Origin of the sequence: Streptomyces sp. BK022 (genome assembly GCF_004217355.1) — a bacterium.
Lineage (GTDB): Bacteria > Actinomycetota > Actinomycetes > Streptomycetales > Streptomycetaceae > Streptomyces > Streptomyces griseoluteus.
The window spans coordinates 1-57,671 of record NZ_SHKU01000006.1 but is presented as its reverse complement, the minus strand read 5'-3'; the positions used below and the strand labels follow the sequence as shown (position 1 = coordinate 57,671).

General features: G+C 72.0%; 45 protein-coding genes, 9 tRNA genes and 1 riboswitch (1 of these 55 running past the window's edge). Of the genes, 27 read left to right on the top strand and 27 right to left on the bottom strand.

The annotated features are described in order from the left end of the window. Together EV284_RS24000 and EV284_RS23995 are read left to right on the top strand one after the other, a co-directional pair. Positions 1-1,272, top strand: partial view of a N,N-dimethylformamidase beta subunit family domain-containing protein gene (locus EV284_RS24000; protein WP_130337597.1) — the 3' portion only. It extends 234 nt beyond the left edge of the window; the window shows 1,272 of its 1,506 coding nt (coding positions 235-1,506); the start codon falls outside the window, past its left edge; its stop codon occupies positions 1,270-1,272. Between the two features lie 70 nt (positions 1,273-1,342). Further along, positions 1,343-2,242, top strand: coding sequence for a phosphoribosylaminoimidazolesuccinocarboxamide synthase (locus EV284_RS23995; protein WP_130337595.1), 900 nt, complete (start codon positions 1,343-1,345; stop codon positions 2,240-2,242). Between the two features lie 42 nt (positions 2,243-2,284). Here EV284_RS23995 and EV284_RS23990 read toward each other — a convergent pair. The 8 genes from EV284_RS23990 to EV284_RS23955 form a co-directional block, all read right to left on the bottom strand. Continuing rightward, positions 2,285-2,360: transfer RNA gene (locus tag EV284_RS23990), tRNA-Gly, on the bottom strand. A gap of 23 nt (positions 2,361-2,383) precedes the next feature. Further along, positions 2,384-2,998 carry a response regulator transcription factor gene (locus EV284_RS23985; protein ID WP_130337593.1) on the bottom strand — a complete coding sequence of 205 codons (615 nt, stop codon included), beginning with the start codon at positions 2,996-2,998 and terminating at the stop codon, positions 2,384-2,386. Next, positions 2,995-4,272: a histidine kinase gene (locus EV284_RS23980; protein ID WP_242625807.1), complete on the bottom strand. Its 1,278-nt coding sequence runs from the start codon at positions 4,270-4,272 to the stop codon at positions 2,995-2,997. Before EV284_RS23980 ends, EV284_RS23985 begins: the two co-directional genes overlap by 4 nt. A 17-nt stretch (positions 4,273-4,289) precedes the next feature. After that, the gene (locus EV284_RS23975; RefSeq protein WP_130337591.1) at positions 4,290-5,084 is read right to left on the bottom strand and encodes an ABC transporter permease; all 795 of its coding nucleotides are present in this window, start codon (positions 5,082-5,084) and stop codon (positions 4,290-4,292) included. After that, positions 5,081-6,019, bottom strand: a complete 939-nt coding sequence (locus EV284_RS23970) for an ABC transporter ATP-binding protein (RefSeq protein WP_130337589.1) — start codon at positions 6,017-6,019, stop codon at positions 5,081-5,083. The genes EV284_RS23975 and EV284_RS23970 overlap by 4 nt, the downstream gene beginning before the upstream one ends. A gap of 124 nt (positions 6,020-6,143) precedes the next feature. Further along, positions 6,144-6,216: transfer RNA gene (locus EV284_RS23965), tRNA-Gly, on the bottom strand. Between the two features lie 79 nt (positions 6,217-6,295). Beyond that, positions 6,296-6,367: transfer RNA gene (locus tag EV284_RS23960), tRNA-Gly, on the bottom strand. Between the two features lie 156 nt (positions 6,368-6,523). Beyond that, complete coding sequence (locus EV284_RS23955; protein ID WP_030816899.1) at positions 6,524-6,841, bottom strand: Lsr2 family protein; 318 nt, start codon at positions 6,839-6,841, stop codon at positions 6,524-6,526. 314 nt (positions 6,842-7,155) lie between these two features. Between EV284_RS23955 and purS the strand changes: the two genes are divergently transcribed. From purS to purM, 7 genes are all read left to right on the top strand, one after another. Beyond that, positions 7,156-7,419: a phosphoribosylformylglycinamidine synthase subunit PurS gene (purS, locus tag EV284_RS23950; RefSeq protein ID WP_130337587.1), complete on the top strand. Its 264-nt coding sequence runs from the start codon at positions 7,156-7,158 to the stop codon at positions 7,417-7,419. Continuing rightward, entirely contained in the window at positions 7,416-8,096 is a 681-nt protein-coding gene (purQ, locus tag EV284_RS23945) for a phosphoribosylformylglycinamidine synthase subunit PurQ (RefSeq protein WP_130337585.1), read from the top strand. Before purS ends, purQ begins: the two co-directional genes overlap by 4 nt. Continuing rightward, the gene (gene purL, locus EV284_RS23940; RefSeq protein ID WP_130337583.1) at positions 8,093-10,369 is read left to right on the top strand and encodes a phosphoribosylformylglycinamidine synthase subunit PurL; all 2,277 of its coding nucleotides are present in this window, start codon (positions 8,093-8,095) and stop codon (positions 10,367-10,369) included. The genes purQ and purL overlap by 4 nt, the downstream gene beginning before the upstream one ends. Before the next feature lie 59 nt (positions 10,370-10,428). Beyond that, the gene (locus EV284_RS23935) at positions 10,429-11,184 is read left to right on the top strand and encodes a sterol carrier family protein (protein WP_130337581.1); all 756 of its coding nucleotides are present in this window, start codon (positions 10,429-10,431) and stop codon (positions 11,182-11,184) included. 58 nt (positions 11,185-11,242) lie between these two features. Then, positions 11,243-11,683: an META domain-containing protein gene (locus EV284_RS23930; RefSeq protein ID WP_242625806.1), complete on the top strand. Its 441-nt coding sequence runs from the start codon at positions 11,243-11,245 to the stop codon at positions 11,681-11,683. Between the two features lie 200 nt (positions 11,684-11,883). Further along, a complete protein-coding gene (gene purF, locus EV284_RS23925; RefSeq protein WP_130337577.1) occupies positions 11,884-13,413 on the top strand; it encodes an amidophosphoribosyltransferase in 1,530 nt (509 codons plus the stop codon). Between the two features lie 42 nt (positions 13,414-13,455). Next, positions 13,456-14,526, top strand: coding sequence for a phosphoribosylformylglycinamidine cyclo-ligase (gene purM, locus EV284_RS23920; RefSeq protein ID WP_130337575.1), 1,071 nt, complete (start codon positions 13,456-13,458; stop codon positions 14,524-14,526). A gap of 90 nt (positions 14,527-14,616) precedes the next feature. Here the strand turns inward: purM and EV284_RS23915 are convergent, their stop codons facing one another. Both EV284_RS23915 and EV284_RS23910 read right to left on the bottom strand, forming a co-directional pair. Then, positions 14,617-14,868, bottom strand: a complete 252-nt coding sequence (locus EV284_RS23915) for a DUF3073 domain-containing protein (RefSeq protein WP_030816885.1) — start codon at positions 14,866-14,868, stop codon at positions 14,617-14,619. Positions 14,869-15,213: 345 nt separating this feature from the next. Next, on the bottom strand, positions 15,214-16,308 hold the full coding sequence (locus EV284_RS23910) for a Glu/Leu/Phe/Val dehydrogenase dimerization domain-containing protein (protein ID WP_130337573.1): 1,095 nt from the start codon (positions 16,306-16,308) through the stop codon (positions 15,214-15,216). A 247-nt stretch (positions 16,309-16,555) separates the two neighbouring features. Here EV284_RS23910 and EV284_RS23905 point away from each other — a divergent pair, with 247 nt between their 5' ends. Next, positions 16,556-17,398, top strand: a complete 843-nt coding sequence (locus EV284_RS23905; RefSeq protein WP_130337571.1) for a hypothetical protein — start codon at positions 16,556-16,558, stop codon at positions 17,396-17,398. A gap of 531 nt (positions 17,399-17,929) precedes the next feature. Continuing rightward, positions 17,930-18,136 (top strand): developmental transcriptional regulator BldC, encoded by a 207-nt coding sequence (gene bldC / locus EV284_RS23900; RefSeq protein ID WP_003949541.1) that lies wholly within the window; start codon positions 17,930-17,932, stop codon positions 18,134-18,136. A gap of 661 nt (positions 18,137-18,797) precedes the next feature. Here bldC and EV284_RS23895 read toward each other — a convergent pair. The 8 genes from EV284_RS23895 to EV284_RS23860 form a co-directional block, all read right to left on the bottom strand. Beyond that, positions 18,798-18,872, bottom strand: a tRNA-Asp gene (locus EV284_RS23895). Between the two features lie 95 nt (positions 18,873-18,967). Beyond that, positions 18,968-22,912 (bottom strand): ATP-dependent RNA helicase HrpA, encoded by a 3,945-nt coding sequence (gene hrpA, locus EV284_RS23890; protein WP_130337569.1) that lies wholly within the window; start codon positions 22,910-22,912, stop codon positions 18,968-18,970. 78 nt (positions 22,913-22,990) lie between these two features. Further along, on the bottom strand, positions 22,991-23,329 hold the full coding sequence (locus tag EV284_RS23885) for a hypothetical protein (RefSeq protein ID WP_130337567.1): 339 nt from the start codon (positions 23,327-23,329) through the stop codon (positions 22,991-22,993). Between the two features lie 147 nt (positions 23,330-23,476). After that, a tRNA-Phe gene (locus tag EV284_RS23880) sits at positions 23,477-23,550 on the bottom strand. 24 nt (positions 23,551-23,574) lie between these two features. Continuing rightward, a tRNA-Asp gene (locus tag EV284_RS23875) sits at positions 23,575-23,649 on the bottom strand. A gap of 217 nt (positions 23,650-23,866) precedes the next feature. Then, positions 23,867-23,942 (bottom strand) — tRNA-Glu (locus tag EV284_RS23870). A gap of 113 nt (positions 23,943-24,055) precedes the next feature. Then, positions 24,056-25,525, bottom strand: a complete 1,470-nt coding sequence (locus EV284_RS23865) for a metallophosphoesterase (protein ID WP_130337565.1) — start codon at positions 25,523-25,525, stop codon at positions 24,056-24,058. 42 nt (positions 25,526-25,567) lie between these two features. Beyond that, positions 25,568-25,918, bottom strand: coding sequence for a metallopeptidase family protein (locus tag EV284_RS23860; RefSeq protein ID WP_130337563.1), 351 nt, complete (start codon positions 25,916-25,918; stop codon positions 25,568-25,570). 148 nt (positions 25,919-26,066) lie between these two features. Here EV284_RS23860 and EV284_RS32815 point away from each other — a divergent pair, with 148 nt between their 5' ends. The 7 genes from EV284_RS32815 to EV284_RS23825 all read left to right on the top strand — a co-directional run bounded on the left by EV284_RS32815 (position 26,067) and on the right by EV284_RS23825 (position 33,218). Next, a complete protein-coding gene (locus EV284_RS32815) occupies positions 26,067-26,564 on the top strand; it encodes a hypothetical protein (RefSeq protein WP_165425632.1) in 498 nt (165 codons plus the stop codon). A gap of 227 nt (positions 26,565-26,791) precedes the next feature. Continuing rightward, positions 26,792-28,939 carry a DEAD/DEAH box helicase gene (locus tag EV284_RS23850; RefSeq protein WP_165425631.1) on the top strand — a complete coding sequence of 716 codons (2,148 nt, stop codon included), beginning with the start codon at positions 26,792-26,794 and terminating at the stop codon, positions 28,937-28,939. 119 nt (positions 28,940-29,058) lie between these two features. Beyond that, positions 29,059-30,540, top strand: coding sequence for an amino acid permease (locus EV284_RS23845; RefSeq protein WP_130337557.1), 1,482 nt, complete (start codon positions 29,059-29,061; stop codon positions 30,538-30,540). Between the two features lie 77 nt (positions 30,541-30,617). Beyond that, positions 30,618-30,690 (top strand) — tRNA-Lys (locus EV284_RS23840). 354 nt (positions 30,691-31,044) lie between these two features. Beyond that, entirely contained in the window at positions 31,045-31,248 is a 204-nt protein-coding gene (locus EV284_RS23835) for a cold-shock protein (protein WP_019329653.1), read from the top strand. Positions 31,249-31,421: 173 nt separating this feature from the next. Then, on the top strand, positions 31,422-32,840 hold the full coding sequence (locus EV284_RS23830) for a DEAD/DEAH box helicase (RefSeq protein ID WP_130337555.1): 1,419 nt from the start codon (positions 31,422-31,424) through the stop codon (positions 32,838-32,840). A 63-nt stretch (positions 32,841-32,903) separates the two neighbouring features. After that, complete coding sequence (locus tag EV284_RS23825; protein WP_130337553.1) at positions 32,904-33,218, top strand: SCO5918 family protein; 315 nt, start codon at positions 32,904-32,906, stop codon at positions 33,216-33,218. 164 nt (positions 33,219-33,382) lie between these two features. Here the strand turns inward: EV284_RS23825 and EV284_RS23820 are convergent, their stop codons facing one another. Beyond that, positions 33,383-33,742, bottom strand: coding sequence for a hypothetical protein (locus EV284_RS23820; RefSeq protein ID WP_130337551.1), 360 nt, complete (start codon positions 33,740-33,742; stop codon positions 33,383-33,385). 477 nt (positions 33,743-34,219) lie between these two features. Between EV284_RS23820 and EV284_RS23815 the strand changes: the two genes are divergently transcribed. Continuing rightward, positions 34,220-34,558 carry a MerR family transcriptional regulator gene (locus EV284_RS23815; RefSeq protein ID WP_030817149.1) on the top strand — a complete coding sequence of 113 codons (339 nt, stop codon included), beginning with the start codon at positions 34,220-34,222 and terminating at the stop codon, positions 34,556-34,558. Between the two features lie 40 nt (positions 34,559-34,598). Here the strand turns inward: EV284_RS23815 and EV284_RS23810 are convergent, their stop codons facing one another. After that, positions 34,599-36,890 (bottom strand): peptidoglycan recognition protein, encoded by a 2,292-nt coding sequence (locus EV284_RS23810; protein ID WP_130337549.1) that lies wholly within the window; start codon positions 36,888-36,890, stop codon positions 34,599-34,601. Between the two features lie 379 nt (positions 36,891-37,269). On the opposite strand from EV284_RS23810, the gene EV284_RS23805 reads away from it, so the two are divergent. From EV284_RS23805 to EV284_RS23790, 4 genes are all read left to right on the top strand, one after another. Then, positions 37,270-38,403: a dihydrofolate reductase family protein gene (locus EV284_RS23805; RefSeq protein WP_130337547.1), complete on the top strand. Its 1,134-nt coding sequence runs from the start codon at positions 37,270-37,272 to the stop codon at positions 38,401-38,403. 65 nt (positions 38,404-38,468) lie between these two features. Then, positions 38,469-38,542 (top strand) — tRNA-Met (locus EV284_RS23800). Positions 38,543-38,802: 260 nt separating this feature from the next. Beyond that, positions 38,803-38,970: riboswitch (cyclic di-AMP (ydaO/yuaA leader) on the top strand. A 9-nt stretch (positions 38,971-38,979) separates the two neighbouring features. Next, positions 38,980-40,011, top strand: coding sequence for a M23 family metallopeptidase (locus EV284_RS23795; protein WP_130337545.1), 1,032 nt, complete (start codon positions 38,980-38,982; stop codon positions 40,009-40,011). A gap of 77 nt (positions 40,012-40,088) precedes the next feature. After that, entirely contained in the window at positions 40,089-41,036 is a 948-nt protein-coding gene (locus EV284_RS23790) for an aldo/keto reductase (protein WP_130337543.1), read from the top strand. Positions 41,037-41,147: 111 nt separating this feature from the next. Here EV284_RS23790 and EV284_RS23785 read toward each other — a convergent pair whose 3' ends face one another. The 4 genes from EV284_RS23785 to EV284_RS23770 all read right to left on the bottom strand — a co-directional run bounded on the left by EV284_RS23785 (position 41,148) and on the right by EV284_RS23770 (position 46,169). Next, positions 41,148-42,425 carry a PrsW family intramembrane metalloprotease gene (locus tag EV284_RS23785; RefSeq protein ID WP_242625805.1) on the bottom strand — a complete coding sequence of 426 codons (1,278 nt, stop codon included), beginning with the start codon at positions 42,423-42,425 and terminating at the stop codon, positions 41,148-41,150. Between the two features lie 57 nt (positions 42,426-42,482). Further along, the gene (trmB, locus tag EV284_RS23780; RefSeq protein ID WP_130338399.1) at positions 42,483-43,289 is read right to left on the bottom strand and encodes a tRNA (guanosine(46)-N7)-methyltransferase TrmB; all 807 of its coding nucleotides are present in this window, start codon (positions 43,287-43,289) and stop codon (positions 42,483-42,485) included. Between the two features lie 167 nt (positions 43,290-43,456). Next, positions 43,457-44,674, bottom strand: coding sequence for an L-2-hydroxyglutarate oxidase (lhgO, locus tag EV284_RS23775; protein ID WP_130338397.1), 1,218 nt, complete (start codon positions 44,672-44,674; stop codon positions 43,457-43,459). Between the two features lie 70 nt (positions 44,675-44,744). Continuing rightward, positions 44,745-46,169 carry a hypothetical protein gene (locus EV284_RS23770; protein WP_030817171.1) on the bottom strand — a complete coding sequence of 475 codons (1,425 nt, stop codon included), beginning with the start codon at positions 46,167-46,169 and terminating at the stop codon, positions 44,745-44,747. A 759-nt stretch (positions 46,170-46,928) separates the two neighbouring features. Between EV284_RS23770 and EV284_RS23765 the strand changes: the two genes are divergently transcribed. Next, entirely contained in the window at positions 46,929-49,016 is a 2,088-nt protein-coding gene (locus tag EV284_RS23765) for an asparagine synthase-related protein (protein ID WP_130337541.1), read from the top strand. An 8-nt stretch (positions 49,017-49,024) separates the two neighbouring features. On the opposite strand, the gene EV284_RS23760 is transcribed toward EV284_RS23765, so the two are convergent. Further along, positions 49,025-50,974 (bottom strand): sigma-70 family RNA polymerase sigma factor, encoded by a 1,950-nt coding sequence (locus tag EV284_RS23760; protein WP_130337539.1) that lies wholly within the window; start codon positions 50,972-50,974, stop codon positions 49,025-49,027. Between the two features lie 173 nt (positions 50,975-51,147). Continuing rightward, positions 51,148-51,861, bottom strand: coding sequence for a TetR/AcrR family transcriptional regulator (locus EV284_RS23755; RefSeq protein WP_130337537.1), 714 nt, complete (start codon positions 51,859-51,861; stop codon positions 51,148-51,150). 308 nt (positions 51,862-52,169) lie between these two features. On the opposite strand from EV284_RS23755, the gene EV284_RS23750 reads away from it, so the two are divergent. Then, positions 52,170-53,549 (top strand): NAD(P)/FAD-dependent oxidoreductase, encoded by a 1,380-nt coding sequence (locus tag EV284_RS23750; RefSeq protein WP_130337535.1) that lies wholly within the window; start codon positions 52,170-52,172, stop codon positions 53,547-53,549. A gap of 130 nt (positions 53,550-53,679) precedes the next feature. After that, the gene (locus EV284_RS23745; RefSeq protein WP_130337533.1) at positions 53,680-55,308 is read left to right on the top strand and encodes a SpoIIE family protein phosphatase; all 1,629 of its coding nucleotides are present in this window, start codon (positions 53,680-53,682) and stop codon (positions 55,306-55,308) included. Between the two features lie 69 nt (positions 55,309-55,377). Here the strand turns inward: EV284_RS23745 and EV284_RS23740 are convergent, their stop codons facing one another. Further along, positions 55,378-56,652 carry an MFS transporter gene (locus EV284_RS23740; RefSeq protein WP_207229138.1) on the bottom strand — a complete coding sequence of 425 codons (1,275 nt, stop codon included), beginning with the start codon at positions 56,650-56,652 and terminating at the stop codon, positions 55,378-55,380. Between the two features lie 123 nt (positions 56,653-56,775). On the opposite strand from EV284_RS23740, the gene EV284_RS23735 reads away from it, so the two are divergent. Continuing rightward, positions 56,776-57,324 carry a MarR family transcriptional regulator gene (locus EV284_RS23735; RefSeq protein WP_030817185.1) on the top strand — a complete coding sequence of 183 codons (549 nt, stop codon included), beginning with the start codon at positions 56,776-56,778 and terminating at the stop codon, positions 57,322-57,324. Positions 57,325-57,671 lie beyond the last annotated feature (347 nt).

Here is a 57,671-nt window from a genome sequence, read left to right as displayed (position 1 = left end):
GACGACGTGGGCCGCCAGATCAAGGGGTTCGCGTCCACCGGCGCGGTCGCGCCCGGCGAGGCGATCGACTTCCACATCACGGTCGACCCGCCGCAGGAGTTCAGCGTCGACATCTACCGGATCGGCCACTACGCCGGGCACGGCGCCGCGAAGATCACCACCAGCCCCCGGCTCTCCGGCATCGTCCAGTCCGCGCCGCTCGCCGCCGACCGTACGGTCTCCTGCCACCACTGGTGGCTGTCCTGGCGCCTGCAGGTGCCCGCCGAGTGGCGGGTCGGGGCGTACGTCGCGGTCCTCACCACCGCGGACGGCTACCGCTCCCACGTGCCCTTCACGGTCCGCGACGACGAGCCCGCCGACCTGCTCCTGCTACTCCCGGACGTCACCTGGCAGGCGTACAACCTCTATCCCGAGGACGGCCGTACCGGGGCCAGCCTCTACCACGCCTGGGACGAGGAGGGCTCCCTGCTCGGCGAGGCCGACGCCGCCACCACGGTCTCCTTCGACCGCCCCTACGCCGGTGCGGGCCTCCCCCTGCACGTGGGCCACGCCTACGACTTCATCCGCTGGGCCGAGCGCTACGGCTACGACCTCGCCTATGCCGACGCCCGCGATCTGCACGCCGGGCGGATCGACCCCACCCGGTACCGGGGCCTGGTCTTCCCCGGCCACGACGAGTACTGGTCGGCGCCGATGCGGCGGGCGGTGGAGGAGGCCCGCGACCGGGGGACCTCGCTGGTCTTCCTGTCGGCCAACACCATGTACTGGCAGGTGGAGTTGTCCCCCTCCGCGTCCGGGGTGCCGGACCGGCTGCTGACCTGCCGCAAGCGCAAGGGCCCCGGAAAGCCGGTGCTGTGGCGGGAGATCGACCGCCCCGAACAGCAGGTGATCGGCATCCAGTACGCGGGCCGGGTGCCCGAGCCGCATCCGCTGATCGTCCGCAACGCCGGGCACTGGCTGTGGGACGCCACCGGCGCCCAGGAGGGCGACGAGATCGCGGGCCTGGTCGCGGGCGAGGCCGACCGGTACTTCCCGCGCACCGCCCTGCCCGAGCACGAGGAGCGCGTGCTGCTCGCGCACTCCCCCTACACCGACGGCGAGGGCGTCCGGCGCCACCAGGAGACCTCCCTGTACCGCGCCCCCTCCGGCGCCTGGGTCTTCGCCTCCGGCACCTTCGCCTGGTCACCCGCGCTGGACCGGCCGGGCCATGTGGACGCCCGCGTCCAGCGCGCCACCGCCAACCTGCTGGACCGTATCTGCAAGCGGGACTGACCCTGCCACGCGCCCGGTCTCCGGCATACGGGAGAATCGAGGCAGTTGGACAGAACCACGGGGAGGAACCGTGTCCGGATTCGTAGAAAAGCCCGAGCCGATCCAGGTTCCGGGTCTGGTGCACCTGCACACCGGCAAGGTGCGCGATCTGTACCGCGACGAGGCGGGCGACCTCGTGATGGTCGCCAGCGACCGCATCTCCGCGTACGACTGGGTGCTGCCCACCGAGATCCCCGACAAGGGCCGGGTGCTGACCCAGTTGTCCCTGTGGTGGTTCGACCAGCTCCGCGACCTGGCCCCCAACCACGTCATCGGCACCGAGCTGCCCGAGGGCGCCCCGGCCGACTGGGCGGGCCGCACCCTGGTCTGCAAGTCGCTGGACATGGTCCCGGTGGAGGCCGTGGCGCGCGGTTACCTGACCGGCTCGGGCCTCGCGGAGTACCGGGAGTCGCGTACGGTCTGCGGGCTCGCGCTGCCCGAGGGGCTGGTGGACGGCTCGGAGCTGCCCGGCCCGATCTTCACCCCGGCCACCAAGGCCGAGGTCGGCGAGCACGACGAGAACGTGAGTTACGAGGAGGTGGCCCGCCAGGTCGGCGCGGAGACCGCCGCCCAGCTCCGCCAGCTCACCCTCGCGGTGTACGGCCGAGCCCGCGACATCGCCCGTGAGCGGGGGATCGTGCTGGCGGACACCAAGTTCGAGTTCGGCTTCGACGACGGCACCCTGGTCCTCGCCGACGAGGTGCTCACCCCCGACTCGTCGCGCTTCTGGCCGGCCGACACCTGGGAGCCCGGGCACGCCCAGCCGTCGTACGACAAGCAGTTCGTGCGGGACTGGCTGACCGGCCCCGAGTCCGGCTGGGACCGGAAGAGCGAGCAGCCCCCGCCCGCGCTGCCCGGGCAGGTGGTGGAGGCCACCCGCGCCAAGTACATCGAGGCGTACGAGCGCCTGACCGGCACTCGCTGGTCCTAGGACACGAAGAAGCCCCCCGGTGAGAACCGGGGGGCTTCTTCATGGAGCGGACGACGAGGCTCGAACTCGCGACCTCAACCTTGGCAAGGTTGCGCTCTACCAACTGAGCTACGTCCGCAGTGCGCCGTGGCGCGGAGCCAACTATACCCAACCCCGGTCGCGTGCGAGACGCGCCGCGGTGTGCCGGTTCTCCGCGCCCAGCTTGGTGACGGCCGATGAGAGGTAGTTCCGCACCGTCCCCGGGGTGAGCGCGGCCCGCTCGGCGATCTCCGCGACCGGCGCCCCGTCGGCCGCCAGTTCCAGCACCTCGGCCTCCCGCGCGGTCAGCGGGGAGTCGCCGGCGGAGATCGCGTCGGCGGCCAACTCGGGGTCGATGTAGCGGTTTCCGGCGTGCACGGTGCGGATGATCTCGGCGAGGCGTCCGGCGCTGAGCGTCTTCGGCACGAACCCCCGCACCCCGGCCGCGAGCGCGCGCTTCAGGTGGCCCGGCCGCCCGTGCCCGGTCACGATCAGCACCTGGCAGCCGGGCAGTTCGGCCCGCAGGGCTGTGGCGACCCTCACACCGTCGGCGCCCGGCATCTGGAGGTCCAACACCGCCACGTCCGGGGTGTGGGCCCGCGCCATCGCCAGCGCCTCGGGTCCGCTCGCCGCCTCCGCGACGACGGCCAGATCGTCCTCCAGGGAGAGCAGGGCGGCCAGCGCGCCCCGGATCAGATGCTCGTCGTCGGCGAGCAGCAGCCGTACCGGCCCGCTCACGCGGTCACCTCACTCATCGGTACCCGCGCCTGGAGCCGGAACCGGTCCTCGCCCGCGGGGCCCGCCGTCAGCGTGCCCCCGACAGCGGCCAGCCGTTCCCGCAGCCCGGCCAGACCGGAACCGCCGCTGCCGCCCGGTCCGCCGGCGCCGTCGTTCTCCACCGTCAGCACGACATGGTCCTTCCCCGTCACCAGTTCCACCGCGCAGTGCCGCGCGTCCCCGTGCCGCAGCACGTTGGTGGCCGCCTCGCGTACCACCCACGCCAGCGCGGACTGCACCGGCACCGGCAGCACCGCGTCCTCGGCACGCAGCGCCCACTCGATCCCGGCGGCACCCAACACACCCTTCGCTCCCGCCAGTTCGGCGGTCAGATCGGCCTCCCGGTAGCCGCGTACGACCTCGCGCACCTCGCGCTGCGACTCCTGGGCGATGCGCTGGACCTCGATCATCTGCTCCACCGCCTCCGGCCGGCCGCGCCGGGCCAACTGGACGGCCAGCTCGCTCTTCAGGGAGATCACCGACAGGTTCCGGCCCAGGACGTCGTGCAGGTCCCGCCCGAACCGCAGCCGTTCCTCCGCGACCGCGAGGCGCGCCTGGACGTCGCGCGCCCGCTCGGCCTCCCACAGCACCGACAGCGTCCACGCGCCGGTGCGTCCGGCACCCAGCGCGAGCACGACGGCGAAGGCGACGGTGAGCCCGACGCCCAGGACCCCGGCACCGTCGTCCGGCCGGGCCAGCCCGAGCGCGGCGACCAGCACCACGGTGAGCGCCCCGGCCCGGCGCAGATAGACCGCGATCGGCACCAGCAGCGCGTAGGGCTGCCCGAACGCCATCAGCACCGCGCCCACGGCGAGGCGGGCCGTCCAGCTCTCGACGCCGTCCACCGCGGTCAGCGCCACGATCAGCGCGAGAGCGGTACACAGGAGCGCCACCGGGGCCCGGAGCGCCCGGCCGGGCAGCGGGGCCCGGCCGAGGTACTGGTCGAGCGCGGGCCGGGTCAGCCGGTCGGCCGCCGCACACTGCGCGGCGCCCACCACGAGGAGCAGCGCGCCGAGCGCCAGCGGCACCGGCCGGTGCCGCACCCCGCCCATCAGGGGCGTCAGCAGCCAGCTCACCGACAGCAGCCACGGCGTCACGTGCCACATGCCGAGGGTGGTCAGCTCGACCCGCTCCGCCTTGCTCCGCACCCGCCAGTGCCGCTCGCGCAGGGCGCGCACCCGGCCCAGGCCACGGCTCCGGGTTCCCGCGCGGCTCGCGGTCTCCTCCTCCAGCACCAGGCTCCCCCTCCGTGTCAGCGGCGCGGTTCCCAGCGGAACCGGCGCCGCGCGGCGAACACTGCCACGGCCGCCCAGGCCAGCGCCGCCGCCGAGGCACCCAGAGCCTCGTACGCGCTCAGGTGGCCGGTCCAGCCGCCGCGGACCAGGCGGACGGCCGGGGAGAGCGGGAGGAACTCGCAGAGGCGGGCGAGCCGGTCGGGCATGGCCTCGGTCGGGAACATGATGCCGGAGCCGAGCATCGAGGCGAACACCACCGGCAGCGCGGTCACCTGGGCACTCTCCGTGCTCCGGGTGAAGGCGGAGGTCAGCGCGGCCAGGGCGGCGCTGGTGACCAGCCCGGCGAGCAGTCCGAGCAGCGCCAGGTGCGGTGCCCTGGGAGGCCCGACGTGCAGCAGGGCCGCGCAGCCCCCGCAGAGCAGGAGCGCCTGGGCCAGCCCGAGGGCCAGGGCGGGCAGCGCTGTGCCGGTGAGGATCTCGGCGTCGGAGAGTTCGCCGGTCCGCAGCCGCTTGAGGACGAGTTCCTCACGGCGGGCCACGTAGGCGTTGACCAGAGAGGTGTACACGGCGAAGAGGAAGGTGAAGCCGACGGCGGCCGGGAGCATCACCGTACCGGCGGTCAGGCCGAGTCTCTCCAGCTCCAGGCTGCCGATGGCCTGCCGTGCGGTGAAGGGCAGGGTGAGCGGCACGACCAGCGCCGTGAACATCACGCCCTTGTTCCGCCCGAGCAGGGTGAGTTCGGCGCGGGCCAGCGCTCTCAGGCGCCGCAGCGATCCGCTCACCGCTCCCGCCGACAGGGTCACCGCGCTCATGCCGCCGCCTCCCGCTCCCCGGCGATCTGGAGGAACGCCTCCTCCAGTGATGCCGACCGCATGTCCAGACCGTGCAGTTCGACCCCGGACCGCTCCGCCCAGGCGAGCACCCCGGTGGCCGTCCGCTGGAGCTCGCGGGTGCTGAGCCGGACGGTGCGGCCGCTGATCTCGTGGGCGCAGACGCCGAGTTCGGCCAGCGGGGGCAGGTCGCCGGCGAAGTACCCCGTGGGCAGCCGGAAGGAGATGCCGGCCGGGCGGTCCGCGGTGACCTCGGCGGGGGTGCCGGAGGCGGCGATGCGGCCCTCGTGCAGGATCGCCAGCCGGTCGGCCAGGTCCTCCGCCTCCTCCAGGTAGTGCGTGGTGAGCAGCACGGTGGTGCCCTCGTCGCGCAGCGAGCGCACCAACTCCCAGGTGTCCCGTCGCCCTTCGGCGTCCAGCCCGGTCGTCGGCTCGTCCAGGAACAGCACTTCGGGGTCGCCGAGCAGCGCGAGCGCCAGATCAAGCCGCCGCCGCTCACCACCGGACAACTGCTTGACGCGTACGCCGCTCCGCCCGGTGAGGCCGACCCGGCCCAGGGCCTCCGCCTCGGGTCGGGCACCGCTGGTGCACCGCGCCCACATGCGCGCGGTCTCGGCGACGGTCAGGTCGGAGGGGAAGCCGCCCTCCTGCAGCATGACGCCGGTGCGCGGCCGTACGGCGGCCCGCTCGGCGTGGGGATCGTGCCCGAGCACCCGCACCCGGCCCCCGGCCGGTGCCGCGAGGCCCTCCAGCAGTTCGACGGTGGAGGTCTTCCCCGCACCGTTGGTGCCGAGCAGGGCGAAGATCTCGGCGCGGGCCACGGAGAAGGTGATGCCGCGTACGGCCTCGAATCCGGAGCCGTAGACCCGCCGCAGGCCGGTGACCTCGATCACAGGGTCGTGTGGGTTGCTGTCCATGACCTCAGCGTCCCGGCGTTCCGGGCGGCCGGGCAGTGCGCGATGTCATCGGCCCGCATGACAAATGTCAGCCTCACGACGGCATGCAAAAGGCCCCGGTCCGAAGACCGGGGCCTTTTCGCTGAGCGGACGACGAGGCTCGAACTCGCGACCTCAACCTTGGCAAGGTTGCGCTCTACCAACTGAGCTACGTCCGCACTGCTCCCGACCGGCTCCCACCGATCGGTGCGAGCACCAGCCTACCTGATCCAAAAGGATGGTCATGACCGGTGCCAGAGCGGGTGACAGGAATCGCACACTGCGCCTCCCCCCTGGAAGGGGGGTGTTCTACTACTGAACTACACCCGCACGCTCCGTGGGTTTCGGCCTCTCGGCCTTGCCCCTCGGCGTGAGCCAGACATTAGCCGATCAGCAGGGGGGTTGCGCAAGTCGGGTCCGTGCGGGGGCAGGTGAACGAGTCTCAGCGCGCCGGGTCCAGGCCCCGGGGGGTGAGGCCCTACGGGCTCAGCGGGCCTCGCTGAACGCCTCGTAGACCTTCTTGGGGATACGGCCGCGGGCGGGCACGTCCATCTTGTTCGCCTGGGCCCAGGCGCGGATGGCCGACGGGTCGGGGGCGACCTCGGTCTGCCGGTACGCCTTGCCGGACCGGGCGCGCTTGCGGCCGGCCTCCACGTAGGGCGCGAGCGCCTTGCGCAGTTTCTTGGCGTTGGTTTCGTTCAGGTCGATCTCGTACGACTTGCCGTCGAGTCCGAAGGCGATCGTTTCCGCCGCTTCCGAGCCGTCGATGTCGTCGAAGAGCGTGACCACGACCTTTTGCGCCACGGATATCGGTCCCTTCGTGCGGCACGTCGGTACCGGTCTTCAGCCGGCAATGACGTGCCGAGTATCGGCTATTGCCAATTCATTTGTACAGTGCGCGCCAATGAAATGGGAAGCCCTACTGAATACCTCCGCGTGTCCGGACTCAATAGGCATCGCCAGTGGCCCGCAGAACTTTCCCAGAAATTTTCGCCGGGGCCGGTCTTCGACACCCGATCGTGACGCCGCTCACGTAGAAACCTCCAACTCTACCCGCGTAGAAATTTTGTACGGGTAGTCTGAAGGAACCTGCTCAGCACCACACACCGGGAGTGCCAGTGGCACGCGTCGTAGTCGACGTCATGCTCAAGCCGGAGATCCTCGACCCCCAGGGCCAGGCGGTCCAGCGTGCGCTGCCGCGCCTGGGTTTCGCGGGGATCTCGGACGTCCGTCAGGGAAAGCGATTCGAGCTGGAAGTGGAGGGGCCGGTCGACGAGGCCGCGCTCGCCCGCATCCATGAGCTGGCGGAATCCTTCCTCGCCAACACCGTGATCGAAGACTTCACCGTGAAGGTGGAGGAAGTGGCGGGGGCCGCCGAGTGACCGCTCGTATTGGTGTCGTCACATTTCCGGGAAGTCTCGACGACCGTGACACCCGGCGCGCGATCACCCTCGCCGGCGCCGAACCCGTGGCCCTCTGGCACAAGGACAAGGACCTGGGGCAGGTCGACGCCGTGGTGCTGCCCGGCGGTTTCTCCTACGGCGACTATCTGCGCGCCGGGGCGATCTCCCGCTTCTCGCCGGTGATGGAGTCCGTCATCGAGCAGGCGAAGGCCGGCCTTCCGGTCCTCGGTATCTGCAACGGCTTCCAGGTCCTCACCGAGGCGCACCTGCTGCCCGGCGGGATGCTCGGCAACGACCACCTCCACTTCATCTGCCGCGACCAGAAGCTGCGGGTGGAGAACGCGGGGACGGCCTGGACCGGCGACTACCGCCAGGGCCAGGAGATCCACATCCCGCTGAAGAACATGGACGGCCGGTACGTCGCCGACGAGTACACGCTCGACAAGCTGGAGGCGGAGGGCCGGGTCGTCTTCCGCTACCTGGACGTCAACCCCAACGGCTCGCTGCGCGACATCGCCGGCATCACCAACGAGGCCGGGAACGTGGTCGGCCTCATGCCGCACCCCGAGCACGCCGTCGAGCCGCTGATCGGAACCGGCCGCACCGATGGCCTCCCGTTCTTCACCTCGATCCTGAAGAAGCTGGTCAACGCATGAGCCGGACGCCTCTGGACACGGTCGACAACGCGGCCGCGACCCCCGACGTCGAGCTGCCCTGGGCCGAACTGGGCCTGAAGAAGGACGAGTACGAGCGCGTGGTCGAGATCCTCGGCCGCCGCCCGACCGGCGCCGAACTCGCCATGTACTCGGTCATGTGGTCCGAGCACTGCTCGTACAAGTCCTCCAAGGTCCACCTGCGCCAGTTCGGCGAGAAGGCGCCCCACTCGGACGCCATGCTCGTCGGCATCGGTGAGAACGCCGGTGTGGTGGACGTCGGCCAGGGTTACGCGGTCACCTTCAAGGTCGAGTCGCACAACCACCCCTCCTACGTCGAGCCCTACCAGGGCGCGGCCACGGGCGTCGGCGGCATCGTCCGCGACATCATCGCGATGGGCGCCCGCCCGGTCGCGGTCGTGGACCCGCTGCGCTTCGGCGCCGCGGACCACCCCGACACCAAGCGCGTGCTGCCCGGCGTGGTCGCCGGCATCGGCGGCTACGGCAACTGCCTGGGTCTGCCCAACATCGGCGGTGAGGTCGTCTTCGACGCCTGCTACCAGGGCAACCCGCTGGTCAACGCCGGTGCCATCGGCGTCATGCGGCACGAGGACATCCACCTGGCCAAGGCGTCCGGCGCCGGCAACAAGGTCATCCTCTACGGCGCCCGCACCGGCGGCGACGGCATCGGCGGCGCGTCGATCCTCGCCTCGGAGACCTTCGACGACGCCAAGCCCTCCAAGCGCCCCGCGGTGCAGGTCGGCGACCCCTTCCAGGAGAAGCTCCTCATCGAGTGCACCCTGGAGGCGTTCCGGGAGAAGCTCGTCGTCGGCATCCAGGACCTCGGTGCGGCGGGCCTGTCCTGCGCGACGAGCGAGCTGGCCTCCAACGGCTCCGGAGGCATGAGCGTCACCCTGGACGACGTACCGCTGCGCGACTCCACGCTCTCGCCCGAGGAGATCCTCATGAGCGAGTCGCAGGAACGCATGTGCGCGGTGGTCGAGCCGGAGAAGGTCGACCGCTTCCTGGAGATCTGCGAGAAGTGGGACGTCATCGCCACCGTCATCGGTGAGGTCACCGACGGCGACCGGCTGGAGATCTTCTGGCACGGGGAGAAGATCGTCGACGTCGACCCGCGCACGGTCGCCCACGACGGCCCGGTCTACGAGCGTCCCTACGCCCGCCCCGACTGGCAGGACGCCCTCCAGGCCGACGACGCGAACAAGCTGCCCCGCCCGGCCACCGCCGGGGAACTGCGCGAGCAGGTCCTGAAGCTGGTCGCGTCGCCCAACCAGGCGTCGAAGAAGTGGATCACCTCGCAGTACGACCACTTCGTGCAGGGCAACACCGTCCTCGCCCAGCCGGAGGACTCCGGCATGATCCGCGTGGACGAGGAGACCGGCCTCGGCGTCGCGATCGCCACCGACGGCAACGGCCGCTACGCCAAGCTCGACCCCTACACCGGGGCGCAGCTCGCGCTGGCCGAGGCGTACCGGAACGTGGCGACGACCGGTGCCAAGCCGCTCGCCGTCTCCGACTGCCTGAACTTCGGCTCGCCCGAGGACCCGGCCGTGATGTGGCAGTTCGCGGAGGCCGTGCGCGGTCTGGCGGACGGCTGCCTCCAGCTCGGCACCCCGGTGACCGGCGGCAACGTCTCGCTGTACAACCAGACCGGTGAGGCCGCCATCCACCCGACCCCGGTGGTCGCGGTCCTCGGCGTCATCGACGACGTGGCCCGGCGCACCCCGGTCGCCTTCCAGGAGGAGGGCCAGCTCCTCTACCTGCTGGGCGACACCTCCGAGGAGTTCGGCGGCTCGGCCTGGTCCCAGGTCGTCCACGACCATCTCGGCGGGCTGCCCCCGAAGGTCGACCTGGAGCGGGAGCGGCTGCTGGCCGAGATCCTGATCTCCGCCTCCCGCGACGGCATGATCGACTCCGCGCACGACCTCTCCGACGGCGGTCTGATCCAGGCCGTGGTCGAGTCGGCGCTGCTCGGGGAGAAGGGCGCGCGGCTGATCGTCCCGGACGGTCTGGACGCGTTCACCTTCCTCCTGTCGGAGTCGGCGGGCCGCGCGCTCGTCGCCGTGCCGCGCTCGGAGGAGCTGCGCTTCACCGACATGTGCGGCGCGCGGGGCCTCCCGGCCACGCGTATCGGTGTCGTCGACGGCGCCGAGTCCGACGCGAACGCGGTGATCGACATCCAGGGCGAGTTCACCCTCTCCCTGGCCGAGCTGCGCGAGGCGCACGAGAACACGATCCCGGCGCTGCTGGCGTGACCACCGCGGACGGCCTCCGCCCCAACCGGGCGGGGGCCGTCCCGGCATAGGGTCGCTCCATGCCTCCGGCCAAGAAGCGTGCCCGCAAGTACGACCCCCTCCGGACCCGTGCCGCCGTGCTCGCGCAGCTCGGCGCGGTGCGGGAGGCCGTGGAGGGGCTCGATCCCGGTGAACTCGCCCTGTCCACGCGGCGGGAGGGGATGACCGTGCGGGACCTGGCCGCGCAGGTCGCCGCGTCCGTCGTCGCCGTGCGGCAGGCGGTGGAGCGGCCGGCCCGGTTCAAGCAGACGCTGCCGCTCGCGGAGTGGCCGCTCGGCAGGGCCGTCGCCTTCACCCCCGTGCCGCTCGATCTCGGCGCCGCCGAGGACGATCTGCGGGCCCTGCTGGCCGACCATCCGGGCAGCCCGCTGGTGGACACCGGTGCCGGGGTGCTGCCGCTCAACGAGTACCTGGTCACCCGGGCCGTCGAGCTGGTCCTCGCCGCCGACGACCTGTCCGGCGCGGTGCCCGGACTCGAGGTTCCGCTGGACCGGCACGCCCTGGCCGCGGCGACCCGGCTGCTCGCCGACGCCCTCGCCGTGAAGGCACCCGGCGGCTCCACCGAGGTGCGGGTGCCGCCGTACGCGGTGGTGCAGTGCGTCGAGGGGCCGAGACACACACGGGGAACGCCGCCCAACGTGGTCGAGACCGGCCCGCTCACCTGGGTCCGCCTCGCCACCGGCCGCCTGGCCTGGGCGGACGCCGTCGCGCGGGCCGAGGTGAGCGCCAGCGGGGAACGCGCCGACCTCTCCGGGCTGCTGCCACTCGGCGGATAGCGGGGAACCCTGGCTGCGCCGCGCGCGTCGCAGGGGTATGGACCGGCACACGCAGCGCATGACACTGACCGTGGCCGCCGCGCTCGTACCGCTCGCGGTGGCCTGTGGGAACGACAGCGCCGACACCGGCAGCGGCTCGGTGGCCCCGGCGCCGAAGCTCGCCGGCACCGCCTGGCGGGTGGACAGCGTCACCGAGGGCGACACCACGCACCGCGCCCCCGCGGCCGCCCGCATCCGCATCGACGACGACGGCCGCGCGACCGGCAACCTCGGCTGCAACACCTTCTCCGCGCCCACCACCATCGACGGGGGCCGGATCGACTTCGGCACCCTGCGCACGACCCGCATGGCCTGCGACGCACCCCGGATGACCTTCGAACGCGCGCTGACCCGCGCCCTCAACTCCGGTGCGCTGACCGCCCGTACCGACGACGGCGCGCTCACCCTCACCACGGGCGGCGGCGAGCGCGTCCAGCTCACGCCGAGCGGGTCCGAATGATGTGCGACAACTCACTCAGGACGGCCCCCAGAGGCTCCGGAAGCGCTCACCTGAGCTGCGGACACCCCCGACCCGGAGCGGGGTCACCTCTCTGACCTGCGCAAACGTAGAATCCGCCAAAGTGATCGCGAGTCCGGGTTCGGCGGGGGCCACATATCCCCAATTCGGCCCAGCGGTCGGCCTCGCCTACACTCGGAAACGTGCCACGTGGTGACGGTCGACTCAATCACGATCTGCTTCCCGGCGAAAAAGGCCCCCAGGACGCTTGCGGCGTCTTCGGTGTCTGGGCGCCGGGTGAAGAGGTCGCAAAGCTCACGTACTTCGGGCTCTACGCCCTCCAGCACCGGGGTCAGGAATCCGCGGGAATCGCGGTCAGCAATGGCTCCCAGATCCTCGTCTTCAAGGACATGGGCCTGGTCTCCCAGGTCTTCGACGAAACCTCGCTCGGTTCGCTCCAGGGTCATATCGCGGTCGGTCACGCCCGCTACTCGACCACCGGAGCCTCCGTGTGGGAGAACGCCCAGCCGACGTTCCGCGCCACCGCGCACGGTTCGATCGCGCTCGGCCACAACGGCAACCTGGTCAACACCGCCCAGCTGGCGGAGATGGTCGCCGACCTGCCCAAGGACACCAACGGCCGCTCCACCCGGGTCGCGGCCACCAACGACACCGACCTGCTGACGGCGCTCCTGGCCGCGCAGGTCGACAAGGACGGCAAGCCGCTGACCATCGAGGAGGCCGCCCACGCGGTGCTCCCCGAGGTCAGGGGCGCCTTCAGCCTCGTCTTCATGGACGAGCACACCCTGTACGCCGCCCGTGACCCGCAGGGCATCCGCCCGCTGGTCCTCGGCCGGCTGGAGCGCGGCTGGGTGGTCGCCTCCGAGTCCGCCGCGCTCGACATCTGCGGCGCGTCCTACGTCCGGGAGATCGAGCCGGGCGAGTTCATCGCCATCGACGAGAACGGCCTGCGCACCTCCCGCTTCGCGGAAGCGAAGCCCAAGGGCTGTGTCTTCGAGTACGTGTACCTGGCCCGCCCGGACACCGACATCGCCGGCCGGAACGTGTATCTGTCCCGCGTCGAGATGGGCCGCCGCCTGGCCAAGGAGGCGCCCGCCGAGGCCGACCTGGTCATAGCGACGCCGGAGTCCGGCACCCCGGCCGCGATCGGGTACGCCGAGGCGTCCGGCATCCCCTTCGGCAACGGCCTGGTGAAGAACGCCTACGTCGGCCGGACCTTCATCCAGCCCTCGCAGACGATCCGCCAGCTCGGCATCCGGCTGAAGCTGAACCCGCTCAAGGAAGTCATCAAGGGCAAGCGCCTGGTCGTCGTGGACGACTCCATCGTGCGCGGCAACACCCAGCGGGCCCTGGTCCGCATGCTGCGCGAGGCGGGCGCCGCCGAGGTCCACATCCGGATCTCCTCGCCCCCGGTGAAGTGGCCCTGCTTCTTCGGCATCGACTTCGCCACCCGCGCCGAGCTGATCGCCAACGGCATGACGATCGAGGAGATCGGCACCAGCCTGGGCGCCGACTCGCTCGCCTACATCTCCATCGACGGCATGATCGAGGCGACCACCATCGCCAAGCCGGACCTGTGCCGCGCCTGTTTCGACGGTGAGTACCCGATGGACCTGCCCGACCCCGAGCTGCTCGGCAAGCAGCTGCTGGAGACCGAGCTGGCGGCCGGGCCCGCCACCACTGCCGCGGCCGACGCCATCCGGCGTCCCTGAGCTGCGCCGTCCGAGCCGTACGACAGGAAAGTTCTCTCAAGCATGTCCTCTGAGACCACGGGCGCCAGCTACGCGAGCGCGGGCGTCGACATCGAGGCGGGCGACCGCGCCGTCGAGCTGATGAAGGAGTGGGTGAGGAAGACCCGCCGCCCCGAGGTCCTCGGCGGCATCGGCGGCTTCGCCGGCCTCTTCGACGCCTCCGCCCTCAAGCGCTACGAGCGCCCGCTGCTGGCCTCCGCCACGGACGGGGTCGGCACCAAGGTCGACATCGCCCGCCGTCTCGGCGTCTACGACACCATCGGACACGACCTGGTCGCCATGGTCATGGACGACATCGTGGTGTGCGGCGCCGAGCCGCTGTTCATGACCGACTACATCTGTGTCGGCAAGGTCCACCCCGAGCGGGTCGCCGCGATCGTGAAGGGCATCGCGGAGGGCTGTGTCCTCGCCGGGTGCGCCCTGGTGGGCGGCGAGACCGCCGAGCACCCCGGTCTGCTCGGCCCGGACGACTTCGACGTGGCCGGCGCCGGCACCGGCGTGGTGGAGGCCGACCGGCTGCTGGGCCCCGACCGCATCCGCTCCGGTGACGTGGTGATCGCCATGGCGTCCTCCGGGCTTCACTCCAACGGGTACTCCCTGGTCCGCCACGTCCTGCTGGAGCGGGCCGGGCTGGCGCTGGAGAGCGAGATCGCGGAGCTGGGCCGGACGCTCGGCGAGGAGCTGCTGGAGCCCACGAAGATCTACTCCCTGGACTGCCTGGCGCTGACCCGCACCACCGAGGTGCACGCCTTCTCGCACATCACCGGCGGCGGCCTCGCGGCCAACCTGGCCCGCGTGATCCCGGACGGGCTGTACGCCACCGTGGACCGCTCCACGTGGACGCCGGGCCCGGTCTTCGACCTGGTCGGCCGCAGCGGCGACGTGGCCCGGCTGGAGCTGGAGAAGACGCTGAACATGGGCGTCGGCATGATGGCCGTCGTCCCCGCGGAGTCCGCCGAGGCGGCGCTGACCACGCTGGCCGACCGGGGTGTCGAGGCGTGGGTGGCCGGCACGATCGCGGAGCGCGGCGAGCAGGAGAGCGCCGCCGGTCTCGTCGGCGACTACGCGGTCTAGCGCGGCCGCCGGCCGGTCTCCGGACAGCACAGAAGCCGGTCGGTGGCAGTGCCACCGACCGGTCTTCCGCTGTTCATGCTCAGTGCAAGGTCAAGCGCCGCGACGGTGCTGTGAGGGACCGTCGTCCTCGTCCTCGTCGTCGTCCTCATAGAGGTCGGCGTAACGGGAGTAGAGGTCTTCCTCATCGTCCTCATCGTCTTCGAACGGCTCGCTGTTCGGCGGCTGGTTCGAAGTCGATGCGCCCAGTTCACTGGCCAGACGCGACAGATCAGTCCCACCGCTGTTGTACTTCAGCTGGCGGGCGACCTTCGTCTGCTTGGCCTTGGCCCGGCCGCGCCCCATGGCTCGACCCCCTCGGTGACGGGGCTCAACGGCCCCAGAGTCTGACACGCGTTCATGATCCGAAACGGACTCCCCGCAGAGAGGCCGGTCCGTAGGGCTTCCACGGTACCTGAGCCCGCGCCCATACGGTACGTCGCCCGCAGCACGCGCGTGTGCACAGGACCCACGAGGAGCCCTGTCCTCGCTGGTCAATGGCGATTTTAACCACTTATCGGGGTACGACCCGCCGACGGAAGTGACAGTTCTCTCCAAGTTGCCCCCGGCGGGTACCGCCGGGGGCCTCGGGCGCCCACCCGCAGGCGGGCGGGACAAGATCGCCGGGTTCGCGTTCCCCCGGCGTGTCGGTCAGCGCGAGGCGCGCGCGTCGGCCATCCGCTGCTCGGCGATCCGGTCGGCCGCCGCGGCGGGCGGGACCCCGTCCGACTTCGCACGTGCGAAGATCGACAGCGTGGTGTCGAAGATCTTCGCCGCCTTCGCCCGGCACCGCTCGAAGTCGAAGCCGTGCAGCTCGTCGGCGACCTGGATGACCCCGCCGGCGTTCACCACGTAGTCCGGCGCGTAGAGGATGCCCCGGTCCTCAAGGTCCTTCTCCACGCCGGGGTGGGCGAGCTGGTTGTTGGCGGCGCCGCACACCACGGAGGCGGTGAGCGCCGGCACCGTGTGGTCGTCCAGCGCCCCGCCGAGCGCGCAGGGGGCGTAGATGTCGAGCCCCTCCAGCCGGATCAGCGTCTCGGTGTCCGCGACCCGGCGCACGGCGGGGTGGGCCTCGACGATCCGGTCCACGGCCTCGCCGCGGACGTCGGTCACCACGACCCGGGCGCCCTCCGCGAGCAGATGCCCGACCAGATGCCGGCCGACCTTGCCGACGCCCGCGATGCCGACCAGCCGGTCCCGCAGCGAGGGGTCGCCCCACAGGTGCTGGGCGGAGGCGCGCATGCCCTGGTAGACGCCGAAGGCGGTGAGCACCGAGGAGTCGCCGGCGCCGCCCTGCTCGGGGGAGCGGCCGGTGGTCCAGCGGCACTCGCGGGCCACCACGTCCATGTCGGCGACATAGGTGCCGACGTCGCACGCGGTGACGTAGCGGCCGCCGAGCGAGGCGACCATGCGGCCGTAGGCGAGCAGCAGCTCCTCCGTGCGGTCCCGCGCGGGGTCGCCGATGATCACGGCCTTGCCGCCGCCGTGGTCGAGCCCGGCCATGGCGTTCTTGTACGACATCCCGCGCGCGAGCTGGAGCGCGTCGGCCACGGCCGCCGCCTCGTTCGGGTACGGGTGGAAGCGGGTGCCGCCGAGCGCGGGGCCCAGGGCGGTGGAGTGGATGGCGATGACGGCCTTCAGGCCGGTGGCGCGGTCCTGGCAGAGCACGACCTGCTCATGGCCGCCCTGGTCCGAGTGGAACAGGGTGTGCAGGACATCTGCGGTGACGCCGGTTACCTCGGTCACTGTGGTGACTCCTGTGGAAGAAGCGGCGGGCGGGGCCGGAGCCCCTGGGGGTTCCCCCACACTTTTGGTGGCGGGGGAGGCGGCGGGGTGCTGCCACGCGGCGGTTGGGCCGCACGGCTGAGGGTAGAGCCTGTGCCGGGCCCGCGACCGGCCTCCGCGAAGGATCACCCGCAGGTGCGACGCCCCGGCCGGGGCGTGGCACGATTTGCAGTGGTTTCGAGGTGACCCCGACGGGGAGGGAACAGGCGTGGCCAAGGTGTCCTCGGTGGTCGTCCCCTATGCCGCCTACCTGCGCGTCTACGAGCCGCTGGCCGCCTTCCCGGAGCCGGAGCGCGATCACTGGGCCCGCTACGCCCGCCGCGCGGACCGCCCCACCTACCAGGACGAGCTGCGCCGCTCGCTGGCCGACCTGCTGCCCACCCCGCCCGTCGCGGTGCCGGTGCACGAGAGCGCCGACGCGTTCGTGCTGGAGCGGGACGGCGTGGTCTGCGTCTGTCCCTGGCGCACCCGGCTGCGCGGCTGGCAGGCGCTGGCGGGCATGGGCGAGGAGCTGCCCACCCCGGTGCTGGACGCGGTCCTGCCGCCCCTGGTGCGCGACCAGGCGGCCCAGGACTACGAGCGCTGGCTGGAGCGCCATCCCGAGGCGCGCCCCTGGATCCGCGGGGCGACCTGGCAGATCCCGCTGAACTGGTTCGTGCTGGTCGCCGACGAGGAGCGCCGCTTCGAGCCGCGCAGCGGCGAGACCCCGGCCCTGCTGCGCTACCGCACGCCGATGGTGCAGGCCCGGCGCCGGGTGGCGCGGGCGCTGCGCACGCTCCAGGACACGGTGCGGGAGAGCCCGCTGATCGACGGCGTGCTGGACGTCGGCCGCTGGCTGGAGGAGTTCCACCCGCGTTCGGTGGTGGAGCTGGACTACGGCGGCCTGGTGCACGTGGTGCCGGGCGGGACGCTGGAGGAGGACCACTCGGCGGCCGACGTGGCCGCCGGGATCGACGCGCTGCGCCGGGGCGACGAGAGTGCCGCGACTCACGCCTACACCCGTCTCGCGACCCGCTGGCGGTCGATCCGGGACCTGCGCTCGGCGAACTGAGCCCCTCCGGGGTGACGCACGTCACGGTCGAAATAGGCTCGAACAGCGTACGGTCTACGGAACTTGGACCGTTTGACGGGGCGTTGGCCTCGAACCGGGCTTTTGCCTCATTGGGTGATGGACGGCACTTACACGGCCCTTGCGTCTCTTGCCGCTCCTCGTGCCAAAATAGGACAAGGAGTCCGGGGAGGACTCTGTCTGTCCATCTGTGCTCCACTATGGGCGGATTCTCCGCATTGCTAGCTTTGGGGGGTCCTGTGACTCCCGAGCGCCATGTGACTGATCGTCACGTCGGCGTGACTGTCCGCTATGGCATGGTCCATCGGCTTCCGTCGTGGATGAACACCTGGGAGGGCAATTCCATCGGTTTGGCCGACGCGGCTGGACAGATGGTGTAGTTGTAGTGCCGAGGACAAGCCGTTCGTCCTATAACCGACTCGACTCGCGTCCGCCATTTCGGGCAACGCGGGTCAAGGTGCAGAATTTAGAGGAAAGAACCGAGAAGGTTCGGTTCTCCCGAGGAGGCCGCTCATGACCGCTCGCACCCCTGATGCCGAGCCGCTGCTGACCCCGGCTGAGGTCGCCACCATGTTCCGTGTCGACCCCAAGACGGTCACGCGGTGGGCGAAGGCCGGCAAGCTCACGTCGATCCGCACGCTCGGCGGGCATCGTCGCTACCGCGAGGCGGAGGTCCGTGCCCTGCTCGCGGGCATCCCGCAGCAGCGCAGCGAGGCATAACAACTGAAAAACCGGGCAAAACGACCGGCCCCCCAACCGGCCGAAGCGCCCGAACCCTAGCTCCACAACGACGCGGGCCTGCCCCAACAGGCCCCATGCCCACGCCGGACGAACTCCGAATGGCACGGGCACCGAGTGCGTCATAGGTCGCGCTGGACTCCGCCGGGTCCAGCGCGATCTTTTTTGTGCGCTCACGGGCGCCCGCCGGCCCGCCGTGTGAGCGGCCGTGAGCGGCCTTGTCGGAGTCTGGGGAGGGCTGTGGGAACTCCCCCGCACCTGCTCCGGGAGCCCGGCGGGCCGCCCTCGGGGAGAGTGCAATTGCACATATTAAATTGACCTGTTGTAGGGCAGCGGTAAAAACCTGCGTTTCAAAAACTCATGCCGTGACACCCGTCACATGCCGAGCGGCTTGTTGTCCCGTGCACGGGTGCGCTATTGGCGCTCTCCCGTCTCACCGCCCCCTGCGGGAACGGGTGTTGGGGCAGCGGCCCCTGCGGCGCCGGCCGGGCGACGCGCCTGCCAGGCACGCTCTCAGGGGCGCCCGCGTCTGGCGCCGGGTCCGGGGCCGCCCTGCGCCGCCCGCGTGGGCCGCACGGGGCGTGTGGGGGCTCCGGGAACGGCGGAAGGGCCCCCGGAAATCCGGGGGCCCTTCTCTTTGCTGCGGTCCTGACGGGATTTGAACCCGCGGCCTCCACCTTGACAGGGTGGCGAGCACTCCAAACTGCTCCACAGGACCATCTGGTGCGGCGCTTCACTTCTGCGTTGCGCTCCGAGAAGGACTGTACAGGAGTCCGGGTGCCCGGGTCGAACTCACCCGGTGCGACCGCGTGATTACGGTGCGGCGGCGTCGATCGCCTTCACGATCCGCTTGTCGGAGACGGGGTACGCGGTGCCCAGCGCGTGGGCGAAATAGCTGACCCGCAGCTCCTCCAGCATCCAGCGGATGTCCAGCACCTGCCTGGGCACCGGCCGGCCCGGGGGGAGCTGCTCCAGCAGCCAGGCGTACTCGTCCCGCATCTCGTGGACCTTCTGCATCCGGGTGGTGTCCCGCTGGACGTTGCCCGGCATCTGCTGCAGGCGCCGGTCGGCGGCCACCAGGTAGCGCATCAGGTGGGGCAGTCGCGCGATCCCCGCCCAGGTCACGAAGCCGGGCTTCACCAGCGCGTCCAACTGCTGCCGTACGTCGGTGAGGTTGGCCAGCAGGACGGGGCTGGAGACGGCCTTCAGGCGCCGTTCGCACGCCTGCCAGGCGGCCAGCACCTGCTGCACCTGGCCCACCGCACGCACGGTGGTGTCCACGATGTCGGCCCGCACCTTGTCGTAGAGCTTCCGGTACGACTCCTCGTCCCACACCGGACCGCCGAAGTCCGCGATCAGCTTGTCGGCCGCCGCCATCGCGCAGTCGTCGAACAGCGCCTGCACCGAGCCGTGCGGGTTGGCGGAGAGGGCGAGCTTCTGCGCGTTGGTCAGCTTGTCGGAGGCGAACTTCGCCGGGTTCACGGGGATGTTGCGCAGGATCAGCCGGCGCACGCCCTTCCACATCGCCTCGGCCTGCTCCTCCTCGGTGTCGAAGAGGCGGACCGAGACGGTGTCGCCGTCGTCCACCAGCGCCGGGTACGCCTTCACCGGCTGCCCGGCCCGGCGGGTCTCGAAGACCCGGCTCAGGGTGCCGATCGACCAGTCGGTCAGGCCCGAGCGCTCCAGCGAGGGCCCGCCCTGCCGGGACGCGGTGGCGGCGGCCGCCTGCGAGATCGCCTTGCGGGCCTTTGGACGGAGCTGGAGCTTGAGCGCCTCCAGGTCCTTGTCCTCGGCCAGCTTGCGGCGCCGCTCGTCCACGATCCGGAAGGTGACCTTCAGATGGTCCGGCACCCTCGACCAGTCGAAGTCCTCGGCGTCGAAGGGCACGCCGACCATGCGCTTCAGCTCGCGTGCCATGGCCGTCGTCAGCGGCTCCTGGAGGGGGACCGCCCGCTCCAGGAACTTCTTGGCGTAGTTCGGCGCCGGGACGTAGTTGCGGCGGATCGGCTTGGGCAGCGAGCGGATCAGCTCGGTGACCAGGTCCTCGCGCAGGCCGGGGATCTGCCAGTCGAAGCCCTCGTCGGTGACCTGGTTGAGCACCTGGAGCGGGATATGCACGGTCACGCCGTCGGCGTCCGCGCCCGGCTCGAACTGGTAGGTCACCCGGAACTTCAGCTCGCCCTGGCGCCAACTGTCGGGATAGTCGGCCTTGGTGACCGCCTCCGCCGACTCCCGGATGAGCATCTCCCGCTCGAAGTCCAGGTAGTCGGGCTGCTCCTGCCGCTTCCGCTTCCACCACGAGTCGAAGTGGGCGCCGGAGACGACGTGTTCGGGCACCCGCTGGTCGTAGAAGTCGAACAGCGTCTCGTCGTCCACGACGATGTCCCGGCGCCGCGCCCGGTGCTCCAGCTCCTCGACCTCGCTGAGCAGCCTGCGGTTGTCGGCGAAGAACTTGTGGTGGGTGCGCCAGTCGCCCTCGACCAGGGCGTTGCGGATGAACAGCTCGCGGGAGATCTCCGGGTCGATCCGCCCGTAGTTCACCTTGCGCTGGGCGACGATCGGCACGCCGTACAGCGTCACCTTCTCGTACGCCATCACGGCCGCCTGGTCCTTCTCCCAGTGCGGCTCGCTGTACGTGCGCTTCAGCAGGTGGCCGGCGAGCGGCTCGACCCACTCGGGTTCGATCTTCGCGTTGACGCGGGCCCAGAGCCGGGAGGTCTCCACCAGCTCGGCCGACATCAGGAACTTCGGCTGCTTCTTGAACAGCGAGGAGCCGGGGAACACCGCGAACTTGGCGTTGCGGGCGCCCAGGTACTCGTTCTTGTTGCCGTCCTTCACGTCCTTCATCCCGACGTGGGAGAGCAGGCCCGCGAGGAGGGAGACATGGACGCGGTCGGCGGGGGCGTCCTCCTCGTTGAGATGGATGTCCATCTGCTTGGCGACCGTGCGGAGCTGGAGGTAGATGTCCTGCCACTCGCGCACCCGCAGGAAGTTCAGGTACTCCTGCTTGCACATCCGGCGGAACGAGGAGGAGCCGCGCTCCTTCTGCTGCTCGCGCAGGTACCGCCACAGGTTGAGGTAGGCCAGGAAGTCGCTGGTCTCGTCGCGGAAGCGAGCGTGCTGCTGGTCGGCCTGGGTCTGCTTGTCGGCCGGGCGCTCCCGCGGGTCCTGGATGGACAGGGCCGCGGCGATGACCATGACCTCGCGGACACAGCCGTTCTTCGCGGCCTCCAGCACCATCCGGGCCAGGCGCGGGTCGACCGGCAGCTGGGCGAGCTTGCGGCCGGTGTCGGTGAGCCGCTTGCGCGGGTCCTTCTCCGCCGGGTCGAGTGCGTGCAGCTCCTGGAGCAGCTGGACGCCGTCGCGGATGTTGCGGTGGTCCGGCGGGTCGATGAAGGGGAACTTCTCGATGTCGCCGAGGCCGGCCGCGGTCATCTGGAGGATGACGGAGGCGAGGTTGGTGCGCAGGATCTCGGCGTCGGTGAACTCCGGCCGGGCGAGGAAGTCGTCCTCGGAGTACAGCCGGACGCAGATGCCGTCGGAGGTACGGCCGCAGCGGCCCTTGCGCTGGTTGGCGCTGGCCTGCGAGACCGGCTCGATGGGCAGCCGCTGGACCTTGGTGCGGTGGCTGTAGCGGCTGATCCGGGCGAAGCCGGGGTCGATCACGTACTTGATGCCGGGCACGGTCAGCGAGGTCTCGGCGACGTTGGTCGCCAGCACGATCCGGCGCCCGGTGTGCTGCTGGAAGACCCGGTGCTGCTCGGCGTGCGAGAGCCGCGCGTACAGCGGGAGCACCTCGGTCGAGCGGTACTTCTTCTTCTCCAGCGCGTCCGCGGTGTCCCGGATCTCCCGCTCGCCGGAGAGGAAGACGAGGATGTCGCCGGGACCCTCGGCCATCAGTTCCTCGACGGCGTCGGTGATCGCGGTGATCTGGTCCCGGTCGGCGTCGGAGGAGTCCTCCTCCAGCAGCGGCCGGTAGCGCACCTCCACCGGGTACGTCCGTCCGCTGACCTCGATGATCGGGGCGTCCCCGAAGTGCCGGGAGAACCGCTCCGGGTCGATGGTCGCCGAGGTGATGACGACCTTCAGGTCCGGCCGCTTCGGCAGCAGCTGCGCGAGGTAGCCCAGCAGGAAGTCGATGTTGAGGGACCGCTCGTGGGCCTCGTCGATGATGATCGTGTCGTAGGCGCGCAGCTCGCGGTCGTTCTGGATCTCCGCCAGCAGGATGCCGTCGGTCATCAGCTTGATGAAGGTGGCGTCCGGGTTCACCTGGTCGGTGAAGCGGACCTTCCAGCCGACGGTCTCGCCGAGCGGGGTGTGCAGCTCGTCGGCGACGCGCTCGGCGACGGTACGGGCGGCGATCCGGCGGGGCTGGGTGTGCCCGATCATCCCGCGCAGGCCCCGGCCCAGCTCCACGCAGATCTTGGGGATCTGCGTGGTCTTCCCGGAGCCGGTCTCACCGGCCACGATGACGACCTGGTGATCGCGGATGGCGGCCGCGATCTCGTCCTTCTTCTGGCTGACCGGAAGCTGCTGGGGATAGCTGACCGAGGGCACACGGGAGCGCCGTTCGGCCATCCGGGAGGCGGCCTTGTCGACCTCCCCCTCCAGCTCGGCCAGCACGGCGGCACGCGCCTCCGGCTTACGGATCTTGCGTGCGCCTTCGAGCCTGCGCCCGAGCCGGTGCGCGTCACGCAGCGACAGCTCGGTCAGACGGGAGGCGAGAGACCCCAAGGCGGGGGCGGGATGCGTAGACATACGCGATCCAGGATCTCACCTCGGGGAAATTCCGCGCGAACGAATTGACGCGGGGGCCGCCGCGCAGGGGCCGCCGGGTCAGCAGGAGTTCAGGCCGAGCCGGAAGCCGGACTTGTAGCCGTTCTTGAATCCCTGCTGGTAGTCGCGGTGCGGGTCCTTCAGGGAGAGGCCCTTGCCGTCGCGGTGGCCGCCGTCGTGGTGGCAGTGCCGGCCGTCACGGAACCCGGACTTGAAGCCGTCCCGGAACCCGCGCTGGTAGTCCCCCTGAGATGTGGGCGCCTTGGCCGCCGTACTGGCGTGAGACTGAGCGGGCGCCGCCGAGGCCGCCTGCTCGAAGCCGATCGGAGCGAGGACGACACCGGCGGCCATGAAGACCGAACACAGGGCAGCCGTCCGTTTTCTGTTCGTGGCGGGCATGGAACGCCCCCTTGGAAGATTTCCCCACGAATGGATGCTTTTCACTGTAGTCCCGCACTACTCACCTGCAACCGCGCTCGCCGGGGTCGGGAAACGCAAGAACCCCCTCCAGACACTGGAGGGGGTTCGGCCCGGATCGGGCGGTTGTGGCTGGGGCCGGGGTCGAACCGGCGACCTATCGCTTTTCAGGCGATCGCTCGTACCAACTGAGCTACCCAGCCACGAGGTTTCACGTGAAACCTCAGCGGTCCTGACGGGATTTGAACCCGCGGCCTCCACCTTGACAGGGTGGCGAGCACTCCAAACTGCTCCACAGGACCAGGCGCTGTACGACAGTGTCGCACAAGGTTGCGGGCCTTCCCAACGCGTTTCCCACCGGGGTGAGGTGCGCATCTGCTGGGCTGACGTCGCTGGAGAAGCGTATCAGAGCAGGGGCGGTGCTCCGTACCTCGCTTTTCGGCACCGGGCGGGGCCCGGACGTGGGGAAACATGAAAGCCCGCCCTGGATCAGGGCGGGCTTTCATGACAAGTCCGCTGTGGTGCCCCCAACGGGATTCGAACCCGTGCTACCGCCTTGAAAGGGCGGCGTCCTAGGCCGCTAGACGATGAGGGCTATCGGCCCGCCTGGGCGCCGCATCGCGGCGCGTCGGGGACGTGTGCAGCATAGGGGATCGTGAGCGGTATGGGCAAAACCCTTCGCCGCCGTCCGGGCGCCGGGCCGGGGATTCAGCGCTGCACCAGATGCCGGCTGACCTCGGCCGTGGTCCGCCCGAGCCCGCCCAGCCTGATCGCGTCCCATGCCTGGAGCCGGCGGGTGTCCCGGTCCAGATAGAGCACCGACGCCTCGATCGGTGCCGGGTACCGGCCCTCCACCGCGCGCAGTCCGCTGCCGCCGGTCGAGCCCTCGCGGCGCAGCCGGGTGCCCAGCGGGAGGACCTTGGTGCCCTGGGTGTGCAGGTGCCCGCAGAGCACGAGCGGCACCGTGCCGTCGGTCTCGGCGGCGGCCACCGGTTCGTGCGCCACCGCGATGTCCACCGGCGTGCCCATGGCCTTCTGGTCCCGCAGCGCCGAGGCGAGCCGGGCGCCCGCGAGCCGTTCCGCCGCGTCACCGCCGGTCGCCCGGGAGCGGTCGGGGGTGAACTGGGGGTCGCCGGTGCCCGCGAAGCGCACCCCGGCGATCGTCTCGGCAGCGCCCTCGTCCAGCACGTGCGCGTTCTCGATGCCCTCCAGGTGGCGCTGGGTGGCCCGCGAGTCGTGGTTGCCCCGGACCCACACGTACGGCACGCCCAGGTCCTTCACCGGGTCGAGGAAGCCGTTCTCCGCCGAGGTGCCGTGGTCCATGGTGTCGCCGGAGTCGACGATCACGTCCACCTTGTACTGGTCCACCAGCGAGCCGATGATCTTCCACGCGGCCGGGTTGAGGTGGATGTCGGAGACGTGCAGGACCCGGATGGTGGTGGGGTCGGGCTGGTAGGCGGGGAGCGTGGAGGCGACGTCGTACAGCTTGGTCACGTTGGTCACCAGGCGGGCCAGCTCCTGCTGGTAGACGTCGAAGTCGGTGACGATGCTGCGGGCGTTGCCCACCACGGACGGCGCCGAGGAGAGCAGACCGGAGAACCTGGGCTCCAGTACCGACTTCGGATTCCAGGTGGCCCACGCCGACACCCCGGAGGCCGCGAGCAGCGCCAGGGCGAGACCGCCGGCCGCCAGCGCGGGGCGCGGGCGGCGGTAGACGGCGAGACCGAGCGCGGTCGCGCCGGTGACGACGGCCACGCCCGAGCGCACCGCGAGGTCGAGCGTGCCGCGCTCGACGTCCCGGGCCACCTCGTCCTGGAGCCCGGACAGCCGCTCGGGGTGGTCGACCAGCGCCTGCGCGCGGCCCGGGTCGAGCTGGTCCACGTCGACGTCCAGCCGGACCGGCGCGACATGGCTGTCCAGGGTCAGCGCGCCGAGCGGGGAGATGTTGACCTTGGTGCCGCCGCTGAGCGAGGGCCGCAGGGCCATGGTGGTGTCCATCGGGCCGACCGGGGTCCGCACGTTGCCGACGATCAGCAGGCCGAGCCAGGCCCCGACGAGCACGACACCCGTCAGGCCGAACGCCCTCAGCCACCGGCCGCCGCCCGTCCGGCGCGGCAGCCGCCATCGCTTCCGGTCGCGGGGCGGGTCCGGTGCGGAAGCGAGGAGGACTGTGGGCATTGGTGCCGTATGCCCGTCGGGACGTCCGGACATGCGGGGTGATCAGCCCCAGCCCAGCTCGTGCAGCCTGGCGTCCTCGATGCCGAAGTGGTGGGCGACCTCGTGGACGACGGTGACGGCCACCTCGTGGACGACGTCCTCGGGGGTCCCGCAGTACCGCAGCGTGGGGCCCATGTAGATGCTGATGCGGTCCGGGAGGACTCCGGCGTACCACTCGCCGCGCTCGGTGAGCGGGGTGCCCTCGTAGAGGCCGAGCAGTTCGGGGTCGTCGGCGGAGGGTTCGTCCTCCACGAAGACGGCCACGTTGTCCATGACCCGCGTCAGTTCCGGCGGGATCCGGTCCAGGGCCTCGCTCACCAGTTCTTCGAACCTGTCGCGCGTCATCTCCAGCACACGGCCATTGTCGGCCAAGCGCGCCCGGCGCGGGGCGTGTACGCGCGGTCCGCCGCGCTTCGGCCGGCCGGGACGGTGGCGTGTCCTTGCGCGGGCGGCGGGAGTTGGGCAGGGCGTTGTCGATTCCCCGCTGCCGGAGGTGGCCGTCGTGCGCCGCTTGTACGTACCCGTCCGTCTGGTCGTCGCGGTGCTGGCCGTGGCCGCCGCCTCCGGCTGTGTGCACGTCGGTGACGACGCGGGCCCCCGCCGGACCCCGCACTCCGCCGGCCAGCGGGAGGGCGCGGACTCCGGGGGCGGGCCGGTGTCCGGGGGCGGCGGGGCCGAGGCGGACGGCGAGGACGAGGGCGACGGCAAGCACGGGCACGGCGGCAAGAAGCGGAAGCACGGGGAGTCGGCCTCGGCCTCGGCGGACGAGCGGGAGCCCGGCAAGAAGGTTTCGGCGGAGCCGTCCGGGCCCGGTCAGACGGTCCGGCCCGGTGAGCCGGTGCCGACGGGGGAGCCGACGCCGCCCCCGGTGACCTCCGCGCCGCCCGAGCCGCCCGCGTCGACCCCGCCGCCGCCGGACACCGAGCCGCCGTCGGCCGAACCCTCGTCCTCGGCCCACGAGGACCCCGCCCCGCAGCTCGGCGGACGGGTTCCGGTGTGAGTCCCTGGCGGGGGCCGGACCGGGGCTGACAAGCCAGTTTGCCTTGGGGGGTAGGGGGTGCGTATGGTGGTAGATCGTTTGATCCCATTTGCCCGGCGCCATCGCAGAGCGCGCCGTGTGGCGCGTACTCTCCTTTGCCGTGACGGACCGCATTGAGGCGGTTGTGTTGTGCGAATCACGGAGTTGACGGGCGCGTGCCGAGAGACTCCGGAAGGTTTCGCATTCGCATGTCCGTTTCCAGTACTGACCAGTTCGTCGCGCCCGAGAACGGGGACGCCCCCGTCGACGGGACGGACGAGGTCACCGCTGTCGTCGAGGCCGACGACACCACCGACACCACCCCCGAGATGACCTTCGCCGACCTCGGTCTCCCCGAGGGCATCGTGCGCAAGCTCGCCCAGAACGGTGTCACCACCCCCTTCCCGATCCAGGCCGCGACCATCCCGGACGCCCTGGTCGGCAAGGACATCCTCGGCCGTGGCCGCACCGGCTCCGGCAAGACCCTCTCCTTCGGTCTGCCCACCCTGGCCACGCTGGCCGGCGGCCGCACCGAGAAGAAGCGCCCGCGCGCCGTCATCCTGACGCCGACCCGCGAGCTGGCGATGCAGGTCGCCGACGCCCTCCAGCCCTACGGCGACGTACTCGGCCTGAAGATGAAGGTCGTCTGCGGCGGCACCTCGATGGGCAACCAGATCTACGCCCTCGAGCGCGGCGTCGACATCCTCGTCGCCACCCCGGGCCGCCTGCGCGACATCATCAACCGCGGCGCCTGCTCGCTGGAGGACGTCCAGATCGCGGTCCTCGACGAGGCCGACCAGATGTCCGACCTGGGCTTCCTGCCCGAGGTCACCGAGCTGCTCGACCAGGTCCCGGCCGGCGGCCAGCGCATGCTGTTCTCCGCGACCATGGAGAACGAGATCTCCACGCTGGTCAAGCGCTACCTGAACAACCCGGTCACGCACGAGGTCGACAGCGCCCAGGGCAACGTCACGACCATGTCGCACCACATCCTCATCGTGAAGCCCAAGGACAAGGCGCCGGTCACCGCCGCGATCGCCTCCCGCAAGGGCCGCACGATCATCTTCGTGCGCACCCAGCTCGGTGCCGACCGCATCGCCGAGCAGCTCCGCGAGTCGGGCGTGAAGGCCGACGCGCTGCACGGCGGCATGACCCAGGGCGCCCGTACCCGGACGCTGGCCGACTTCAAGGACGGCTACGTCAACGCGCTCGTCGCCACCGACGTCGCCGCGCGCGGCATCCACGTCGACGGCATCGACCTGGTCCTCAACGTCGACCCGGCGGGCGACCACAAGGACTACCTGCACCGCTCCGGCCGTACCGCCCGCGCGGGCCGCTCCGGCACGGTCGTCTCGCTGTCCCTGCCGCACCAGCGCCGCCAGATCTTCCGGCTGATGGAGGACGCGGGCGTCGACGCCGCGCGCCACATCATCCAGGGGGCCGGCGCCTTCGAGCCCGAGGTCGCCGAGATCACCGGCGCCCGGTCCATGACCGAGGTGCAGGCCGAGTCCGCGGGCAACGCCGCGCAGCAGGCCGAGCGCGAGGTCGCCGGCCTGGTCAAGGAGCTGGAGCGCGCCCAGCGCCGCGCCGGCGAGCTGCGCGAGGAGGCCGACCGCCTGGTGGCGCGGGTCGCCCGCGAGCGCGGTGAGGACCCGGAGGCCGCCGTGGCCGAGGCGCAGGCGACCGCCGAGCAGGCCGTGGCCGAGGCGACCGTCGAGGCGGAGCGTCCGGCCGCCCGCGAGCCCGAGCGCGACGAGCGCCCGGCGGGCCGCCGTTCCTTCGACCGCGACCGCGGCGAGCGTCGTGACGACCGTGGTGGCCGTGGCTTCGAGCGTCGTGACGACCGTGGCGGCCGTTCCTTCGAGCGCCGTGACGACCGTGGCGGCTTCCGCCGCGACGACCGCGGTGGCGAGCGCCGTCCGTTCAACCAGGACCGTGGCGACCGGGGTTTCGAGCGTCGTGACGACCGTGGTGGCCGTGGCTTCGAGCGTCGTGACGACCGCGGTGGCCGTTCCTTCGAGCGCCGTGACGACCGTGGCGGCGAGCGCCGTGACGAGCGCCGTCCGTTCAACCAGGACCGTGGCGGCGACCGGGGTTTCGAGCGTCGTGACGACCGCGGTGGCCGCCCCTTCGAGCGCCGTGACGACCGTGGCGGCTTCCGCCGCGACGACCGTGGTGGTCACCGGGGCAGCGACCGTCCGTTCAACCGTGAGCGCCGCGACGACCGCCCGGGCTTCCGCTCCGGCGGCCACGAGCGCCCCTACGGCCGCCGTGACGAGCACCGCGGCACCGGCACCGGCGGCTCGTCCTCCTTCGGCCGACGTGACGACAAGCCCCGCTGGAAGCGCAACGGCTGACACTCGATGAGCTGACGAAGGGCCCGTACGGATCTCCGTACGGGCCCTTCGGGTTTCCCGGCGATTTTCGGCCGCCGAGTGACGCATGTCACGTCGGTGCTCAGGGAATTGCTGGGGTCATGACAGACGACACGCAAGCGAGAGCCGAGTCGGCCCTGTCCGACGAGGAGCGGCTCGCCCAGCTCGGCTACACCCAGGTCCTGGCCCGCCGGATGTCGGCGTTCTCCAACTACGCCGTCTCCTTCACGATCATCTCGGTGCTGTCCGGGTGCCTCACGCTGTATCTGTTCGGCATGGTGACCGGCGGGCCCGCCGTGATCACCTGGGGCTGGGTCGCCGTCGGCCTGATGACGCTGTTCGTCGGCCTGTCGATGGCCGAGATCTGCTCCGCCTACCCGACGTCGGCCGGGCTGTACTTCTGGGCGCACCGGCTCGCGCCCCCGCGCTCGGCGGCGGCCTGGGCGTGGTTCACCGGCTGGTTCAACGTGCTCGGCCAGGTGGCGGTGACGGCGGGCATCGACTTCGGCGCGGCCTCCTTCCTCGGGGCCTGGCTGAACCTCCAGTTCGGCTTCCGGGTGTCGCCCGGCCGTACGGTCCTGCTCTTCGCGGCGATCCTGCTGCTGCACGGGCTGCTGAACACCTTCGGGGTGCGGATCGTCGCGCTGCTGAACAGCGTGAGCGTGTGGTGGCACGTGGGCGGTGTCGCCGTCATCGTCGGCGCGCTGGCCCTCGTGCCCGACCACCACCGGTCGGCGTCCTTCGTCTTCACCCACTTCGTCAACGAGACTGGCTGGGGCAGCGGGTTCTACGTGGTGCTGCTCGGCCTCCTCATGGCGCAGTACACCTTCACCGGTTACGACGCCTCCGCCCACATGACCGAGGAGACCCACGACGCGGCGACCGCCGGCCCGAAGGGCATCGTCCGCTCCATCTGGACCTCCTGGGTCGCGGGCTTCGTCCTGCTGCTGGGCTTCACCTTCGCCATCCAGTCGTACGACGGCGCGCTGAACTCCCCGACCGGCGCGCCTCCGGCGCAGATCCTCCTGGACGCGCTCGGCGCCACGACCGGCAAGCTGCTCCTGCTCGTGGTGATCGGCGCCCAGCTCTTCTGCGGGATGGCCTCGGTGACGGCCAACAGCCGCATGATCTACGCCTTCTCGCGGGACGGCGCGCTTCCCTTCTCCCGCGTCTGGCACACGGTCAGCCCGCGCACCCGGACCCCGGTCGCGGCGGTCTGGCTGGCCGCCCTGGGCGCGCTCGTCCTCGGCCTGCCGTACCTCATCAACACCACGGCGTACGCGGCCGTGACGTCCATCGCGGTGATCGGGCTCTACATCGCCTACGTCATCCCGACGCTGCTGCGTGTCCGCAAGGGCGCGGACTTCCAGCGGGGGCCGTGGCACCTGGGCCGCTGGTCGCTCCCCGTCGGCGTGGTCTCGGTCGCCTGGGTCGTCCTGATCACGGTGCTCTTCATGCTGCCCCAGGTCTCGCCGGTCACCTGGGAGACCTTCAACTACGCCCCCATCGCCGTCCTCGTCGTCCTCGGCTTCGCGGCCACCTGGTGGCTCGCCTCGGCCCGCCACTGGTTCCTCCGCGACTGACCGACGCGGCCGTGTCCCCGATACCCGATCGGAGACACGGCCACCGCCAGCTATGCTCGGACAGGCAACATCGCCCCGGGCCCTTAGCTCAATTGGCAGAGCAGTGGACTTTTAATCCATTGGTTGTGGGTTCGAGTCCCACAGGGCCTACGCGAACGCCCCCGGCTCGACGCTCCGTTGAGCCGGGGGCGTGTCCGTTTCGCCCGGTACCGGGTCGCGGCCGCCCGTCCGGCGCCCTCCTCGAAACCCTGTGCTCCCGGTGCGTCAATAGCTGTTCCGGCGAACTGAGTTTTCAATGGGACGCGCCGACAGGTTATTTACCGCAATGGCTGAGGTGGCGTTATTCACCCGACGTGGGCCGCTGAGGCGTGCTACCGTCGATCTCGGTTGCAGTTGTGGTTCCCGAAGTTGTATTTCCGGTCTTTTCCGGGCGGGGTAATCATCGCGGCGACACGCGGTTCGTACAGTGCGTACCGCGATGCACTGCCCCGAAGGAGAATTGACATGGCTACTGGCACCGTGAAGTGGTTCAACGCGGAAAAGGGCTTCGGCTTCATCGAGCAGGACGGCGGCGGCGCCGACGTCTTCGCCCACTACTCCAACATCGCCGCTCAGGGCTTCCGTGAGCTGCTCGAAGGCCAGAAGGTGTCCTTCGACATCGCGCAGGGCCAGAAGGGCCCGACGGCCGAGAACATCGTCGTCGCCTGACGCTCACGCGCACTTCGTAGCCGGGGCCCGCATCCTTCGGGGTGCGGGTCCCGGCTACTCGCATTTTCCGCAGCGTTCTTCTGCTGCGCTCCACCGGCTCATTCTTGCAATTACCCGTGCGGCTCAATACCGCGGGAATTCCTTGAGATGTGCCGAATCAAGGAAGGTTCCGCATGAACCGCACACGTACGAACGACCGCTTCGCCCGCAGCCGTCACGGCAATTCCGGCCGCCGGGCTCCCGCGGTCCAGGGGGAGTTCGCGCTTCCCCGGACGACGACTCCCGCGCTTCCCGCGGTGGAGGGTTTCGCCGATCTCGACATGCCGGGGGAGCTGCTGGCCGCGCTCGGCGCGCAGGGGGTGAGCGTGCCGTTCCCGATCCAGGCCGCGACCCTGCCGAACTCCCTCGCGGGCCGGGACGTGCTGGGTAGGGGCCGCACCGGTTCCGGCAAGACGCTCGCCTTCGGGCTCGCGCTGCTGGCCCGTACGGCCGGGCGGCGTGCCGAGGCCCGGCAGCCGCTGGCGCTGGTGCTGGTACCGACGCGTGAGCTGGCGCAGCAGGTCACCGACGCGCTGGCGCCGTATGCCCGCTCGGTGAGGCTGCGGCTGGCCACGGTGGTGGGCGGTATGTCGATCGGGCGGCAGGCGAGTGCGCTGCGCGGGGGTGCCGAGGTGGTCGTCGCCACGCCGGGGCGTCTGAAGGACCTCATCGACCGGGGTGAGTGCCGGCTGGACCAGGTTTCGGTGACCGTTCTGGACGAGGCCGACCAGATGGCCGACATGGGGTTCATGCCGCAGGTCACGGCCCTGCTCGACCAGGTGCGTCCGGAGGGCCAGCGCATGCTGTTCTCCGCGACCCTGGACCGCAACGTCGACCTGCTGGTGCGCCGTTACCTCAGCGACCCCGTGGTGCACTCGGTCGACCCCTCGGCCGGCGCGGTCACGACGATGGAGCACCACGTGCTGCACGTCCACGGCGCCGACAAGCACGCCGCCACCACCCAGATCGCCGCCCGCGACGGCCGCGTGATCATGTTCCTCGACACCAAGCACGCCGTCGACCGTCTCACCGAGCACCTGCTGAACAGCGGGGTACGGGCCGCGGCCCTGCACGGCGGGAAGTCGCAGCCGCAGCGCACCCGGACCCTGGCGCAGTTCAAGACGGGTCATGTCAACGTGCTGGTGGCGACCAATGTCGCGGCACGCGGCATCCACGTCGACAACCTCGACCTCGTCGTCAACGTCGATCCGCCCACCGACCACAAGGACTACCTGCACCGCGGCGGCCGCACCGCCCGTGCGGGCGAGTCCGGCAGCGTCGTCACCCTGGTCACCCCGAGCCAGCGCCGCGACATGAACCGCCTCATGGCTGCGGCCGGCATCGTCCCGCAGACCACCCCGGTCCGCGTCGGCGAGCAGGCGCTGAGCCGCATCACCGGTGCTCAGGCCCCTTCCGGCGTCCCGGTCGTCATCACCGCGCCGGTCGCCGACCGCCCCAAGAGGCGCAGGGCCCCCGCACGCGGCCGGCGCCACCAGGCCCCGGCGGCCCGCCGCGCACCCGGACGGCAGTCGACCGACGGTACGGCGGCATAGGACCCTGGTGCCGCACCACGTCACCGAGGTCCGCCCCGTCTTCCCTTCTCCCTGTGAGGCATCATGCGCTGTGTCATCGCACGCTTTCCGTTCGAACTGACCAAGAACGGCGTGCTGGAATCGATGAAGGGCGTCAAGCCCGAGCCGGTCACCGCCGAGTCGGTGATCATCGGCCGCCGCCACTACCCCGCCAAGCAGGTGGGCGAGGTCGTCACCCGGCAGGACCGCCGCGATTTCAGCGCCGGTGAGGTGCTGCGGGCCATGGCCCGGCTCGGCTTCACCTGCCGTACGGCCCCCGAGGACGTCCCCGCGCCTGTCGAGACCCCGCTGGAGCGGGCGTCCGCGATGCTCGGCACCTCCCCCTCCCTGACCGGCTGACCGGCGGGACGGACGCGCGCCCGGCGGAGCGGTTCAGAGCGGTACGGAACAGCTTCACAGCGGTACAGCAGAACAGCAGAGAGCACTGAAGGGCCCGACCGGCACGCGCCGGTCGGGCCCTTCACGCGTTCCGTGCCGCTCCCGGCGCGGGGCGGGTCAGTGGGTCAGTTGTCGGAGTAGCTGAAGTCACCCATCGTCCAGGCGGTGACGTCCTCGATCGCGACGCGGTACATCCCGCCCGTCATCGGGATGCCCACGGTGCCCTGGAGGATGCGGGCGACATGGAAGTGAAGGTGCGTGGGGGCCCCGTCCCGTTCGGCGGGGGCATCGAAGACGGCGCAGAACTCGCCCAGATGGGTGGAATCCCGCAGCACCTCCGACACCCTGCGCCGCCACATGGCTTCGGGAGCCAGTCGACCGGTGATGACAGCACCACTGGTGACCACGGTGAGGGACATCTGGTTGCTCTGCCCGGACTCCACGAGGGCGGCGATGTCAACGATCAGCTCGTCAGGCTTCGGCATGACGTCGGATTCTATGCGCCGGGCCCGGCGCGGTGGCGGGGGCCGTCGCAGAGGTCGCCGAACGCGGATACCTCTCAGTCCGACACGCGAAAATCTATCGCCGTCGGAGTAGACATTCGCGGGGCACGTGGCTACGGTTTTCCTCGTAGCCGAGATCGATCAAGGCCCGGCAGACACGAACTGCCGGGCAGCAGTACACGTAGGGCAAGTGATCGGTTCCGAGGGAAAGAACGGAGGAGTCGAGCGCCATCAGGATCGCCCGGACCGGCAGGACCTGGCTCCGGGTTACCGCAGGACATCGATAGGCAGGTGGTCTCCGGTCACGCATCCGCGATCCCCGCACCCCCGGCGTATCGGGCGGCCGTGCGGACACAGAAGGCCGACGCGGTATTAGGGTCGGCAGATGGTTGCAGTTCCTTCGGGGCCTTGGTGCCGTACGGCACCAAGGCCCCTCCACGCGTTCCACAGAGAGGTGAGATGACAGCAGACGAGTCGCTGGGCCGTCTCGACGACGACGATTACCCCGCCTACACGATGGGCCGGGCCGCCGAACTGATCGGCACCACGCCCGGTTTCCTCCGTGCCCTCGGCGAAGCACGACTGATCACCCCCCTGCGCTCCGGGGGCGGACACCGCCGCTACTCCCGCTACCAGCTGCGGATCGCGGCGCGCGCGCGTGAACTCGTGGACCAGGGCACGCCGATCGAGGCCGCGTGCCGGATCATCATCCTCGAGGACCAGCTCGAGGAAGCCCAGCGGATCAACGCCGAGTACCGCCGGGCCGGCGCGTCGCTCGGCCCGTCTGCCGACGCCTGAAGTGAGCGAGCCCGCCCTTCGGCGGGCCCTCAGGCGCGGGTCACTTCAGGTACACGATCCCGTCCGTAGTGACGGCCGGGCGGCCGGCCGTACCGCGGACCACGATCTTCAGGGTGTGCTTCGCGCTCGTCGGCCAGGTCTTCGCCCACAGGGCGTCGCGGTAGGCCGTGGCCGAGGACTTCAGGTCGGCGGTGGTGAGCCGGGTGCCGTCCACGTAGATGTCCGCCTGGCCGGAGGTCGACGCGCGGGAGACCACCCACGCGACCGAGCGCCCTGTGAAGGTCCAGGTCAGCGAGGCGTTCTTGGTGCTGCTGCCGAGGGACTTGCCGCCCAGGTAGGCGGTGGAGGACTTGGTGGTCCAGGTGCCGGACCTGGTCGCCGAGGTCTCCTGGAGGATCACCGGGGTGCCCGGCACGGAGGCGCTCGCGGAGTTGCCGAGGGTGTCGTAAGCCCGAAGCGTCCAGGTCGTGGCCACACCGGACTTCGCGGTCTGGGCCGCGCTGGTGACCGTCGGGCCGTAGGTCCTGGCGAGCGGGGCGGTGAGGCGGGTCTCCTTCAGGGAGACGTTGTCCGCGGCCTTCCAGCCGAGGGTGAGCGGGACGGCGGTGGTGCCGACCGTGCCGGTCCGCAGCGAGAGGTTCGGCTTGGTGGTGAAGGCGGGGGCCGTGGTGTCGGCGACGACCGTCCGCGTCCCGCTGGTGGCCGTACGGCCCGACTGGTGGACCGCCTCGACCTGCACCTTGTGCGTCCCCGCCGGCAGCGTCAGCTTGGCGGAGGTGGCCGAACCGGCGGCCGTCGCCGCCGTCCTGCCGTCCACCAGGACCTTGAACGACGAGATCAGTGAGGCCGGTGTCGTCGTGGACCAGCTCACCGTGAGCGGGCCGTTGGTGTACGGGGTCGTCCCGACGGTCCCCGTACCGGTGACCGTACCGAGGGTGAGGCCCGTCACGGGGCCCGCGGCGAGCGTGCGGACGGTGCCGAGCGCGGCGTAGAAGGCGTCACCGGGGCACAGCGTGTTGTAGCCGTCCCGGTGGCCGTGGATCGCGGGGAGCGTCATCTCCTCGCCCGGCTCCCAGGTCCGCCCCGCGAGGTTCTGCCCGCTGAGCGCGGTGGTGAGGGTGACCGTCGCGTCCGGCTGCACCCCGTACTGGCCCAGCTTCCACGCGGCGAGACGCGCCACCGAGGCCATCGCGGCCATCGGCGGCGGCGCGTCGACGTACGTGCCGAGGACCGCGATGCCGGTCGTCTGCGAGTTGAAGCCGTACGCGTGCGCGCCCACGACCGGCAGGTCGGCCCCGCCCTTGCGGCCCTCGTAGATCGTCCCGCACTTGTCGACGACGAAGTTGTAACCGAGGTCCTTCCAGCCGAGCCCCGTCACGTCGTACGTGTAGACCGCGTTGATGATCGACGGCGCCTCGGCACAGGTGTAGTCGTTGGTCGAGGCGGTGTGGTGGACCACCACCGCCTTGATCCTGCCGTCGATGTACGTCGGCGCCTCGGGGCTGAGGGATTCGTCGGCCTGCCACCCCGAGCGCGGGGTGATCGGCGGCCGGGGAACCGTGGAGCGCGGCGCGGCCGGGACGGACAGGGAGGGCGAGGGCGTGGCGGAGTCCGGGGGCGACGCCGAGCCGGTGGGTCCGGTGCTCCCGGTGCTTTCGGATGCCGAGGGGGGCTCGGCCGGGGGCTCCGTCGTGGATTCACCGGCCGACGGTTCGGCGGTCGTCTCCTCCGGCGGGGCGGGGTCCGTGGTGGTGGCGTCGGTCGGCTCGGACGTCGGAGTGGGGGTGTCGGTGGCGACCGGCTCCTCGGTGCCGTCCGGTCCGTCCACGGCATAGGCCGCGGGCTCGGCGTCACCGCCGGCGCTCTTCCCGCCTGCCGTGATCATGTCGAGCCGCAGCCCGGCGGGCAGCTTCGCGGTGGTCCTGCCGTCGATCCGCGCCTCGACGCCGTCCGACAGCCCGACCCAGGCGGGCTCGGTGCCGCCGCGTGCGGCGTGCTGCTCGCCCGCGCCCCGGTCGCTGTCCAGGGGCAGCCAGTCCGACCACTTCCCGGACCCGACGGCCCGCGACCGCACCTCGACCTTGCCGGCCAGCCTGGCGGACGGCTTCTCCCAGCTCACCCCGAGCATGCTGAACGGCTCGGCGTCCCGCCGCGCCAGCGTCGCGCCGGTCCCGTCCCCGCGGACGTCCAGCGCGGCCGACCGTACCCGGTCCCGTACGGGGGCGGCGGTCTTCCCGTCGTGCCCGGAGTCGCCGCTCACCCCCTGGACGATCAACGTCCCGCACACGGCCGCCGCGACGACCGCGCCCGTCCCCCACCAACGTGCTCTCATACCGGTTCTGGCGCCTTTCCCTGCGGTGACCGGTCGCCCTGAGCCTTCACGACTCCCCCCTCCCGAGGGGGAATTGGTGAAGAAGATGACCAAGGGGGCACCGTAAGTGATGCGGTCATGCCATCCGTTGGCTTATACAGGTTTTTCCGTGGTCCATACCGGATCATGGGTTTCAGCGCCGCGGCGCACGCGCGAGGCGGCCGGGCGGTACGGCGTCGCAGAGCCCGGCCAGAGCGGTGCCGTGGCCATGAGCGGCCGGCGGGGACGAGCAGCGGTACCCATCCCCGCCTGGGCAGGGCGCACCCCGACACGGAGTACAAAGGAGTGCCCGCCCGTAGTACCCAGCGTCCGCAGATCCGAAAGTCCGGAGAGCACGTCGATGCCCTACCCCCATGTCCTGCTGTCCGCCGCCGTCTCGCTCGACGGGTACCTGGACGACACCGGCCCCGAGCGGCTGCTGCTCTCCAGCCCCGCCGACTTCGACCGGGTGGACGAGGTGCGGGCCTCGGTGGACGCGATCCTCGTCGGCGCCGGGACCATCCGCGCCGACAACCCCCGGCTCCTGGTCAACTCGCCCGAGCGGCGCGCCGCGCGGGTGGCCGAGGGGCGGGCGGAGTACCCGCTGAAGGTGACCGTCTCCGGGTCCGGCGATCTCGACCCGGCCGCCAACTTCTGGCACACCGGCGGCGAGAAGCTCCTCTACACCACCGACGCGGGGGCGAAGCGGGCCACGGCCCTCCTCGGGGACACCGCCGACGTGGTCCCGCTCGGCGCCGGCCTCGACTGGCGGGCGCTGCTCACGCACCTGCACGACGTGCGCGGGGTGCGCCGGCTGATGGTGGAGGGCGGCGGCACCGTGCACACCCAGCTCCTCCGGCAGGGCCTCGCCGACGAACTCCAGCTCGTCCTCGCCCCGCTCTTCGTCGGTGACCCGGCCGCCCCCCGCCTCTTCGGCCCCGGCGCCTACCAGGGCGGCCGGCTGCGGCTGACCGACACCCGCCGCATCGAGGACGTGGTCCTCATGCGGTACGAGCCCACCGCCCCCGGCACCGGCCCGCTGGAGACCGCCGCCGACCGGCACTGGCTGCGTACCGCCTGTGAGCTGGCCGCGCTCTGCCCGCCCTCGGACACGGCCTTCAGCGTGGGCGCGGTGATCGTCGCGGCGGACGGCACCGAGCTGGCGCGCGGCCACTCCCGCGAGGGCGGCGACCCGGTGGTCCACGCCGAGGAGGCCGCGCTCGCCAAGCTGGACCGGGACGACCCGCGCCTGCCCGGCGCCACCGTCTACAGCAGCCTGGAGCCCTGCGCCCACCGAGCCTCCCGGCCCGTCCCGTGCGCCGGGCTCATCCTCGAAGCGGGGGTGCGCCGCGTGGTCACCGCCTGGCGCGAGCCGGACACCTTCGTCGCCGCGGCCGACGGCGCGGGCGTGCTGGCGGCCGGGGGCGTGGAGGTGGTCACGGTGCCCGGGTACGCCGCTCTCGCGCAGCGACCGAACGCTCACCTTCCGCACTGAGGCCCACGTCACGGCGGCGTGTGTGCGCCGGACCCCGCGGATGACGTATGCTTGAGACACAACGACGCGGGGTGGAGCAGCTCGGTAGCTCGCTGGGCTCATAACCCAGAGGTCGCAGGTTCAAATCCTGTCCCCGCTACTGAAGACTCAGGGCCGGAATCCAGTAAATGGATTCCGGCCCTGAGTGTTTTCCGGGGCTGCTGGTGTTTTTGAGTCACCAGCAAAACTCCTGTGACTCCTGAAGCGCAGTCAACTCGCCCTGTTCGTGGCGTTCCTGACCGTTTCACCCCCCGCCAGAACGTCAAACGATCAAGCTGAACGGGCTTGGAATCCAGTGTGCGTGTCTATTAACGTTCGATAACGCAGCGCGGTCGTTACCGCCGTCAGCAGAGACGGCGCCGTGCGCACACGCCGAATCCCGCGAGGGAACCGGGGACCCACCACTTTGGGGTGAATCGCGCCCGATCCGCTGTGCACCGCCCTCGGAGCACGCCGGGTTTACGCGCGTAGGAGACCTTCCTGCTCCGAACCCGTCAGCTAACCCGGTAGGCGGAGGAGGGAAAGGAGTGCGCCCGCGTGGCGTCCAACCGGCCTGCCCCACAAGCCCCGTTCGCGCCAAACGCGAGTGAGCCCTTTGCCTACGGCGCCCCCCGTGCCGAGGACGGCGCGTGGGAGGAGTGGAACCCCACCGAGGAGTCCCTGCCCGCGGTACGCGGCCGCCACCGGGTGGCCAAGCAGCGCGGCGGCGGACTCGCCCGCAGCTCCACCGTGCTCGGCGTCGGTGTCATCGCGGCCGTCGGCGCGGGTGGCATGGCGAGCGCCAACACCGGCAAGCCGCCCGTGTCCCTCGCGCTGCCCGACCTGCCCTCGGTGGACTCCCTGATCGACGGGCACCACCACACGGAGACGCCCGCCGCCTCCCTCGCCGGCGTCGCCACCGCCACGGCCACCGCCGCCAGTGACGACTCCACCGCCGACGCGGGCGAGGCGCTGCGCAGCCGGATCATGGCCCAGGCCGAGCGGCAGCAGAGCAAGGCCGACAGCCGGGCCACCGCGGCCGCCGTCGCCAAGGCCGACCAGCAGGCCGCCGAGGCCGCCGCCAAGGCCGCGAAGGAAGCCTCCGTGAAGGCCGCCGCGGCAAAGGAGAAGGCGGAGGCCGACGCCGAGAAGAAGGCCGAGGCGGCCCGGCTCGCCGCGCTGGCCAAGCAGTACACGCTGCCGACCTCCTCGTACACGATCACCTCGACCTTCGGGCAGGCCGGCTCGATGTGGTCCTCCGGGTACCACACCGGTCTGGACTTCGCCGCGCCCACCGGCACGCTGATCAAGGCGATCCACAGCGGCACGATCACCGAGGCCGGCTGGGCCGGGGCGTACGGCTACCGCACGATCCTCACCCTGGACGACGGCACCGAGCTGTGGTTCTGCCACCAGTCCTCGATCAGCGTCAGCGCCGGGCAGAAGGTGTCCACCGGCGAGGTCATCGGCCGCGTCGGCGCCACCGGCAACGTCACCGGGCCGCACCTCCACCTGGAGGTCCACCCCGGCGGACAGCCCACCGGAATCGACCCCGGCGCGTGGCTGCGGGGCAAGGGGCTCACTCCCTGAGGACTCCCGCCGGGGCTTGACCGGGTCCTTGCCCCGGAATCGGAATGGACGGGTCCGAGTGATCGTTGAGAAGAGACATGACTGCTTCTCTGCGCAAGCTCGGCTCCTCCTCCCTCGAGGTCTTCCCGCTCGCCCTCGGCGGCAACGTCTTCGGCTGGACCGCCGACCGGGACACGTCCTTCGCCGTCCTCGACGCGTATCGCGCGGCGGGCGGCAACTTCATCGACACCGCGGACTCCTACTCGGCCTGGGTCGAGGGCAACCAGGGCGGCGAGTCCGAGACGATCATCGGTGAGTGGGCGCGGGCCCGCGGGGTCCGCGACGAGGTCGTCATCGCCACGAAGGTCAGTCAGCATCCCGAGTACAAGGGGCTGAAGGCCGCCAACATCAAGGCGGCCGCTGACGCTTCCCTGCGGCGTCTCGGTACCGATCACATCGATCTCTACTACACCCACTTCGATCAGCCCGAGGTGCCCGTCGAGGAGATCATCGGGGCGCTGGACGAGCTGGTGCGGGCGGGGAAGGTGCGGTACATCGGCGCCTCCAACATCAGCGCGGAGCGGCTGAAGGAGTCGCTGGAGTTCTCCGAGCGGGCGGGGCTGGCCCGGTACGTCGCGCTCCAGCCGCACTACAACCTCGTCTCGCGGGACACCTACGAGGGGCCGCTGCAGGACGTGGCCGCCCGTGAGGGGCTTTCGGCCGTGCCGTACTTCGCGCTTGCCTCCGGGTTCCTGACGGGCAAGTACCGGCCCGGGGCGACGGTGGAGAGCGCGCGGGCGAGTTCCGCCGCCAAGTACCTGGACTCCGAGCGGGGGCAGAGGGTGCTGGCCGCGCTGGACGAGGTGGCCTCGGCGCACGGCACCGCCGTGGCCACGGTCGCGCTGGCCTGGCTCGCCGCGCAGCCGACCGTGGCAGCCCCCATCGCCTCCGCCCGTACGGTGGACCAGCTTCCGGCGCTGGTGGAGGTGGCCGAGCTGCGGTTGACGGCGGCGGAGCTGGAGTTGCTGACGGAGGCTTCCGCCTGAGGGTGGCTGCGCCGTCTTACGGGTGCGGGGTGCGCGGTTGGAAGGCTGGTTCGTCGTGGCTGGTCGCGCAGTTCCCCGCGCCCCTTGGGTGGGCACTCGCCCCCGGTACGCCTATGTGCGGTACGGGTTGTAGCCCGCGTACGGCGGTGCCGGGTGGCCGTAGCGCTGCCAGTAGGTGACGGGGGACGGGGGCGGGGCCGTCACCCGGGCCGCGTACTCCAGGGCCGGGCGGGAGGAGGCCCGGTGCTGCCACAGGGTGACCAGGAGTGCGTGCTCTCGTGTGGCGAAGTCGGGGCCGACACGGCCCGCGCGGGCCCGGTGGCGGAGCAGGGCCAGCTCTGTGGCGGTGGTCTCGTAGTGGACCACCGCCCGGGCGGCCGGGCGGCCGCCGAGGAAGCGGCGGGCGTGGTCGCGGGCCAGGCGGCGGGCGCGCAGGGAGCCGAGCGCGAAGGGTTCGGCGGGGGCCAGCCAGCCGGCGTAGACGTAGACGGGGAGTTCCTCGCGGGCCACGCGGAGTTCGCGTTGCCGGGAGCGGATCAGCAGCCAGGCGAGCAGACCGAACGCCGGGGCCATGAAGCCGCCGTAGACGACGAGGAAACCGAACTGGCCGAAGGCGGCCGAGCCGTTCCACAGGGCGTGCATGCCCATGGCGAGCAGGAGGCCGCCCACCGGGAGGAGCCAGCGCAGCCGACGGCCGCGGGGCAGGGCGGCCAGACCGACACCGATGCCGGTGAACACGGTGAACAGAGGATGCGCGAACGGTGACATCACCCCGCGCACGAAGAACGTCGCGGCGGTCACGGAGACGATGCCCGAGGTGCCGATGGACTGGTCGGTGCCGAAGGCGTTGCCCAGGTACAGGATGTTCTCGGTGAACGCGAACCCCGTCGCGGTCACCCCGGCTATCGCCGCGCCCCCGACCGGCCCGGTGAAGTCCCGTCTGCGGAAGACGAACACCAGCAGGACGGCGGCGGCCTTCGCGGACTCCTCCACCACCGGCGCGATCACCGTCGCGCCGAGCGTGTCCGCGCCGGAGGGGTCGGCGGTCGCGGTGGCGATCCAGTGGGTGGCGAAGCTGTTGGCGACGATGGCGATCAGCGCCGCCGCGCACGCCCCCCACGCGAAGGCGAACAGCAGGTTCCGCCAGGGTCCGGGCCGTACCCGGTCCAGCCAGCGGAACGCGGCTATCAGCCAGGGCACGGGCACCACGGCCAGCCCCAGCCCGACGAGGAACCCCTCCGTGCCGGTCTGCCGCCGCACCAGCGCCAGGATCACCAGCCCGGACAGCGCGAGCAGTCCGGCCAGCGCCCCGTGCCGCACCCACTCCCGCCGCCACCAGACAGGCCGGGGACCGTCGGTGCGGGGCGGGTACGGAGAACTGATGGCCACAGCATCGACCCTAACCGTGACCGGGCCGTCAGGCCTCGGGCTTTACGCCCCGCCGGGTTACGGGGTCGTGTGCGGTACGCGGCGGAAGAGCAGGTCGTTCACCACGTGGCCCTTGTCCAGGCCCTGGCCCTCGAAGCGGGTCAGCGGGCGGAACGCGGGACGCGGGGCGTAGCCGCCCTCGGCGCGGGTGTTCTCGAAGCGGGGGTGCGCGTCGAGCACCTCCAGCATCTGCTCGGCGTACGGCTCCCAGTCCGTCGCGCAGTGCACGGTCGCGCCGGGTGCCAGCCGGGTCGCGGCCAGGGTGAGGAACTCGGGCTGGATCAGCCGCCGCTTGTGGTGCCGCTTCTTCGGCCAGGGGTCGGGGAAGTAGACGCGGAGCCCGTCGAGCGAGTCGGGGGTGAGCATCTCCCGCAGCAGGATGATCGCGTCGCCGTTGCCGACCCGGACGTTGGTCAGGCCGCCCTGCTCGGCGAGGTTCAGCAGATTGCCCTGGCCGGGGGTGTGCACGTCGACGGCGAGGATGTTGGTGTCCGGAGCGGCCGCCGCCATCTGCGCGGTGGCCTCGCCCATGCCGAAGCCGATCTCCAGCACGACGGGGTTGGCGTTGCCGAACAGCTCCGCGAGGTCGATGACCCGCTGCCCGTCGATGTCCAGCCCCCACTGCGGCCACAGCCGGGCCAGCGCGTCGGCCTGCCCGGTGGTGACCCGGCTGCGCCGGGGCTGGAAGCTGCGGATGCGCCGCTCGAAGTGCGATCCGGCGGGATCGGGCCGCGGCCCGTCCGGGAACCGGGGCTCGCCCTTGCTCCGCGAGGTCCGCGCGGACGGCCCGGCCTCGGCGGGCCGGATGGCTTCGGGGGTGTTCACGGAGTCAGACACAGTGCCTTTGATTTTAGGCGCTCCGAGGAGGGGGCCCACGGCGTCGGCGGGGGTGGGGTCGGTCACGGCACTCCCGACGGGTAGTCCCCGGTGAACCGGCACACGCCGGGGCCGGACACGACGCCTGACGTACGGCGTTCAGGCCGCCCGGTGCCTCACAGCGCCCGCAGCATCTCCAGCGTCCGGCGGCTCACCTCCCGGCCGATCGGCAGGGACGCCGTGGCCGCGGGGGACGGGGCGTTGAGGACGTGCACCGCGCGGGCGCCCTCGCGGATGAGGAAGTCGTCCACCAGGGTGCCGTCGCGGGTGACCGCCTGGGCGCGGACGCCGGCCGGGGCGCGGACCAGGTCCCGTTCCTCCACGCCGGGCACCAGGCGGCGGACCGCGTCCAGGAAGGCGGGCTTGGAGAGGGAGCGGTGCAGCTCGCCCGCGCCGTACCGCCAGTGTCTGCGGGCCAGGGCCCAGGTGCCGGGCCAGCCCGCGGTGGCGGCCAGCTCGCGCGGGCGGACGACGCCCCAGCCGTATCCCTCGCGGGCGAGCGCCGGGACGGCGTTGGGGCCGACGTGGACTCCGCCGTCGAGGCCCTTGGTCAGGTGGACGCCGAGGAAGGGGAACGCCGGGTCGGGCACCGGGTAGACCAGGCCGCGCACCAGCTCCGGGCGGGCCAGTTCGTAGTACTCGCCCCGGAACGGCACGATCCGCACCCCCGGCTCGTCCCCGGTGAGGCGGGCCAGCTCGTCGCAGTACAGGCCCGCGCAGTTGACCAGGACGCGGGCGCGGACCACCTGGCCGGCCGAGGTCAGCACCGCCACGCCCCGGTCGGGGCGCCGGTCCACCCGGACGACCCGGGAGCCGTACCGGATCTCGGCGCCGGAGGCGCGGGCCAGCTGCCGGGCGACGGCGGTGAAGTCGCAGACGCCGGTCGTGCCGACGTGGATCGCGGCCAGGCCGCGCACCTCGGGCTCGTACTCGGCGATCTGGGTGGCGCCCAGCTCGCGGACCGGGATGCCGTTCTCCCGGCCGCGCTGCACCAGCGCGTGCAGGCGGGGCAGCTCGGCGCGGTCGGTGGCGACGATCAGCTTGCCGGTGACGGAGTGGTCGATGCCGTACTCCGCGCAGAACTTGATCATCTCGGCGGCGCCGCGCACCGCGTACCGCGCCTTGAGCGAGCCCGGCCGGTAGTAGACGCCGCTGTGCACGACCCCGCTGTTGCGGCCGGTCTGGTGGCGGGCCGGGCCGGGTTCCTTCTCCAGCACGGTGACCCGCGTGCCGGGCGCGGCGCGCGTCAGGGCGTACGCCGTCGACAGCCCGACGATGCCGCCACCGACCACCAGCACATCGCAGTCGTACGCGTCCGCCCGCACCTGCACCACCTCCCGGCCTCGATAGTGCACTGCGCCACTGACAACGCCTTCAAACCGCGCCACAGAAGCCGTGTGCGCTCTAGGCGGGAGCCATCAGCAGCGGGCGGGCCCGTTCGCGGAGTTCCACCACCCGGGGTTCGTCGCCGTAGGGCTCCAGGCGGTGCAGGAGGTCCTTGACGTACTCGGTGGTGCGGGCGGAGGAGATGCGGCCGGCCACCTCGACCGCGCGTACGCCCTGCTCGCAGGCCGCGTCCAGGTTGCCCGACTCCAGTTCGGCCACGGCGGAGACCACCAGGCGCAGCCCGTGCGAGCGGACGAACTCCTCGGTCGGCTGGGACAGCGCCTGCTCGGTGAAGCGGCGCACCTGGCGGGGCGCCTTGAGATCGCGGTAGCACTCGGCGGCGTCGGCGGCGAAGCGGTCGTAGCCGTAGAAGCCGAGCCAGGAGGGGTCGCTGTCGCCCTCGCGGGACCGCTCCAGCCAGCCCTCGGACGACTTCAGGGCGGCCCCGGCCGCGTGCGCGTCTCCCGCGCGCGCGTGGGCCCGCGCCTCGACCAGCCGGAAGAAGCTCATCGTGCGCGCGGTGGCCAGCCCCCGGTTCCGCTCCAGGGCGGCCTGCGCGAGGTCGACGCCCTCGTCGCCGAAGCCCCGGTAGGTCGCCTGGAGGGACATGGAGGCGAGCACGTACCCGCCGAGCGGGACGTCGGCCGCCGCGCGGGCCAGCCGGAGCGCCTGGATGTAGTACCGCTGGGCCGCTTCCTGCTGGCCGGTGTCGAAGGCCATCCACCCCGCGAGCCGGGTCAGTTCGGCGCCCGCGCCGAACAGCGCGCGGCCCACCTCGTCGGAGTAGGAGCCGAGCAGCAGCGGGGCCGCCTCCACCCGGAGGCACTCCGGCACCATCGAGGAACGCCAGTCACCGCCGCCGTACTTCGAGTCCCAGCGCCGGGCGTCCTCGGCGGCCTCCCGGAGCTTCTGCACATCGCTGTGGCCGACTTTGATCGGTGCGGCGGCGCCCCCCTCGGGGTGTGCCTCCCGCTCGACCGAGCTGTCGGCGGGGGTTATCAGCCATCGGGAGGCGGGCGTCGCGTAGGCGCTCACGGCGAACGACCCGGCCAGCGACTGCCAGATCCCGCCCGACCCGGCACGGCGTCCGGCCAGGTCCAGGCGGTACAGGTCGGTCGCCGAGCGCACCGCCTGCCCCACGTCGCGCGGGAAGGCGAGGCCCACCTCGGGCGCGGGGTCGGCGTCGGCGAGGCCGATCTCGTGCAGCGGCACCGGCCGGCCGAGCTTCTGCCCGATCGCGGCGGCGATCAGATGCGGCGCCGCACCCTGCGGCACCATCCCCTTCGACACCCAGCGCGCGACCGAGGTCTTGTCGTACCGGAGCGTCAGACCCCGTTGCGCGCCCAGGTCGTTGACCCGGCGGGCGAGGCCCGCGTTGCTGATTCCCGCGAGGGCGAGAACGGTGCCGAGTTTCTCGTTCGGCCCGCGTTGCTCCCTGGACATGCGCCACCCCTCGACACAGACGGCTGCCCCGCTGGCATAACCACGCGGCATTCGTAAACACAGCGTAGTTCGCCGCATCCCAAGCGTTAAGGGGCATTGTTCCGGATGGCGTGATTGCGGTCCGTACGCGAGTACGGCCCTGTACGCACCGTGCACGGACCGTCGCGGCGTGCCCCCGCGCGTGTGGCCGTGCGCCTGTCCGTGCGCTCTGGTCCGGCCATCGGGGGAGCGGTTCCATGGCTCTGCGTGGGTCGGCCCGCTGTACTTGCGTCCAGTGGGCTGGGGGACGCCGTCGCCTACATCCCCGCGGGCGGCGGACCGGTCCGGGAGGCGACGCCCGCCTCCCGGGCCGTGCGCGCCCGCCGGGCCGCCGCGCGCTCCGCAGGGCCTGTACGGAGCGTGCTCACCTCCCGTGTCCTGTCGCCAAATTGGCCGAAAACAGCCGTCGTTCCGCCGCCCGTATTTCCGTTCCCACCACGGCACTTGAGGGCGCGAAGGGCGTTCCGGGGGAGTGAACCAGGGCGCATTCGCATCGCTCTCCCCGCCCCCTTCGCCCGCCAACCTCCGCAGGCGGGACGCGGGTTCATCCTCTCCGCCGCGCCCCGCCGTGTCCCGGCCGCGCGCCGGGCCCCGCCGTGTTTCCTGGTGATTTCCCTCGATCGAAGGCGGCGCCACCACCCTTCCCCGGCGCGTTCTTCATGGCAGCATGGGGTCCGGTTCGTGCGGTGCACTGGTGGTCCACAGCCTGTGGAGGCGTCGATGCGGTGGTTGGTGGGTTGGAGCAGCACCGCCGCGCGCGCTCTCGGCGCCGAGACCGCGGGAGCCACCGGGTACGACGGCGAGACCCTGCGCCCCGTCGGCTCCCACCTGCTGTGGGGCGACCCCGATCCGCTGTGGGCCGTGGGCGACTGGCGCCCCGACGAGGTGCGCGTGGTGCACGCCGACGCCCAGAACCGCATCGCCGTCCTCGGCATCTGCGGCGCCTCCGACGAGGAGCTGCGGCGCGGCCTGTTCACCGCGCGCGGCGGCGCCCTGCGCCACCTCACCGCCTGGCCGGGCAGCTACACCGCCGTCGTCCAGGCCGGCCGGCGCATCACCGTCTGCGGCGACCTCGCGGGCGCCCGCCCGGTCTTCCACGCCCCCTGGGAGGGCGGCACCGCCTACGCCACCGCGGCCCTCCCGCTCGCCGACCTCACCGAGGCCAACCTCGACTTCGGCCACCTCGCCGCCCTCCTCGCCGCCCCCGAGGTACCGGCCGCCCTGCGCGACACCACCCCCTACGAAGGGGTACGCCGCGTCGCGCCGGGCCACGCGCTGGTGCTGCGCGCCGGAGCGCGCGAGATCGCCGGCTACGAGCCGGTCGCCTCCCTCGCCGTCGCCGCGCCCCCCGCGGACCCCGACCGCGCGGTGGACGCCGTACGCGACGCCCTGGTGGAAGCCGTACGGGTCCGGCTCGCCGCACCCCGGCACGTCCCCGGACTCGATCCCGGCCCGGTGCCCGGCATGGGCCCGGCCGAACGGCGGGCGGCCCGCGGCATGCCGGTGCCCGGTATCGGCGCCGACCTCTCCGGCGGCCCCGCCTCCGGCACCCTGGCCCTGCTCGCCGCCGGGCTCCCCGGCAGACCCGGCACCCTCCTCGGACACGGCACCGGCGCGGGCGAGCGCCTCCTCGCCGTCACCTTCAACGACCTGGCCGTCGGCGGTCGCGAGGCCGAGCTCGAGCGCGCCGGAGCCCTCGCCGCCAACCCCCGCCTGCACCACGTGGTGGTCACCGGCGCCGAGGACACCCTCCCCTACGCCGACCTCGACGGCCCCCTCACCGACGAGCCCGGTCCCTCCCTGGTCACCGCGGCCCGGCACCGCGCCCGGCTCGCGGCGGGCAGCGCCGACCACTTCACCGGCCACGGCGCCCGCCAGGTGCTCGACGCCCACCCGGCCCGGCTGGCCGATCTGCTGCTGGACCGTCAGCGGCGCCATCTGGTCCGCCCGGTCGCCGCCCTCACCCGTGCCGACGGCTCGGTCCTGGTCCCCGCCCGCGTGTACGGCGCCGCCCGGCGGCTCTCCCGTACCCCCTACCGCACCGGTCTGGAGGCGCTGGCCGAGCGGCTGATGCGGCGGCGGTTCGACGAGCCCAAGGGGCCGGTCGGTGCCTCGCTCGCCGCGCTGACCTGGGCGAGACCCGGTCCGGCCGCCCGTTGGCTCACCGGGGAAGCACTGGCCGAAGTATCGGTTCTCCTGCAGACCGGGGCCGACCGGGCGGCCGGCGGGCCCGGACAGAGACCCGGCGAGTTCCGCGCCCGCACCGTCCTCGCCCGGCACGCGGCCGATCTCCGCGTCCTCGAACAGGCCGCCGAGGTCCGCTCGCAGCGGCTGCACGCGCCCTTCCTCGACAACCAGGTCGTGCGCGCCTGCCGCGACCTCCCCGAGGCCCTGCGCGTCAAGCCCGGAGCCCGCGCCGCCGTACTGCGCACGGTGCTGGAAGGCGCCGGGGTCACCGACCTGCCGCCCGGCTGGGGCACCCCGTCCCACGCCTCCTCGGCCGCCGCCGCCCGTACGGGCCTGCGGCTGGCCGCCGACTCCCTGGTCGGCCTCTTCGACACCCCGCTGCTCGCGGACGCCGGGCTGGTCGAGGCCCGCGTGGTCCGCAAGGCGCTCCGGGAGGCCGCCGCCGGGGAACCCCTCCCGCTGGACGGGCTCGCCGACCTCGTCTCCCTGGAACTCTGGCTCGGCCGCCTCCTGGCCCGTCGCGGCACCTGCTGGACCGGCACCCCGGCCCGCGCCCGCGCCGTCCCGGCCGGCATCGCCCCCCAGCGAGGCGCTCTGCGGGCGGGAGCCCGGCCCAGCTAGCCGCAGGGCTAACCGCAGCTGAACCGCGACGTGGCCCAGTCCGCCAGAGCCGCCTGGTCGAAGGCCGTGCCCCTGGGCTCCACCACCAGCCGTACCGTCTTCCGCCCGGTCAGGTCGACGTGGACCGGTACCGCCGGGTCGCCGCCGGAGACCGTGCCGGACCGCCAGAGGCGGGCGCCGTCCGCGTACACGGCGAAGGCGACCTTGCCGAGGCCGAGCGTCATGTCGTCCACCCCGACCACCGCGTCATAGGCGCCGCACTCGCGGTTGAGGTCGATGGTCACCGAGGAGTCGCCGCGCACCGTGACACCGGGGGAGTAGCGCTCGCCACCGATCGACATGCCGTACCGCTGCCACACCCAGCTGCTGTCCCCGAGCCGCACCTCGGGCTCTGTGCCGTCGCCGGTGAGGTCGTAGCTGAGTTCGCTCAGCTCGTAGGACCGGGGCGGGGGCGGCGGAGGGGTCGGTGTCGGAGTGGGCGTCGGCGTGGGCTTCGGCCGCGGTTCCGGGGGCGCGGGGGTGGGGGTGGGCGTCGGGGTCGGCCTGGGGGCCGGCTTCGGGGGCGGGGTCGGCCTGGGCGTCGGCTTCGGAGTGGGCTTCGGCGCGGGCCTGTCCGCCACCGGGACCGCGGGTGCGGGGGCTGGGGGAGCGGGCGGCTTCGGCGCGGGCTCCTTCTTCTTCGCGGGCGGAGGCGGCGCGGGCGGCGGGGTCTGCCGCACCACCGGCGCGGACGGCGACGGCTTGGCGATCTCCTTGGCCGGCCGGCTGTCGTTCACCAGCGCCAGGGCCAGGGCGGCGGCCGCCACCGCGACCACACCGGTGGCGATGCCCGCCTTCACCGGCGCGCCGAGCCCTTCCGAGGCCGCGCCCCCGCCCGCCGCCCCGCCGCCGGTGGACCCGGTCGCGGCAGCGGCGGCACCCGCGGCGCCCACCCCCGCGCCACCGGCGATGACACCGAGCGCCTTGGCGTACCCGGCGGCGCCGAACCAGCCGATGACCGCGATCGGGACGACGGCCGGGATGCCCCCGGCCACTTCCTCGATCTGGGCGGCCGCGAGACGGCACTTGGCGCACTCCTCCAGGTGCTTGCGCAACCCGCGCTCGGCCCGGACGCGCAGCTTCCGACGCGCGTAGCCACCGAGCTGGTCGGCGTAGCGCGCGCACTCCTCGTCGTTGACCAGGGTCGCGCTGACGTGCGCCTGGAGATACGCCTGCTTCAGCCCCTCACGGGCCCGACTGGCCAGCACCCGGGTGCCGTTGGCGTCCAGCCCGAACAGCACGGCCACCTCGCTGGGCGACTCGTCCTCCACCTCGGTGTGCCAGAGCACCGCCTGCCAGCGTTCGGGCAGCGAGCGGAACGCCTGCATGGCCAGCGTCTGTTCGGCCTCGTGCATCGCGCGTACGTCGGCCCCGAGATCGGCGCCGAAGGCACCGAGGGGCCCGGTGTCGTCGGCCACCTCGGCCGCCCTGGAAGCCTGCTGGGCGAACACCGCGAAGTCGTCCACCAGTTGCTCGCGCTTGGCGGACTGCGTCCAGTGCGCGGCGACCCGGCGCACCGAGGTCAGCAGATAGGCGCGCACCGCGTACTCGGGACCCGAACCGCCGCGCACCGCCTGGAGCATGCGGGCGAACACCTCGGCGGTGAGGTCGTCGGCGGTGTGCCCGTCCCGGCAGCAGGTACGCGCGTAGCGTCGCACCGCGTCCGCGTGCCGCCGGTACAGCTCCTCGTAGGCCGAGTCGTCCCCGGCGCGCATCCGCTCGATCAGTTCGCCGTCGGCCGGGGGCGCGTCGGGCGGGGGCGGCAGCGCACTGCCCTCGCGCTGGGCCGGGAGGCTCGTCCGCTCGCCACCGCCGGCGGCCCGGCCGCCCTGGCTCGGTACCTGCGGCGAGGTCAGCCCCCCGGCCTCCGCGTCACCACTACCGTCGGCGCGCGCGCCGTCCCACCCGTCAACGCCCATCGCGTAAAGCCCCCGACACCGGCACAGCCCAATCCTTAACGGGCTCAGCGTGCCACAGCCGTATTCAGCGCCGGTCCACTCGTCCGACCCGTCACTCATCCGAGCGGAAGTTTCACCAACCACCCGCAAAGAGTTCCGAACAAGCGTCCCCGGCGCGGGGGTTCAGCGCGCCGTCACGCGGGCCGGGACCGCAGTCCCTCCAGCAGGATGTCCAGCAGCCGCGCGGAGGCGGCCGCCTGCTGCGCCGCGTCCGGCAGCGAGGGCGCCGCCGTGGCGATCACCAGGAGCACGTCCGACACGGACACGTCGGCCCGCAGCTCCCCGGCCGCCCGGGCCCGCTCCACCAGCCGGCCGACCACGTCCAGCAGCGCCGCCGTACCCGGCTCGCCACCGCCGTCCACCAGCCGCAGCTCACCGGCGCCGGCCTGGGACCGCTGCTGCGGGACCCGCGCCTCGTCGGCCACCGGAGCGCCGCCCTCCTCGGCGACCCCCACCCGCAGCACCTGCGGCGGCAGCAGCCGGCCCGCGCCGGACGCCACCGAGGTGCGCAGGAAGCGGGAGAGCGCCGACCACGGCTCGTCCTCCTGGCCCAGCGCGGTCCGCGCCTGCTCGGTCAGCCGCGCGGTCTCCTCCTCGGCGATCCGCCGCACCAGCACGTCCTTGCTGGGGAACCGCCGGTACACGGTGCCCACACCGACCCGCGCCCGCCGCGCCACGTCCTCCATCGGCGCGCCGTAGCCCAGCTCGCCGAACACCTCACGCGCCGCCCTCAGCACGTGCTCCAGATTGCGCTGCGCGTCCACCCGCAGCGGCGCCGCGCGCCCGCCGCCGGTCCGTCCGGCCGACGCGAGGGGCGCCGCTGACCAGTGCGTGTCCTGAACATGCATGTCTTCCCCCGGTAATGACGTCTCCCCCCGGAGACTCCCCGCCACTGATTTTCCGAAGGCGCGGAAAACTGGCGCCGGTCCTGAGCGGGCCCGCACCCGGCGACCCCCTCGACGACCCTCCCGCACCCCGTCGACACAGCAACATAGTTGAGCGGGAGTCAATTCAGAAGGGGTAGGTTCCGCACAGTGCGCCCCTCGATCGGAGTACGAGCCATTTATGTCCGGATTTCGCACTCCCGCACATCCAGCCGCCGGTCACGCACATGGCCAAGGCTGTGGACAAACAACGGCGCCGGGTGCGTCATGGGATGGTGAAGGAACGCGCGCGCATTCTGGTCGCCGGCGGTGGCCACGTCGGCATGTACACCGCCCTGCGTCTCCAGCGGAAACTGAAACGGCAGCTCAGACGCGGTGACGTCGAGATCACCGTGGTCAGCCCCGACCCCTACATGACGTACCAGCCGTTCCTCCCCGAGGCGGCCGCCGGCTCGATCTCCCCGCGCCATGTCGTCGTCCCCCTGCGCCGGGTGCTGCCCGAGTGCCGCGTGGTCATCGGCGAGGTCACCGCCGTCGACCACGCCGCACGCACCGCCGCCGTCACCACCCTCGCCACCGAGGGGCACGGCCGCGCCGCCGAGCTCTTCGGCTACGACGAACTCGTCCTCGCCCCCGGCTCCGTCTCCCGCGCCCTGCCCGTCCCCGGCCTCGCCGAGCACGCCATCGGCTTCAAGACCGTCGAGGAGGCCATCGGGCTGCGCAACCACGTCATCGAGCAGATGGACATCGCCTCCTCCACCCGCGACCCCGACCTGCGCGACGCCGCCCTCACCTTCGTCTTCGTCGGAGGCGGCTACGCCGGGGTGGAGGCCCTCGGCGAACTCGAGGACATGGCCCGCTACGCCGCCCGGTACTACGCCAACCTCCGGCCCGAGGACATGAAGTGGGTCCTGGTGGAGGCCACCGACCGGGTGCTGCCCGAGGTCGGCCCCGAACTGGGCCGCCACATCGTCACCCAGCTCCGCCGCCGCAACATCCAGGTGCTGCTGAACACCCGCCTCGAATCCTGCGCCGACCGCGTCGCCGTCCTCAGCGACGGCCGCCGCTTCCCCACCCGCACCGTCGTCTGGACCGCCGGCGTCAAACCCCACCCGGTGCTCGCCGCCACCGACCTCCCCCTCGACCCGCGCGGCAGGCTGCGCTGCACCGCCCAGCTCGCCGTCGAGGGCACCGAGCACGCCTGGGCCGCCGGTGACGCCGCCGCCGTACCCGACGTCACCGCCACCGAGTCCGGCGCCACCACCGCGCCCAACGCCCAGCACGCGCTGCGCCAGGCCAGGGTGCTCGGCGACAACATCGTGCACACCCTGCGCGGCGAACCCCCGCGCACCTACACCCACCGGCAGCTCGGCTCCGTCGCCTCCCTCGGCCTGCACAAGGGAGTCGCCCAGGTGTACGGCCGCCGGCTCACCGGCCGTCCCGCCTGGCTTCTGCACCGGGTGTACCACCTCAGCCGCCTGCCCACCTTCAACCGCAAGGCCCGCGTGCTCGCCGAATGGACCCTCGCCGGCCTCTTCAAACGCGAGATCGTCTCCCTCGGCTCCCTCGAACACCCGCGGGCCGAGTTCGAACGCGCGGCCGGTGGACAACCCCCACGGCGGCACCCGGACCCCCCGAAGGGGTCGTCCTGACCGGAGCCGGGAACTCCCCGGCCCGTACGGCCGTCTGACGGATGTCGCCGCGGACGGCCACCTGCCAGACTGCTCCACATCCTCGGACGGGCAACAGCCCGCCCTCTGTACACGCGAGGCTTTCCCCACTGTGAACTTCACGCGCTGGAGCGCCCGGCTCCCCGGAACGCAGCGCCGCGCCGCAGCGCGGACCGAGCAGACGGTCACCCCGGACCGGCGCGGCGAGAGCCCGGTGCCCGCCGCCCGCGCCGGACACCCCGCCTCCGCCGTCGACGCCCTGCCCGCCCGCGAGGTCCTCGACCGCGTTCCGGCCCTCGTCGCCCTGGTCCACGGCCCCGACCACCGCCTCGCCCACGTCAACGCCGCCTACGCCGCCGCCTTCGGCCCCCGCACCCCCGGCACCCCGGCGCGCGACAGCCTCCCCGAACTCGCCGAGCTGGGCCTCCTGCCCCTCCTCGACCAGGTGCTGCGCAGCGGCAGACCCCGCACCCTGAAGTCCCGCCAGGCGGTCGACGGCCGCTCCTACACGTTCACCTGCACCCCGGTCACCGGGCACGGCGAGCGCGACGCCGGCGTCCTCGTCTTCGCCACCGACGTCACCGACCACGCCGAGGCCGCCGAACGCCTGCGCGCCAGCGAGCGCACCCAGCGCCAGACGGCCGTCACCCTCCAGCGCTCCCTGCTCCCGCAGGACCTGGAGGAACCCGACGACCTGCGTGTGGCCGCCACCTACCAGCCCGGCGGCACCGAGGCCGCGGTCGGCGGCGACTGGTACGACGTCATCACCCTCGGCGGCGGCCGCACCGCCCTCGTCATCGGCGACGTCATGGGCCGGGGCGTGCGCGCCGCCGCCGTCATGGGCCAGCTCCGCACCGCCGTCCGCGCCTACGCCCGACTCGACCTCCCCCCGCACGAGGTCCTCCAGCTCCTCGACGGCCTCGCCGTGGAGATCGACGCCAACCAGATCGCCACCTGCGTCTACGCCGTCCACGACCCCAGCGAGGGCCGCCTGGTCTACGCCTCCGCAGGCCACCTGCCCATCCTGGTCCGCGACGAGAACGGCGAGGTCCTGCGCGCCGACGAGCCCACCGGCCCCCCGCTGGGCACCGGCGGCTGGGTCCACTCCTCCGGCTCCGTCCCCCTCGGCCCCGGCGCCACCGCCGTCCTCTACACGGACGGCCTGGTCGAACGGCGCGACCAGGACCTCGACGAGGGCATCGCCGCCCTGGCCCGCGCCCTCTCCGGCGCCACCGGCACCCCCCAGGTCGTCTGCGACCGGCTGGTCCGCTCGGCCGGCGTCACCGCCGACCACTACGACGACGTGGCCGTCCTCGTCCTCCAGCACCCCCACCGCACCGGCCCGGCCGCCGACCTCTTCCGCAACGCGGCCCTGGACCTCCTCGGCGGTGTCGAGGCCGCCCCGCGCGCCCGCGCCTTCGCCTCCGGCGTGCTCACGAGCTGGCGCTTCCCCACCGAGCTGCACGACCTCGGCGTCCTCGCCACCAGCGAACTGGTCGCCAACTCCCTCCAGCACGGCACCCCGCCCATGCGGCTGAGACTGCGCCGTACCGACCGCCGCCTGATCATCGAGGTCACCGACGGCGACGACCATCTCCCGCGCCGCCGCCGGGCCGAGCCGGCCGACGAGTCCGGGCGCGGCATCGACATCGTCGCCACCATCGCCTCGAGCTGGGGCTCCCGCCGCACCCCCGGCGGCGGCAAAGCCGTCTGGTGCGAGTTCCTCCTCCCGAAGCGCTAGCGTCGCGTGAACGCGGAAGGGCCGGCAGCACGCGATGTGCTGCCGGCCCTTCCGCCGCGTACGGACTTCCTATGCGCTGACCGACTCCGCCGGAGCACCGCCCCGCGCCACGACCCGGCTCTTCGCCTGCGCGGCCCACGGGTGGTCCTGCGCCGGCGTGAGACGCCGGCCCAGCCGCACCGCCAGCACGCTGATCGCCACCGAGAACAGCGCGAACGTCACGATGTACGGCGCGTGCAGCGAGGCACCCAGCGGCCCGCCGATGGCCGGCCCGACCGCCAGCGCCAACTGCTTGACCAGCGCGAAGGCGGAGTTGTACTGCCCGGCCATGCCCTCCGGCGCCAGATCGGCGACCAGCGGCGCGACGGTCGGCGACAGCATCGCCTCACCGAGCCCGAACAGCGCGTACGTGGAGACGAACGCGGCCGTGGCCATCTCCTGGCTGCCGTGTCCGAGGCCGGCGTAACCCGCCGCCAGCCAGGCGACGGTCCAGATCAGACCGACCACCGCGATCACCCGCGACCGGCGCCGCCGCTCCACCAGCTTCAGCACGGCGAACTGCGCCACCACGATCATCATCGTGTTGGCCGCGAGCGCGGTGCCCAGCGTGGACGTGGATATCCCTGCGGCCTCGACGCCATAGGCGCTCAGACCGGACTCGAACTGTCCGTAACAGGCGAAGAACAGCACGAAGCCCAGCAGGCAGAGCTGCACCATCGCCCGGTTCTGCAGGAGCTGACGCCAGCCACCCTTCCCCGAGCCGGAGGGCAGGTCGGTGATGCGCGGGGCGCGCGGCATCCGCACCGTCGCCATCAGCACGGCGAGCAGCAGGAAGATCGTGGCCTCGATGGTGAAGAGCACGGTGAAGGAGGAGGCGCGGCTCGTGTCGACCAGGTGGCCGCCTATGAGTCCGCCGACGCCCAGACCGAGGTTCTGGAGGAAGAACTGCATGGCGAACGCCCGCGACCGGGTCGCGGTGGTCGAGCAGTCCACGATCATCGTCGCCAGCGCGGGCTGCATCACCGCCTGCCCGGCACCGAGCATGGCCGCGGTCAGCAGTACGGCCACCGCACTGCCCGCCAGCCCCAGGCCCAGGGCGCCGAGCGCGGACAGGACCAGGGCAGCGAGCAGGACGGGCAACGGACCGCGCCGGACGATCGCCCGCCCGGCGAACGGCAGCGCGATCAGCGCCGCCACGGCGAAGACGGCGAGCACCAGCCCGGCCGTCATGGCCCCCAGTCCTCGCACCTGCGCCACATAGACGTACAGATACGGGACCGTGAAGCCGAGTCCGAACGCGCTGAGCGCGTTGCCCACGTGGATGCGGGGCATCGCCGCCCCCATCGCCCTGGTCACGTTCACCTCTTCCACAAGTTAGGAGTGAAGACTTCAAAGCTAAAGTTCGAAGCTAAAGAGTACATGTCGAAGGACTTCAAAGCAAAGACTCCCCGTGCCATACTCCTTGGCATGGCCGACACCGCCGGCGTCCCGGAGCCGACACTCGAAGAACAGATCGCCGCCTACCAGCGCGAGTTCCAGGACCTCGACCCCCAGGTCGAGGCGATCGTGTCGGCACTGTCCCGGCTGAACCGCCGGATGAACGTGGCGTACGGCCGCCAGACCTCCGAGCTGGGCATCAGCAACGCGGAGTGGGAAGTGCTGAAGGCCCTGGTGCTCTCCGGCGCCCCGTACCGGATGGGCCCCGGCGAGCTGGCCAAGCGGCTCGGGCTCACCCCGGCCGCCATGACCCACCGGATCGACCGCATGGTCACCGAGGGTCTGGTCACCCGCGAGCGCGACGAGTCCAACCGCGTCCGGGTCATCGTCGAGCTGACCACCGAGGGCCGCGAGAAGTGGCTCGAGGCGATGCGCCTGGCGACCGTCTTCGAGGAGGACCTGCTCCAGGACCTCACCTCCGGGGAGCGCTCCGTACTGGGAGAGGTCCTCACCCGGCTCCTCCGTCGCGTGGAGCACGCCCAGCCCGACGCCGAGGGCCGGCTCTCCGACCTGGACTGACGGCCCGACCAGGGCTGCTGGAAAAAATCTTGACAGGGGGGCTTGACCCGGCCCCCGGCGAGTCCGTAGAGTTCTTCGGGTTGCACGGAGCCGTAACGGTTCCCCGCAACACCTCGCCGCCTGGAGCGGCAACCCCAAACCAACCAGTACGACCATCCCCCTGGGATTGCTTTCGGCGCGTCCGAATTCAATTCGAATGGGAACCGGCGGCCCGATTAGGAACTGCCGGGGATGATCCGCTAAGGTTTGAGACGTCGGAACGGCCCAGCGGGCCGGGAAGACAACCCCCTCTGACTGGGAATCAGACGCCGAAAGGATCTGATAGAGTCGGAACCGCCGGAAAGGGA

What these genes read in the sequence shown, in the direction of transcription:
- EV284_RS23805 (WP_130337547.1), top strand. Translation starts at nt 37,270, where the DNA reads ATGCCCTACCCCCATGTCCTGCTGTCCGCCGCCGTCTCGCTCGACGGG.
- EV284_RS23850 (WP_165425631.1), top strand. Translation starts at nt 26,792, where the DNA reads ATGTCCGTTTCCAGTACTGACCAGTTCGTCGCGCCCGAGAACGGGGAC.
- hrpA (WP_130337569.1), bottom strand. Translation starts at nt 22,912, where the DNA reads ATGTCTACGCATCCCGCCCCCGCCTTGGGGTCTCTCGCCTCCCGTCTG.
- EV284_RS23790 (WP_130337543.1), top strand. Translation starts at nt 40,089, where the DNA reads ATGACTGCTTCTCTGCGCAAGCTCGGCTCCTCCTCCCTCGAGGTCTTC.
- EV284_RS23810 (WP_130337549.1), bottom strand. Translation starts at nt 36,890, where the DNA reads ATGAGAGCACGTTGGTGGGGGACGGGCGCGGTCGTCGCGGCGGCCGTG.
- EV284_RS23975 (WP_130337591.1), bottom strand. Translation starts at nt 5,084, where the DNA reads ATGAGCGCGGTGACCCTGTCGGCGGGAGCGGTGAGCGGATCGCTGCGG.
- EV284_RS23865 (WP_130337565.1), bottom strand. Translation starts at nt 25,525, where the DNA reads ATGCCCACAGTCCTCCTCGCTTCCGCACCGGACCCGCCCCGCGACCGG.
- EV284_RS23915 (WP_030816885.1), bottom strand. Translation starts at nt 14,868, where the DNA reads ATGGGGCGCGGCCGGGCCAAGGCCAAGCAGACGAAGGTCGCCCGCCAG.
- EV284_RS23930 (WP_242625806.1), top strand. Translation starts at nt 11,243, where the DNA reads ATGACACTGACCGTGGCCGCCGCGCTCGTACCGCTCGCGGTGGCCTGT.
- bldC (WP_003949541.1), top strand. Translation starts at nt 17,930, where the DNA reads ATGACCGCTCGCACCCCTGATGCCGAGCCGCTGCTGACCCCGGCTGAG.
- EV284_RS23740 (WP_207229138.1), bottom strand. Translation starts at nt 56,652, where the DNA reads ATGGGGGCGGCGATGCCCCGCATCCACGTGGGCAACGCGCTCAGCGCG.
- EV284_RS23885 (WP_130337567.1), bottom strand. Translation starts at nt 23,329, where the DNA reads ATGCCCGCCACGAACAGAAAACGGACGGCTGCCCTGTGTTCGGTCTTC.
- EV284_RS23735 (WP_030817185.1), top strand. Translation starts at nt 56,776, where the DNA reads ATGGCCGACACCGCCGGCGTCCCGGAGCCGACACTCGAAGAACAGATC.
- EV284_RS23765 (WP_130337541.1), top strand. Translation starts at nt 46,929, where the DNA reads ATGCGGTGGTTGGTGGGTTGGAGCAGCACCGCCGCGCGCGCTCTCGGC.
- EV284_RS23970 (WP_130337589.1), bottom strand. Translation starts at nt 6,019, where the DNA reads ATGGACAGCAACCCACACGACCCTGTGATCGAGGTCACCGGCCTGCGG.
- EV284_RS23830 (WP_130337555.1), top strand. Translation starts at nt 31,422, where the DNA reads ATGAACCGCACACGTACGAACGACCGCTTCGCCCGCAGCCGTCACGGC.
- EV284_RS23825 (WP_130337553.1), top strand. Translation starts at nt 32,904, where the DNA reads ATGCGCTGTGTCATCGCACGCTTTCCGTTCGAACTGACCAAGAACGGC.
- EV284_RS23835 (WP_019329653.1), top strand. Translation starts at nt 31,045, where the DNA reads ATGGCTACTGGCACCGTGAAGTGGTTCAACGCGGAAAAGGGCTTCGGC.
- EV284_RS23845 (WP_130337557.1), top strand. Translation starts at nt 29,059, where the DNA reads ATGACAGACGACACGCAAGCGAGAGCCGAGTCGGCCCTGTCCGACGAG.
- purL (WP_130337583.1), top strand. Translation starts at nt 8,093, where the DNA reads ATGAGCCGGACGCCTCTGGACACGGTCGACAACGCGGCCGCGACCCCC.
- EV284_RS23755 (WP_130337537.1), bottom strand. Translation starts at nt 51,861, where the DNA reads ATGCATGTTCAGGACACGCACTGGTCAGCGGCGCCCCTCGCGTCGGCC.
- EV284_RS23815 (WP_030817149.1), top strand. Translation starts at nt 34,220, where the DNA reads ATGACAGCAGACGAGTCGCTGGGCCGTCTCGACGACGACGATTACCCC.
- purM (WP_130337575.1), top strand. Translation starts at nt 13,456, where the DNA reads ATGTCCTCTGAGACCACGGGCGCCAGCTACGCGAGCGCGGGCGTCGAC.
- EV284_RS23750 (WP_130337535.1), top strand. Translation starts at nt 52,170, where the DNA reads ATGGTGAAGGAACGCGCGCGCATTCTGGTCGCCGGCGGTGGCCACGTC.
- EV284_RS23760 (WP_130337539.1), bottom strand. Translation starts at nt 50,974, where the DNA reads ATGGGCGTTGACGGGTGGGACGGCGCGCGCGCCGACGGTAGTGGTGAC.
- EV284_RS23820 (WP_130337551.1), bottom strand. Translation starts at nt 33,742, where the DNA reads ATGCCGAAGCCTGACGAGCTGATCGTTGACATCGCCGCCCTCGTGGAG.
- EV284_RS23935 (WP_130337581.1), top strand. Translation starts at nt 10,429, where the DNA reads ATGCCTCCGGCCAAGAAGCGTGCCCGCAAGTACGACCCCCTCCGGACC.
- EV284_RS23770 (WP_030817171.1), bottom strand. Translation starts at nt 46,169, where the DNA reads ATGTCCAGGGAGCAACGCGGGCCGAACGAGAAACTCGGCACCGTTCTC.